At 65.5% G+C, this 56044-nt stretch carries 59 protein-coding genes (2 of these 59 running past the window's edge); 14 read left to right on the top strand and 45 right to left on the bottom strand.

Annotated elements, in window-relative coordinates:
- A protein-coding gene (locus T8S45_RS11610; RefSeq protein WP_188642883.1) for a bactofilin family protein crosses the window boundary here: on the bottom strand, window positions 1-95 show its 5' end (the start). Its footprint begins 313 nt before the window's first position; 95 of the gene's 408 nt are visible here — the first part of the coding sequence; the start codon lies at window positions 93-95; its stop codon lies off the left edge, out of view.
- A gap of 4 nt (window positions 96-99) precedes the next feature.
- Window positions 100-1248, bottom strand: a complete 1149-nt coding sequence (locus T8S45_RS11605) for a M23 family metallopeptidase (protein ID WP_322293850.1) — start codon at window positions 1246-1248, stop codon at window positions 100-102.
- Window positions 1249-1506: 258 nt separating this feature from the next.
- On the opposite strand from T8S45_RS11605, the gene T8S45_RS11600 reads away from it, so the two are divergent.
- From T8S45_RS11600 to T8S45_RS11550, 11 genes are all read left to right on the top strand, one after another.
- Window positions 1507-2169, top strand: a complete 663-nt coding sequence (locus tag T8S45_RS11600) for a nicotinate-nucleotide adenylyltransferase (protein ID WP_322293849.1) — start codon at window positions 1507-1509, stop codon at window positions 2167-2169.
- Between the two features lie 67 nt (window positions 2170-2236).
- Window positions 2237-2623, top strand: a complete 387-nt coding sequence (gene rsfS, locus T8S45_RS11595) for a ribosome silencing factor (protein ID WP_188642881.1) — start codon at window positions 2237-2239, stop codon at window positions 2621-2623.
- 12 nt (window positions 2624-2635) lie between these two features.
- On the top strand, window positions 2636-3055 hold the full coding sequence (locus tag T8S45_RS11590; RefSeq protein WP_188642880.1) for a 23S rRNA (pseudouridine(1915)-N(3))-methyltransferase RlmH: 420 nt from the start codon (window positions 2636-2638) through the stop codon (window positions 3053-3055).
- 9 nt (window positions 3056-3064) lie between these two features.
- On the top strand, window positions 3065-4258 hold the full coding sequence (locus T8S45_RS11585; protein WP_322293848.1) for a murein hydrolase activator EnvC family protein: 1194 nt from the start codon (window positions 3065-3067) through the stop codon (window positions 4256-4258).
- Window positions 4259-4342: 84 nt separating this feature from the next.
- The gene (locus tag T8S45_RS11580; protein ID WP_229658187.1) at window positions 4343-5695 is read left to right on the top strand and encodes a S41 family peptidase; all 1353 of its coding nucleotides are present in this window, start codon (window positions 4343-4345) and stop codon (window positions 5693-5695) included.
- Between the two features lie 4 nt (window positions 5696-5699).
- The gene (locus tag T8S45_RS11575; protein ID WP_322293847.1) at window positions 5700-6203 is read left to right on the top strand and encodes a disulfide bond formation protein B; all 504 of its coding nucleotides are present in this window, start codon (window positions 5700-5702) and stop codon (window positions 6201-6203) included.
- Window positions 6200-6727, top strand: a complete 528-nt coding sequence (locus T8S45_RS11570; RefSeq protein ID WP_188642876.1) for a demethoxyubiquinone hydroxylase family protein — start codon at window positions 6200-6202, stop codon at window positions 6725-6727. The genes T8S45_RS11575 and T8S45_RS11570 overlap by 4 nt, the downstream gene beginning before the upstream one ends.
- Window positions 6728-6786: 59 nt before the next feature.
- Window positions 6787-7392, top strand: coding sequence for a hypothetical protein (locus T8S45_RS11565; RefSeq protein WP_322293846.1), 606 nt, complete (start codon window positions 6787-6789; stop codon window positions 7390-7392).
- Window positions 7393-7445: 53 nt separating this feature from the next.
- Entirely contained in the window at window positions 7446-8567 is a 1122-nt protein-coding gene (gene wecB, locus T8S45_RS11560) for a non-hydrolyzing UDP-N-acetylglucosamine 2-epimerase (protein ID WP_322293845.1), read from the top strand.
- 77 nt (window positions 8568-8644) lie between these two features.
- The gene (wecC, locus tag T8S45_RS11555; RefSeq protein WP_188642873.1) at window positions 8645-9919 is read left to right on the top strand and encodes a UDP-N-acetyl-D-mannosamine dehydrogenase; all 1275 of its coding nucleotides are present in this window, start codon (window positions 8645-8647) and stop codon (window positions 9917-9919) included.
- A 63-nt stretch (window positions 9920-9982) separates the two neighbouring features.
- Window positions 9983-10417 (top strand): hypothetical protein, encoded by a 435-nt coding sequence (locus tag T8S45_RS11550; protein WP_322293844.1) that lies wholly within the window; start codon window positions 9983-9985, stop codon window positions 10415-10417.
- A 2-nt stretch (window positions 10418-10419) separates the two neighbouring features.
- On the opposite strand, the gene T8S45_RS11545 is transcribed toward T8S45_RS11550, so the two are convergent.
- The 36 genes from T8S45_RS11545 to pseB form a co-directional block, all read right to left on the bottom strand.
- Window positions 10420-11625 carry a hypothetical protein gene (locus T8S45_RS11545; RefSeq protein WP_322293843.1) on the bottom strand — a complete coding sequence of 402 codons (1206 nt, stop codon included), beginning with the start codon at window positions 11623-11625 and terminating at the stop codon, window positions 10420-10422.
- A 1-nt stretch (window position 11626) separates the two neighbouring features.
- The gene (locus T8S45_RS11540) at window positions 11627-13843 is read right to left on the bottom strand and encodes a GumC family protein (protein ID WP_188642870.1); all 2217 of its coding nucleotides are present in this window, start codon (window positions 13841-13843) and stop codon (window positions 11627-11629) included.
- A gap of 19 nt (window positions 13844-13862) precedes the next feature.
- Window positions 13863-14588 (bottom strand): polysaccharide biosynthesis/export family protein, encoded by a 726-nt coding sequence (locus tag T8S45_RS11535; protein ID WP_322293842.1) that lies wholly within the window; start codon window positions 14586-14588, stop codon window positions 13863-13865.
- A gap of 16 nt (window positions 14589-14604) precedes the next feature.
- Window positions 14605-15966 (bottom strand): O-antigen ligase family protein, encoded by a 1362-nt coding sequence (locus T8S45_RS11530; protein ID WP_322293841.1) that lies wholly within the window; start codon window positions 15964-15966, stop codon window positions 14605-14607.
- A 58-nt stretch (window positions 15967-16024) separates the two neighbouring features.
- On the bottom strand, window positions 16025-17155 hold the full coding sequence (locus tag T8S45_RS11525) for an NAD-dependent epimerase/dehydratase family protein (protein ID WP_322293840.1): 1131 nt from the start codon (window positions 17153-17155) through the stop codon (window positions 16025-16027).
- Window positions 17152-18033: a hypothetical protein gene (locus tag T8S45_RS11520; RefSeq protein WP_322293839.1), complete on the bottom strand. Its 882-nt coding sequence runs from the start codon at window positions 18031-18033 to the stop codon at window positions 17152-17154. The genes T8S45_RS11525 and T8S45_RS11520 overlap by 4 nt, the downstream gene beginning before the upstream one ends.
- Window positions 18030-19073, bottom strand: coding sequence for a Gfo/Idh/MocA family protein (locus tag T8S45_RS11515; protein ID WP_322293838.1), 1044 nt, complete (start codon window positions 19071-19073; stop codon window positions 18030-18032). Before T8S45_RS11515 ends, T8S45_RS11520 begins: the two co-directional genes overlap by 4 nt.
- Window positions 19074-19206: 133 nt before the next feature.
- The gene (locus T8S45_RS11510; protein ID WP_322293837.1) at window positions 19207-20178 is read right to left on the bottom strand and encodes a GDP-L-fucose synthase family protein; all 972 of its coding nucleotides are present in this window, start codon (window positions 20176-20178) and stop codon (window positions 19207-19209) included.
- A 7-nt stretch (window positions 20179-20185) separates the two neighbouring features.
- On the bottom strand, window positions 20186-20992 hold the full coding sequence (locus T8S45_RS11505) for a WecB/TagA/CpsF family glycosyltransferase (RefSeq protein WP_188642863.1): 807 nt from the start codon (window positions 20990-20992) through the stop codon (window positions 20186-20188).
- Entirely contained in the window at window positions 20985-21716 is a 732-nt protein-coding gene (locus T8S45_RS11500) for an FkbM family methyltransferase (RefSeq protein WP_188642862.1), read from the bottom strand. Before T8S45_RS11500 ends, T8S45_RS11505 begins: the two co-directional genes overlap by 8 nt.
- Window positions 21717-21754: 38 nt before the next feature.
- Window positions 21755-22732: an NAD-dependent epimerase/dehydratase family protein gene (locus T8S45_RS11495; protein ID WP_188642861.1), complete on the bottom strand. Its 978-nt coding sequence runs from the start codon at window positions 22730-22732 to the stop codon at window positions 21755-21757.
- Window positions 22733-22890: 158 nt separating this feature from the next.
- Entirely contained in the window at window positions 22891-23334 is a 444-nt protein-coding gene (locus T8S45_RS11490; RefSeq protein ID WP_188642860.1) for an acyltransferase, read from the bottom strand.
- A gap of 2 nt (window positions 23335-23336) precedes the next feature.
- Window positions 23337-24296, bottom strand: coding sequence for a WaaS/CpsH family glycosyltransferase (locus T8S45_RS11485; RefSeq protein ID WP_322293836.1), 960 nt, complete (start codon window positions 24294-24296; stop codon window positions 23337-23339).
- A gap of 7 nt (window positions 24297-24303) precedes the next feature.
- A complete protein-coding gene (locus T8S45_RS11480) occupies window positions 24304-25578 on the bottom strand; it encodes an O-antigen ligase family protein (RefSeq protein WP_188642858.1) in 1275 nt (424 codons plus the stop codon).
- A gap of 1 nt (window position 25579) precedes the next feature.
- Window positions 25580-26173: an acyltransferase gene (locus T8S45_RS11475; protein ID WP_322293835.1), complete on the bottom strand. Its 594-nt coding sequence runs from the start codon at window positions 26171-26173 to the stop codon at window positions 25580-25582.
- A 67-nt stretch (window positions 26174-26240) separates the two neighbouring features.
- The gene (locus T8S45_RS11470; protein ID WP_322293834.1) at window positions 26241-27482 is read right to left on the bottom strand and encodes a lipopolysaccharide biosynthesis protein; all 1242 of its coding nucleotides are present in this window, start codon (window positions 27480-27482) and stop codon (window positions 26241-26243) included.
- A gap of 31 nt (window positions 27483-27513) precedes the next feature.
- Window positions 27514-28380, bottom strand: coding sequence for a hypothetical protein (locus T8S45_RS11465; protein ID WP_322293833.1), 867 nt, complete (start codon window positions 28378-28380; stop codon window positions 27514-27516).
- Between the two features lie 43 nt (window positions 28381-28423).
- Window positions 28424-29545, bottom strand: coding sequence for a Pnap_2097 family protein (locus tag T8S45_RS11460; RefSeq protein ID WP_322293832.1), 1122 nt, complete (start codon window positions 29543-29545; stop codon window positions 28424-28426).
- Entirely contained in the window at window positions 29542-30111 is a 570-nt protein-coding gene (locus T8S45_RS11455) for an LbetaH domain-containing protein (protein ID WP_188642853.1), read from the bottom strand. Before T8S45_RS11455 ends, T8S45_RS11460 begins: the two co-directional genes overlap by 4 nt.
- Window positions 30108-31484, bottom strand: a complete 1377-nt coding sequence (locus T8S45_RS11450) for a capsular polysaccharide export protein, LipB/KpsS family (protein ID WP_322293831.1) — start codon at window positions 31482-31484, stop codon at window positions 30108-30110. The genes T8S45_RS11455 and T8S45_RS11450 overlap by 4 nt, the downstream gene beginning before the upstream one ends.
- Window positions 31477-32541 carry a Gfo/Idh/MocA family protein gene (locus tag T8S45_RS11445; RefSeq protein ID WP_322293830.1) on the bottom strand — a complete coding sequence of 355 codons (1065 nt, stop codon included), beginning with the start codon at window positions 32539-32541 and terminating at the stop codon, window positions 31477-31479. The genes T8S45_RS11450 and T8S45_RS11445 overlap by 8 nt, the downstream gene beginning before the upstream one ends.
- Before the next feature lie 3 nt (window positions 32542-32544).
- Window positions 32545-33537 carry a zinc-dependent alcohol dehydrogenase gene (locus T8S45_RS11440; RefSeq protein WP_322293829.1) on the bottom strand — a complete coding sequence of 331 codons (993 nt, stop codon included), beginning with the start codon at window positions 33535-33537 and terminating at the stop codon, window positions 32545-32547.
- Complete coding sequence (locus T8S45_RS11435) at window positions 33534-34805, bottom strand: N-acetyl sugar amidotransferase (RefSeq protein ID WP_322293828.1); 1272 nt, start codon at window positions 34803-34805, stop codon at window positions 33534-33536. Before T8S45_RS11435 ends, T8S45_RS11440 begins: the two co-directional genes overlap by 4 nt.
- On the bottom strand, window positions 34802-35584 hold the full coding sequence (locus T8S45_RS11430) for a HisA/HisF-related TIM barrel protein (RefSeq protein ID WP_322293827.1): 783 nt from the start codon (window positions 35582-35584) through the stop codon (window positions 34802-34804). Before T8S45_RS11430 ends, T8S45_RS11435 begins: the two co-directional genes overlap by 4 nt.
- Window positions 35581-36192, bottom strand: a complete 612-nt coding sequence (gene hisH / locus T8S45_RS11425; protein WP_188642847.1) for an imidazole glycerol phosphate synthase subunit HisH — start codon at window positions 36190-36192, stop codon at window positions 35581-35583. The genes T8S45_RS11430 and hisH overlap by 4 nt, the downstream gene beginning before the upstream one ends.
- The gene (locus tag T8S45_RS11420; RefSeq protein WP_322293826.1) at window positions 36189-36938 is read right to left on the bottom strand and encodes a GDSL-type esterase/lipase family protein; all 750 of its coding nucleotides are present in this window, start codon (window positions 36936-36938) and stop codon (window positions 36189-36191) included. Before T8S45_RS11420 ends, hisH begins: the two co-directional genes overlap by 4 nt.
- Window positions 36935-38065, bottom strand: a complete 1131-nt coding sequence (locus T8S45_RS11415; RefSeq protein ID WP_188642845.1) for an N-acetyl sugar amidotransferase — start codon at window positions 38063-38065, stop codon at window positions 36935-36937. The genes T8S45_RS11420 and T8S45_RS11415 overlap by 4 nt, the downstream gene beginning before the upstream one ends.
- Window positions 38066-38132: 67 nt before the next feature.
- Entirely contained in the window at window positions 38133-38990 is an 858-nt protein-coding gene (locus T8S45_RS11410; protein ID WP_322293825.1) for a hypothetical protein, read from the bottom strand.
- Window position 38991: 1 nt separating this feature from the next.
- Window positions 38992-39522 (bottom strand): GNAT family N-acetyltransferase, encoded by a 531-nt coding sequence (locus tag T8S45_RS11405; RefSeq protein ID WP_322293824.1) that lies wholly within the window; start codon window positions 39520-39522, stop codon window positions 38992-38994.
- Window positions 39519-40799, bottom strand: coding sequence for a DegT/DnrJ/EryC1/StrS family aminotransferase (locus T8S45_RS11400; protein WP_322293823.1), 1281 nt, complete (start codon window positions 40797-40799; stop codon window positions 39519-39521). The genes T8S45_RS11405 and T8S45_RS11400 overlap by 4 nt, the downstream gene beginning before the upstream one ends.
- Window positions 40800-40816: 17 nt before the next feature.
- On the bottom strand, window positions 40817-41794 hold the full coding sequence (locus T8S45_RS11395; protein ID WP_322293822.1) for a Gfo/Idh/MocA family protein: 978 nt from the start codon (window positions 41792-41794) through the stop codon (window positions 40817-40819).
- A 7-nt stretch (window positions 41795-41801) separates the two neighbouring features.
- Complete coding sequence (gene pseI / locus T8S45_RS11390) at window positions 41802-42845, bottom strand: pseudaminic acid synthase (protein ID WP_322293821.1); 1044 nt, start codon at window positions 42843-42845, stop codon at window positions 41802-41804.
- A gap of 62 nt (window positions 42846-42907) precedes the next feature.
- Window positions 42908-44404: a UDP-2,4-diacetamido-2,4,6-trideoxy-beta-L-altropyranose hydrolase gene (pseG, locus tag T8S45_RS11385; RefSeq protein ID WP_322293820.1), complete on the bottom strand. Its 1497-nt coding sequence runs from the start codon at window positions 44402-44404 to the stop codon at window positions 42908-42910.
- Between the two features lie 5 nt (window positions 44405-44409).
- On the bottom strand, window positions 44410-45102 hold the full coding sequence (gene pseF / locus T8S45_RS11380) for a pseudaminic acid cytidylyltransferase (RefSeq protein ID WP_322293819.1): 693 nt from the start codon (window positions 45100-45102) through the stop codon (window positions 44410-44412).
- Window positions 45099-46256: a UDP-4-amino-4,6-dideoxy-N-acetyl-beta-L-altrosamine transaminase gene (pseC, locus tag T8S45_RS11375; protein WP_322293818.1), complete on the bottom strand. Its 1158-nt coding sequence runs from the start codon at window positions 46254-46256 to the stop codon at window positions 45099-45101. Before pseC ends, pseF begins: the two co-directional genes overlap by 4 nt.
- Before the next feature lie 12 nt (window positions 46257-46268).
- The gene (gene pseB / locus T8S45_RS11370) at window positions 46269-47279 is read right to left on the bottom strand and encodes a UDP-N-acetylglucosamine 4,6-dehydratase (inverting) (RefSeq protein WP_188642836.1); all 1011 of its coding nucleotides are present in this window, start codon (window positions 47277-47279) and stop codon (window positions 46269-46271) included.
- A 265-nt stretch (window positions 47280-47544) separates the two neighbouring features.
- Here pseB and T8S45_RS11365 point away from each other — a divergent pair, with 265 nt between their 5' ends.
- Window positions 47545-48795 (top strand): sugar transferase, encoded by a 1251-nt coding sequence (locus tag T8S45_RS11365; RefSeq protein ID WP_322293817.1) that lies wholly within the window; start codon window positions 47545-47547, stop codon window positions 48793-48795.
- A gap of 4 nt (window positions 48796-48799) precedes the next feature.
- On the opposite strand, the gene rfbD is transcribed toward T8S45_RS11365, so the two are convergent.
- The 7 genes from rfbD to T8S45_RS11330 form a co-directional block, all read right to left on the bottom strand.
- Window positions 48800-49672 (bottom strand): dTDP-4-dehydrorhamnose reductase, encoded by an 873-nt coding sequence (rfbD, locus tag T8S45_RS11360; protein ID WP_322293816.1) that lies wholly within the window; start codon window positions 49670-49672, stop codon window positions 48800-48802.
- Entirely contained in the window at window positions 49669-50727 is a 1059-nt protein-coding gene (rfbB, locus tag T8S45_RS11355; protein ID WP_322293815.1) for a dTDP-glucose 4,6-dehydratase, read from the bottom strand. The genes rfbD and rfbB overlap by 4 nt, the downstream gene beginning before the upstream one ends.
- A gap of 5 nt (window positions 50728-50732) precedes the next feature.
- A complete protein-coding gene (gene rfbC, locus T8S45_RS11350) occupies window positions 50733-51299 on the bottom strand; it encodes a dTDP-4-dehydrorhamnose 3,5-epimerase (RefSeq protein ID WP_322293814.1) in 567 nt (188 codons plus the stop codon).
- On the bottom strand, window positions 51296-52177 hold the full coding sequence (gene rfbA / locus T8S45_RS11345) for a glucose-1-phosphate thymidylyltransferase RfbA (protein WP_322293813.1): 882 nt from the start codon (window positions 52175-52177) through the stop codon (window positions 51296-51298). The genes rfbC and rfbA overlap by 4 nt, the downstream gene beginning before the upstream one ends.
- Before the next feature lie 84 nt (window positions 52178-52261).
- Window positions 52262-53065 (bottom strand): enoyl-ACP reductase FabI, encoded by an 804-nt coding sequence (gene fabI, locus T8S45_RS11340; RefSeq protein WP_322293812.1) that lies wholly within the window; start codon window positions 53063-53065, stop codon window positions 52262-52264.
- The gene (locus T8S45_RS11335; protein WP_188642829.1) at window positions 53062-54120 is read right to left on the bottom strand and encodes a YihY/virulence factor BrkB family protein; all 1059 of its coding nucleotides are present in this window, start codon (window positions 54118-54120) and stop codon (window positions 53062-53064) included. The genes fabI and T8S45_RS11335 overlap by 4 nt, the downstream gene beginning before the upstream one ends.
- On the bottom strand, window positions 54120-55088 hold the full coding sequence (locus T8S45_RS11330) for a DnaJ C-terminal domain-containing protein (RefSeq protein ID WP_322293811.1): 969 nt from the start codon (window positions 55086-55088) through the stop codon (window positions 54120-54122). The genes T8S45_RS11335 and T8S45_RS11330 overlap by 1 nt, the downstream gene beginning before the upstream one ends.
- A gap of 176 nt (window positions 55089-55264) precedes the next feature.
- On the opposite strand from T8S45_RS11330, the gene pdxH reads away from it, so the two are divergent.
- Window positions 55265-55879 (top strand): pyridoxamine 5'-phosphate oxidase, encoded by a 615-nt coding sequence (gene pdxH, locus T8S45_RS11325; RefSeq protein ID WP_322293810.1) that lies wholly within the window; start codon window positions 55265-55267, stop codon window positions 55877-55879.
- 10 nt (window positions 55880-55889) lie between these two features.
- Window positions 55890-56044, top strand: the 5' portion of a protein-coding gene (locus T8S45_RS11320; protein WP_322293809.1) for a cation diffusion facilitator family transporter. Its footprint extends 838 nt past the window's final position; 155 of the gene's 993 nt are visible here — the first part of the coding sequence; it begins with the start codon at window positions 55890-55892; its stop codon lies beyond the right edge, outside the window.

Genomic DNA, 56044 nt, shown 5'->3' with positions numbered 1-56044 from the left:
TGGAGATCGGCGTCGGCCTTGATATCGCCCTTGATCGCGACGTCGCTGCCGAGGACCGAGAAGGTCGAACTGCCGTTACGGGAATTGCCGGCCATGGAATTAGCTGGCGAGGGCCGCGTCGCGGCCTCGGATTTCTTTGAGAACATTGGGTGCCTTTTCGAGGATGGCGCGGGGATTGAGCGGCTTGCCGCCCTGTCGCACTTCGAAGTGGAGGTGCGGGCCCGTCGATCGTCCGGTGCTGCCCATCGCGCCGATATGCTGGCCGGCCACGACCTTCTGGCCGACCTTGACCTTGAAGCCCGAAAGGTGGGCGTAGCGGGTGGTGAGGCCGTTGTCGTGGCGCACTTCGATGAGGTTGCCGTAGCCGCCCTTGCGACCAACGAAGACCACGGTGCCGGCGGCGGCGGCACGGATCGCTGCGCCGGTATGGCCCTTGTAGTCGAGACCGGAATGGAACGCCGCGCGGCGGGTGAACGGATCGCGGCGATAGCCGTAGCTCGAGGACACCATGCCCGCGGCAGCCGGCTGGTATTGCGGCACGCCGGCCAGTCCGCGCTCGAGCGCGTCCATCCTGGCGAGGCTCAGGCCGAGACGGACGAAGCGCGGATCGATCTCGCCGTCGCTGTCGACCGGACCACCCATCGCCGAGTGATCGTTGACCGAGGCGAGCAGGTTCTTCGGGTTGAGCCCGAGCTGCTTGAGCGCGGCGCTGGCGCGCTGCGACCGCTGGTCGGCATAGCGGGTCAGGCGTTCGACATAAGCGAGCTGACGGGCTTCGAGCTCGGCGAGGCCGCGCGCTTCGGGAATCGAGAGGCCGATCTTTTCGACCGCCTTCTGGGTTTCCTCGCTGCTGTCGGTGACCGTGTCTTCGGAAGCTTCATCGGGCAGGATGCCGAGATGGGCTTCGGTCATGCGCTCGATGAATTCCTGCCGGGAGCCGAGATCGTCGGCCACCGCGTCGAGATCATCGCGATAGGCGGTGACGCGGCTTTCCGCGCTGGCGACCTTGGCTTCGCGGTCGAGCAATTCGGTGCGTTCGGATTGCGCCAGGTACTGCGTGACGCCCATCGCGCCGAGGCTGACCACCCAGAACGACGTCGCGCCCACGGCGATGGCCGCGAACGCGATCTGAACCCGCGAACTGATCTTGATGAAGCGCACCTGGCCTTGCGAGCGCATGAAGAATTCACGCTCCGGAAACCAGGAGCGCAGGCGAGCAAACAGCCCGCCGCTGTTGTTATCTGTCAAAACGAAACCCCGTACCCGTCCGTAATGTGTGGGGCACCCTATCGCGACAAATGATAAGGTCACCCGTGAATCCGGGATGGCAGGGGCGAGCCGTGGGTACGATACGATGAATCGTTCCATCGCTCGATAAATCGTGGGGAATCGCGGGAACATTCCCCGCCGGAGTGCATTTCAGGCGGTTTCGGCGAATCGTTCGGAGGCCTTCCCGGGCGATTCGCCCGCCGCGAAGCGCTTGCCAACGGGGCTCGGCCTGCGCCATTGACCCGTTCGATGACCGATACGGCCCTCCTCGGCGGGAGTTTCAATCCCGCGCATGGCGGACACCGCCGGATCACGCTGTTCGCACTCGAAGCGCTGGGGCTGGACGAGGCGTGGTGGCTGGTGTCTCCCGGCAACCCCTTGAAACCCAAGGACGGAATGGCGCCACTCGCCGCAAGGCTCGCCTCGGCCAGGATGCAGGCCCGCCGCGCGCCGATCGTGCCGACCGCGATCGAGCGCGAGCTCGGCACGCGCTACACGATCGACACGCTGCGCGCGCTGGTGCGGCGCTATCCCAAACGGCGGTTCGTGTGGTTGATGGGGAGCGACAACCTCGCCCAATTCCACCGCTGGCGCGACTGGCGGGGGATCGCGCGGACGATGCCGATTGCGGTGATCGCGCGTCCGGGGTACGATGACCGGGCAATGGCGAGCCCCGCCATGGCCTGGTTGCGGCGATACCGTGTCTCCGCAGCCGGATTTCGCAAACGGGCCGTGTGGAGTGCGCCCACCCTGGTGATGCTGCGTTTCGATCCCGATCCGCGATCCGCGACCGCGATCCGCCGCCAGTCGCCCGATTGGGCCGCGCGCCATGCCGACCTCCCCGTTCGCGACCCCCTGACGCACCGCTTGATCCCGCCAGAACGGGAACCGGGACGCTGAAGCGCGCCGGCCCCCCCTTGGCGCGGCGGGCGGCACACCCTAAATTGCAGGAGCTATGATCTCACCGATGAATACGGCCCAATCCGCGCGCGACAATGCCGCGTCCCCGCATACCTTGCCCGAGGCCGAAGAGGGATCGCTGCACGAACTCGTGCTGCAATCGCTCGACGACGACCAGGCGCAAGACATCGTCTCGATCGATCTCGAGGGAAAAAGCGGGATCGCCGATTTCATGGTCATCGCCTCGGGGCGATCGACGCGGCAGGTCGCGGCAATCGCGATGAAACTGGGCGAGCGGATCAAGCAGGGCGGCTACCCCGCGCCCAAGATGGAAGGCTTGTCGCAGGGCGACTGGGTGCTCATCGATGCGGGCGACGTGGTCGTCCACATCTTCCGCCCCGAAGTGCGGAGCTTCTACAATCTCGAACGCATGTGGACGCTCGGCGAGGCCTGAGCGGACCGGACCGTGCTCCTTCACATCGTCGCGCGCGGCAAGATCGGCCGCAGCCCCGAGGCCGAGCTGGTCGAGCGCTATCTCAAGCGCATCCGCTGGGATACGAAGGTGACCGAACTGCCCGACACCGGTGGAACCATCCCACCGGCGCAGGCTCCCTCGCGAACCGTCGCGCTCGACGAGCGGGGGAAGGATCTCCCGTCGGAGAAATTCGCCGCCACCCTCGAACGCTGGCGCGATAACGGAGTGCGCGAAGTGCAGTTCCTGATCGGCGCCGCCGACGGGCATGACGGCGCCGTGCGCACGGAAGCCGACCTCCTGCTCGCTTATGGTTCGGCGACCTGGCCGCACATGATCGCCCGCGCGATGCTGGCCGAACAATTGTACCGTGCGACGGCGATCCTTGCCGGGCATCCCTATCATCGCGCATAGGTACGCCCCATGCGTGTCGCGCTGCCCCTGATCGTCCTTGTCGCGCTCGGCGCCGCGGCAATAGCGTCGGTGCCAAATCCCGCCTTCGTGCAGGAAGCCGACGGCACCGCCACGCAGCAAGCGGTCGAGCGGGCGCGCGAGCAGGCGCGCGAGGCCAAGGCGCGTGGCGACCGGCTCGAACGCGAGGCCGAGAAGACCGGAGACGAAGCCGAAAAAAATGCCCGCGAGGCTGCCGCGCTCGCTGCCCGCGTGCAGCAGGCCGAGGCCGAGCGCGTGCTGGCCGAGGCGCAACTGCGCGCCGTCGGCCGCGAACGCAGTCGGCTCGAGGCCGATCTGGCCGCGCGCCAACGCCCGCTTATGGGACTCACCGCGACCTTGCAGCGACTGTCGCGCAACCCTCCGGCCTTCACGCTGTTGCGACCGGGTACGGTCGACGAAACGCTGCGGGCACGGGCGCTGATGTCCTCTATGCTGCCGGTGATCGAGCGGCGCACGGCCGTGCTGCGTGAAGAGGTTTCGGCGATCCGCCAGGTCGAGCGGAGCGAAGCCGCGGCGATCGAACGCCTGCGCACGACCGAAACCCGCCTTGCCGAGCGGCGCAACGCCCTGCTCGAGACCGAAACCCGGCAGCGCCTCGCCTCGCGTCGTCTCGGGAGCGAGGCCGCGCGCGAAGAGGAGCGGGCGCTGGCGCTCGCCGAGCGCGCCCGCGACCTGACCGGGTTGCTCGACGAGATCGACGAGGCCGCCTCGCTGCGCGCGCGCCTCGCCGCCTTGCCGGGCCCGAAGATGCGTCCTGCTCGACCGGGCGAGGCGAGGGTCGAGGATCCGACCGTCACCGCGTTGCAGACCTCGGCCTCGCCCGATCCCTATATCCTGCCCGCGAACGGTCGCCTTGCCGAAGGATTCGGCGGTTCGTCGCGCGGCTTGACGCTCGCGGTCGAAAGCGGGGCGCTGGTCGCCGCACCCGGCGCGGGCCGGGTCGCCTTCGCCGGGCCCTATTCGGGCTATGGCAGGATCGTGATCGTCGAACACGCCAATGGCTGGACCTCGCTGGTCACCGGGATCGGCCGGCTCGACGTGCGGGTGGGCGAGGAACTCGTCGCCGGCAGTCCGCTCGGGGTCGCCGATCCGCGCCTGGGGCGGGTGATCCTCGAACTGCGCCGTCGCGGTGAGCCGGTCAACCCGCTCCCGCTGTTGCGCTAGACGGAGTGGATCGCACGTTTGCAGCGCGCAAGCTGGCGTTAAGGCCGGGTCTGCGATAAATCCGCGCGTATGAGGAGTTTTCGGTTGAAGAAAAAATTCGCTTCGCTCGCCCGTGCCAGCGCCCTCGTCGGTGCCGTGGCGCTGCTTCCCGCGACCACGGCCGGCCTCGCGCAGGTCGATGCGCGGACCTCGTCGGACTTCGCCCGCCTGTTCGAAATCTACGAGATGGTGAAATCGAACTATGTCGAGGGCGTCGATGACGAGCAGCTGATCCGCGGCGCGATCGACGGAATGCTCGCCAGCCTCGACCCGCATTCGGGCTATCTCGACGGGACCGCCATCGAACGGCTCAACACATTGGTCGACGGCGAATACCAGGGCCTCGGCCTCTCGGTCGTGTCAGAGGACGGCGCGGTCAAGGTGATCTCCCCGTTCAAGGGCAGTCCGGCGGACGAGATGGGCATCAAGGCCGGCGACTACATCACCCACCTCGACGGCAAGTCGATCATCGGCTGGGAGCTCGACGAGGCGGTCGCGAAGATGCGCGGGCCCGAGGGCACCGATATCCAGCTCACCATCTTCCGCGCCGGGCGCGAGGACACGTTCGACGTGACCGTCACCCGCGGGCGCATCCAGCTCGAACCGGTGACCTACGAGATCGAGGGCACGGTCGGGGTGATCTCGATCAACGAATTCTCGCGCGATGTCGGGATCGATGTCGCCGAGGCGATCGATTCGATGCGGCGCGACGTGCCGGGCGGCAAGCTGACCGGCCTGGTGCTGGACATGCGCAACAATCCGGGCGGGTCGCTGCGCGAAGCGGTGATCCTGTCCGACCTGTTCCTGACCGAGGGCACGATCGTGTCGCAGAAGGGGCGGCGCGAGGAGGACAACCGGACCTTCCCCGCCGAACTCGTCTTCCGTGGCGAGATCACGCCCGGCCTGCCGATGATCGTGCTGATCAACGCCGGTTCGGCTTCGGCGAGCGAGATCGTCGCGGGCGCGCTGCAGGACCAGCGCCGCGCGCTGGTGATGGGCGAACGCAGCTTCGGCAAGGGCAGCGTCCAGTCGCTGTTCTATCTCGACGACGATCGCACGCGCGGCCTCAAGCTGACGACCGCGCGCTACTACACCCCGGCGGGCAAGTCGGTGCAGGAAGGCGGGATCAATCCCGACATCCGCGTGCCGCAGCTGTCCGATCCCGATGCCGCCCGCCGCGCGCGCCTCGCCTTCCGCGAAAGCGACTTGCGTGGGCACCTGATCAACGAAATCGATCTCGACGAACGCGAGCTCGAGAACGACCGCAAGGCCGATCCGCGTTTCGAGGTCACGGCGGAAGAGCTCGAGGCGCAGGGAATCGAGGACTTCCAGCTCGACTACGCGATCAAGACGCTCAATCGCACGTCGAACCCCGTCGGCCTCGCGCGGCGCAAGTAAGGCGATGCGCGGACGCAAGACCATCGGCGACACCACCGGCACCGCGCGGCGGACCGCGCGCTGGATTGCGCTCGGCGTGCCGTCCTTCCTGCTCGGTGGGGCATTGATTTCGCAATATGTGTTCGGGCTCTTCCCGTGCGAGATGTGCTGGTGGCAGCGCTATCCGCACATCGCGGCGATCGCGATCTCGTTCTTCGGCTTCGCGCTCCGGCCGGCGCGTTGGCCGGTTGCGCTCGCCGCCTTCGCGGTGCTCGTTTCCGGGCTGATCGGCGGCTTCCATGCCGGGGTCGAATATGGCTGGTGGGACGGCATCACTGGTTGCTCGTCGGCGGTCGACCTGTCGGGTGGCGATCCCCTCGCGGCGATCATGAATGCCGATCTCGTGCGCTGCGACGTGGCACCATGGTCGCTGTTCGGGATTTCGCTGGCGGGCTGGAATTTCCTTTTTTCGAGCGCGGGTGCGCTGATCGTATTCGCATTGCTCGCCAAGTCCCGGAGGCCGCGATGACGACCCAGACCGCACCAAGCCGCCTCGCCGAGATGATCCGGGTCGACCAGGCCGGTGAGTTCGGCGCGACCCGGATCTATCGCGGCCAGCTGGCGGTGATGGGCAATCGCTCGCACCTCTCGACCGAGATCGAGGGGATGGCGCGGCAGGAAGAGGGGCATCGCGCCCGCTTCGACGCGCTGATGGCCGAACGCGGCGTGCGCCCTACCGCGCTGCAGCCCTTCTGGTCGGTCGCCGGCTATGCGCTCGGCGCGGGCACGGCGCTGCTGGGCCCCGAGGCGGCGATGGCCTGCACCGCCGCGATCGAGACCGAGATCGACAAGCATTATTCCGACCAGCTCGACGAGCTGGGCGACAGCGACCCCGAACTTTCGGCGATGGTCGAGGAATTCCGCGAGGACGAACGCGAGCATCGCGACGCCGCGCTCGAAGCGGGGGCGGAACAGGCCCCGGCCTATGCACTGCTGTCGGGTGCGATCCGGCTCGGCTGCCGCCTCGCCATCCGTATTTCGGAGAAAATCTGATTGTGCCGGAACCGCGTGGGCCGCTCCCGCGCTGTTTCGATGAGGACAAGGAAAAGCCCATGAACAAGCTCGCTCTGACCCTGATCGCCCCCGGCATCTTCGCTGCCACCGCCTTCGCGACGCCAGCCATGGCGCAGGATGCGGACACCAAGATCAACCAGGTCTTCATCACCGAGGACGAGGAATGCCCGGCCTCGACCGAGACCACGATCACCGTCTGCGGACGGCTCGAGGACCCCTATCGCATCCCCAAGGAATTGCGGCAGAGCGGCAGCCGCGACGCCGAGCCGTTCGAGGATCGCGTGCGGACGTACGAAATGATGACCGATAGCGGCATCCAGAGCTGCTCGCCGACCGGGGCGGGTGGCTTCACCGGCTGCACGCAGGAGATGATCCGCAAGGCCTATGGCGAGAAAGCGATGGCCGATTCGGTCCGCTTCGCCCAGCTGATCGAGGAAGCGCGGCAAGAACGCCTCGCGGAAATCGACGAGGACGCGGCCGAGACGCAGGCCCGCGTCGAGGAGCTCGAAGCGGCCTATATGCGCAAGCTCGAAGCCGAGCGTGCGGCCGAAGATCCTGACTCCGCGCCGCTGCCGGCTCCGCCCGCGACGACGCAGCCGGACGAGAATGCGGACGAAGACACTGCCGACGAACCGCAGGGTTAATGACAGTTTAGGCTTCGGCGGCTAGAGCGTCTCCCGCAAGGCAAGGGGGGCGCATGGCCAAGAAGATTCTCGTCGTGTTCGGGACCCGTCCCGAGGCGATAAAGCTGTTTCCCGTCATCCGAGCTTTGCACGAAACCGACGGGGTCGAACCCGTCGTCTGCGTTTCGGCCCAGCATCGCGGCCTGCTCGACCAGGTGCTCGATATCGCGGGCATCGTGCCCGACCACGATCTCGACCTCATGACCCCCGGGCAGTCGCTCGACGCGCTGACCGCTTCGCTACTGGTCGAACTCGGCAAGGTGATGGACATCGAGCGGCCCGACCGGGTTATGGTGCAGGGGGATACGGCCACCGTCATGTGCGCTGCGCTGGCGGCCTATTACCGCAGGATCCCTGTCGATCACGTCGAGGCGGGACTGCGCAGCGGCGACATCTACCAGCCGTGGCCCGAAGAGGTGAACCGCAAGGTGGTAGGCAGTTTCGCCGCGCTGCATTTTGCCCCCACCGAAACGGCCGCGAGCGCGCTCAAGGCCGAGAATGTCGACCCGGCGACGATCCACGTAACCGGCAACACCGTGATCGACGCGCTGCACTGGGTCACCGAGCGGATCGCGCGCGAGCCCGAACTGGCCGCGGGCCTGGCCGACTTTGAGGAGCGCTTCGCCGACAAGCGCATCATCGGGGTGACCAGCCACCGGCGCGAGAATTTCGGCGGCGGGCTCGAGGCGATCGCCGAGGCGATCCGCCGGATCGCCGCGCGTGATGACGTGGCGCTGATCTTCCCGGTCCATCCCAACCCGAACGTGCGCGCGGTGATGGACGAGGCGCTCGGCGGGCTCGACAACGTCGCAATGATCGAGCCGCTCGACTACCCGCATTTCGCCCACCTGCTGTCGCTCGCCGACATCATGCTCACCGATAGCGGCGGGGTGCAGGAAGAGGCGCCCGCGCTCGGCAAGCCGGTGCTGGTGATGCGCGAGACCACCGAGCGGCCCGAAGGCGTCGCGGCCGGCACCGCCAGGCTCGTCGGCACCGATGCAGACCGGATCGTGGCCGAGGTCGAACGCCTGCTCGACGATCCATCCGCCTACGAAGCGATGGCGCGCGCGCACAATCCCTTCGGCGACGGCAAGTCGGCCGAACGGATCGCGCGGCTGGTCGCCGACGCCGGTTGACCCGTTATTCCGTTACGCATGAATTAACCGTATCGTGCTAGGGGCGGTGCGAGATTTGCGAGGGGCCGAACAGCGACATGAACAGCGGACGCGACCACACGGCATGCGTGATCGGCCTCGGCTATATTGGGCTGCCGACCGCCGCGATCATCGCGCGCGCGGGCATCCCGACCTATGGCGTGGATGTCAGTGAGCAGGTCGTCGAAACGATCAATCGCGGTGAAATCCATATCGAGGAGGTCGATCTCGACGGGCTGGTGCGCGGGGTCGTCCAGCGCGGGTTGCTGACCGCCGGAACCGAGATCAGGCCCGCCGATACCTTCGTGCTCGCAGTGCCGACGCCGTTCGAGAAGGACGGCAACCACACCCCCGACCTGACCTTCGTGATGGACGCCGCCGCGCGGCTCGCCCCGGTGCTCGAACCCGGCAACACGGTGATCCTCGAATCGACCTCGCCGGTCGGCACGACCGAGGCGATGCGCGACCGGATCGCCGAATTGCGTCCCGACCTCAAGCTGCCGGGGCTGGGCACCAATGGAAGAGAAGGGGGCACGCCCGATATCGCGATCGCCTATTGCCCCGAGCGCGTGCTGCCCGGCCGGATCCTGGTCGAGCTGATCGACAACGATCGCTCGATCGGCGGGATCACCCCGCGTTGCGCGCGCAAGGCCCTGGCCTTCTACAAGAGCTTCGTGCGCGGCGAATGCGTGGTCACCGATGCGCGCTCGGCCGAGATGACCAAGCTGGTCGAAAACGCCTTTCGCGACGTCAACATCGCCTTCGCCAACGAGCTGTCGATGATCGCCGATACGATGGATCTCGACGTGTGGGAGGTGATCCGCCTCGCCAACCGCCATCCGCGGGTCAACATCCTCCAGCCCGGTCCGGGCGTCGGCGGACACTGCATTGCGGTCGACCCCTGGTTCATCGTCCACGGCGCACCCGAGCAAAGCGACCTGATCCGTACCGCGCGCGAACGCAACGATGCCAAGATGCACCACGTGCTCGACCGCGCGACTGCGCTGTGCGCCGACCACCCTAACACCCCGGTCGCCGTCTACGGTCTCGCCTTCAAGGCCAATATCGACGATTTCCGCGAGAGCCCGGCCCGCTTCATCGCCGCCAGGCTCGCGCGGCGTTTCGGCAACCGCATCTCGATCGTCGAACCGCACGCGACCGAGCTGCCGCGCGAGTTCGACGGGACAGGCGCGCGGCTCGCCGATATCGACCATGCGATCGAAAGCGCGGGAATTCATATCGTGCTGGTAGATCACGACGTTTTCCGGGCGATCCCCGCCGCAGAGCGCGGCGATGCACTGGTCTACGATACGCGCGGAATCTGGCGCGACTGAGCGTTCGCCGATGGACCCGCGGAGGCTGGCGGGTTAAGGCCGCCGCGGTCGCACGAGGATCCCATGATGTATCGAAACCTTCTCCCGTTCACGCTCGCCGCAGTCATGTCGCTGGCCGGTTGCTCGGCCGAAAGCGAGGCCGATTCGACCCGGGACAAGGACGGGAAGATCGTACCCGAAGAGACGGCGCGGCTGCTGTCACTGGGCGGACATCTGATCGGCGATGAGGCAACCGCCTTCGAGCTGGCGCAGGGCTGCGCAACCTCGCTCAGGGTCACTGCGGGCGCGATGCAGGCGCTTGCCGGACAGGCCGGATCGTCGGAAATGGCGATGATCGACCGCGCCGCCGAAATTTACGAGAACCGGGCCATCGCCAGTTCGGAAGGCCCGTCGGAGCGCGAAATCCGTGCCACGATCGCGCGCGATGCAGAGCGGCTCAAGGACGAGCGGAGCGAGCAGGCGCAGCTGGCGATCGTCTGCCTGCGCTCGCTGGGTTAGCCTCAGCGGCGCGAGAGCGTCGGCGACCCGATCGTCAGGACCGGCTTGCGCGGTTCGAATCCGATCCCGGCCGAAATCGTCAGCAATTGCGTCGTACATCCGGCGGGGATGGTGAAATCGGCGGTAAAGGGTATCCCGTCGCGGATCTCGATCGATTTATCGAGCACGACATCGCTCGCACAACGCAGCTGGAATGTCACCGTCGCCCCCGGCGCCATGTCGGTTGCCCGGATCGGCGCAGAGATACGGTATTCGCCGGCCGGCAGTGCGGCGAGACGGCGCGCGATCGATCCGGAAAAGCCGGGCTCGACCTCGCTGGTCAGTTCGAACCCGCCATCGGGGGCGGCGAGGAACATCGATTCGATCGAGGCGATCGTGAACACCTGCCATGTCGCCGGCGTATATTTCGCGTCGGTCGAGTCGGCCGTCATGGCGATCGATCCGAGTATTTCGCGCGCTTCGGGGCGGATCGAGCGGAAATAATCCGCCGCAGTCGCGAATTCGCCTTCGTTGACGAGCCGGCTCAGCAATTGCGCATGGAGCGTGTCGAGGAACTTGCCCTCGGGGATGCCGCCGGCCTCGTCGAGCAGGCGCACGACGTTGCGCGGTTCGGGACTATTGTTGATCGAGTGGCGGATGAATTCGCCGAGCCAGGGTGCGCGATCGCGGAAATAGGGGACGAGCTCGGTCCGGATCTCCGGCGACTTGATAGCCGAGGAAAGCACCGGCAGCAGCAATCCGCGACTCGATTCCCTGATCCGCATTGCGGTGTCGTAATGGCGCAGCGCCGCGCGGATATCGCGCCGTTCCACCGCGGCTTCGATCAGGAAGAGCTGGGTGGCAAGATCGCGCCGCGATAGCCGGTCGGACATCGCGACCTGCGATTCGAACCGCTCGATCCCCTCGCTCGTCGCGGCCGAGCTGGCGAACAGCCGGAAAGCGGCGGCGTTGAGCGGGAGCACGGCGATCGAGGCGCGCGCGGCTTCGAGCATGTCGTCGTTGTCGAGCGATGATCCCGGATTGGCCAGCGCGGCTTCGGCCCGCCCGATCAGCGCCTCGGGATTGGTGCCGTCGAGCTTGAGCGCGAGCGCGGGATCGCGCGATTCGAGCGCGAACGAGGCCGAGAAACTGGCGGCGGCGCCCGCCGCGACGAGCGTGACGAGCCCACCCAGCATGCGCCGGGCCATGCGACCGACCGGACGGGCCATGTCAGGCCGCTTCGTCTTCGGTACGACCGTATTTGAGACCGTAGCCGTAACCGTAACCGTAACCGTAACCGGCCGCCGCTTCGTCGTCGAACTTGGTCAGCACGCCGCCAAGCAGGGTGGCGCGGCTGTCGCGCAGGCGATCGAGCGACATATTCACTCCGCGCACCGGCACGCCGCGCGATTCGATCACGTAGACGACCCCGCCAACAGATTTCGACAGCAGCGGCGCGTCGGCGATGCCGAGCAGCGGCGGGGCATCGACCACGACGTGGTCGTATTGCGCGAGCAGGGTTTCGATCAGCGTCGTCGTGCGATCGCCGCTGAGCAATTCGGCCGCACTCGGCGGGGTCGGACCGGCCGTCATCACCGAGAGGTTCGGCGTCCCGGTGGTGTGGACCAGACCTTCCAGCGCGCCCTCTCCGGCGAGGAAATTCGAGAAGCCCTTGGCGTTCTCGCGACCGAGGATCTGGTGCACCGACGGCGAGCGCATGTCGGCATCGACGAGCACGACGCTCTTGCCGGTCCGCGCGAGGATCGTGGCGAGGGCATAGGAGGTCGAGCTCTTGCCCTCGGCCGCGCGGCTCGAGGTGACGAGCAGCGAGCGCGGCACGCCGTGACTCGATGACAGGGCAAGGTTCGAACGGACCGTGAGATAGGCTTCGGACACTTCGGATTTCGGATCGTTGATGAGATCGACGATCTCCTCGTCGTCGTCGGCGATCGGGATGGCCCCGAGCAGCGGAAGCCCGGTCGATGCGGTGACGTCGTCGGGATTGCGGATCCCGTCGTCGAACTGTTCGATCAGGAAGACGATGATGCCGGCTGCCGCGATCCCGCCGAACAGCGCGACGAGCAGGTTGAGAAGCAGGTTCGGCGAGGAGGGTCCGACCGGGACCTGCGCGAGGTCGACGATCGAGATGTTGCTCGCACCGACCGAAGCGACGCCGATCTCGCGATAGCGCTGCAGCGTTCCTTCGTAGAGCTCGCGGTTGGTGTCGACCTCGTTCTGGTAGATATTGTACTGGATCCGAGCGCGTTCCTGGTTGCGCAGCTGGTCGGTGAGGTTGTCGACCCGGGCCTGAAGCGCCTGTTCACGGCGCAGCGCGGCCTGGAAATCGCCTTGCGAGCCTCCGCGCAGGCGGGCTTCCTCGCGCGCGATCGAATTGTCGAGCGCCTCGATCTGTTCGGCCAGCGCGCGCGCCGCCGGATAACCCGGTTCGAACCGGACCATCAGCTCGGCATATTGCGCCTGCAGTTCGGAACGGCGGTTCCGCAGGTTGCCGACGGCGGGGTTGGCCGCCACGTCGGAGCCGTTGGGCGAGCTGGCCCGGGCCTCGAGCGCGACGCGCTGGGCGGTGGCTTCGACCAGCGCGGAATTGAGCTGTTCGAGCGTCGCGGCGGTCAGCGTCGGGGTCGAAACCGTGCGGCCGTCCTCTTCCTGGCGGTTGAGGATGACGATGTCGTTCTGGTTGGCGTAGGTGACGAGCTTGCGCTCGGAGTCCTGCACGTCCTCGCGCAGCTCGCCGAGCCGGCGCTCGAGATATTCCTGCGCATCGCTGGTCATCGAAAAGCGGCGGTCGATGCTCTCGGCGATGAACTGTTCGGCCCAGGCGTTGGCGACCTCGGCCGACAGCGTCGGATTGGCGCTGGTGTAGACGATGTCGACCAGCGAGGAACGCGCGATCGGGGAGATCTGGACGTGGTCGAGCAGGAGGTCGACCGCCGCCTCGCGCAATTCGCCCAGCTGTTCGCGCGACGGTGCCTGACCGTTCGTCTCGCGCAGCGGCAGTTCGCTCAGATCGACGCCGTGCGCTTCGAAGAATTCGGGCCGGGTGGCGAGGCGCAATTCGCGTTCGACCCGCTCGGCGACCGCGCGTGCGCGCAGCAATTCGTATTGCGTCTCGTAGAATTCCTGGTCGAAGGTCCGATCGCTGTCGGCCACGCTTTCGACATCGGTGATGCGCTGGTCCTGGCGGGAAATCTCGATTCGCGAGGAGGCGGTGTATTGCGGCGTCGCGAGCAGCGTTGCCGCGACGCCCGCGAGCAGCGCCGCCACCAGCACCGCGAGGATGACCCATTTGCGGCGCAGGACGATGGCGACATAGTCGCGGATCAGCGACCCGTCGCGATCGTGCTTGCGCACGACGGCTTCGTCATAGGCGCGATCGTCGTCGAAGATCGAACCGGTTTCAGCGGGGGGCGTGGCGACGCTCGACATTGGTTTCCGATACCCTCGCTTACAACGTATTCTGCAACAGGATGGTCAATGGCGTGACGACGAGGGTCGCCGCGCCGACGATATCGTCGAACAGGCGCCGCGACGGGCTGTCGCCGACCACGACGATGTCGTTCGGATAGATCGCCGGGTCGTCATACGCACCGCGGCTGATCGCTTCGAGATTGTAGAGCGTCGCCATGCGCTGGCCGTCGACGGTGCGGAACACCACCACGTCGCGCGAATTGGCGTATTCGCTCAGCCCGCGAGCCTTGGCGACGGTGGTGAGCAGCGAAGTCTTGCCGAGGACCGGATAGACGCCGGGGGCCGTGACCGCACCGTAGACGGTGACTTCGCGCTCGGTCGTCTGGGTGACCAGCGTCGTGACCTGCGGGTCCCTGACGAATTGTCCGCGCAGGCGCTGGGCGATGCGGGCGGAAACTTCTGCAGGCTGGAGGCCGGCGACTTCGACCGTACCGATGAGCGGGAAACTGATCTGACCGTTGGAATCGACCGTGACTTCGCGCCCACTCAGCTCGGGGACGCCGAACACGTCGACCTTGAGGCGATCGTTGATCCGGATCGGGCCGACTTCGGGAACGCGGTTGAGGTCCGACGCCGATGGGGCAGGCAGATCGCCCTCTACCACGGCGATATTTGGCGCGCCACCGACCGGGCCGGGCGCATTGCTGCACGCGGCGAGCAGCGAGGCTCCCATCGCGATGGCCAAGGCAACGTTGAATTTCATTTCGACCCCGATCGTCTCACATTCCCGAAACCTTGCGGCGGCTTTCTGCCGGCATGTCCGCAGCGGCCGAACCGGGCGCTCCCATCCAAACAGCCCCGAGCGCGGCCAGGGCGGCCAGCGAGGGGACGCGGAGTGGGTAATCGACCACGCTCCAAAGGCCAAGGATAAAAAGCACCGCAACCCCGGTCCAGGCGAGCTGGTGCGCCCCGCGTTTCAGGGGCAGGCGGACCCAGATTGCGCGCGTGCGCCGGACCAGCACGAAGATCGACAGCCCGAGCAGGACAACCGCGACGAATCCGAATTCGAGGACCCATTCGAGCCAGTCGTTATGGACGTGATTCCAGTAGGCGAAGCCGAGCATTTCGCGCGGCTCGTGCACCTGGAAGACCTCGACGAACGAGCCGACGCCCGATCCGAATGGCAGGTACTGGCCGAGGAAACCCGCGACCGATTGCCACACCACCAGGCGATATTCTTCGGCCACGTCCCCCGTCGCGACGCGATCCACCGCCTCGGCCTGCGAAAAGGCGATGGCGAGAAACCCGGCAAGCGCGACAATGCCGATCGCGCCGGCGACATAGACCGGCTTGAGCGAGCGGGCGCCGCGCCGGGCGGGCGGCTTTTCGTGCGCCCGGATGAAACCGGCGCTCGCCAGCGCCGCGACCACGAGGAAGACGAGGCCGCCGCGCGAACCGGTCGCCAGCGTCAGGAGGACGAACGCCACCGCCGTCGCCCCCGCCACCGAGTGGACGAGCGCTCGCGAGGGACCCTTGGCGCGTAACGCCAGCAGCGCCAGCGGCGGGATTGCCGCACACAGCAGCGCAGCCTGGTGGTTGCGGTTGGCGAACAGTCCGACCGGGTAACCTTCATTGGTGATGCGGTAGGGGTACAGCGCCTCGTTGCCGCCGCTGGCCGCCTGCGCCACGGCCAGCATCGCGCTGAGACAGGCCAGCCCGATCACGAGATAGAGGATTCGCAGGTGCTGCTCCTTGTCGAGCTGGATCGCGAGCAGCACCACCGCGGCAGGGACGGACATCGCGTAGAACGCGTTCCAGCCGCGGTGGGGCGACAGGGTCAGCGGTCGCCACGCATCGTCGAGCCCGACCAGCGCCCCCGCCTCGACCGCAAGTTCGCGGCCCGGCAGGGCGGACCAGATGGCGTGGGGCAGCGGAACGAGGTGGAGCCCGATCACCGCCACGATCGCGGCCATCATCAGGACGACGAAACGGTGTTCGGCGATCTGCTCGCGGGTGACGGAGGCAATCCCCACCGCGAGGCACACGATCGCCACCGGACGCAGTACGACCAACGACAGGATGTCGCCGCGCGATCCGCCGCCGAGCAGGAAGGCGCAAACCAGCAGGACGCATAGCGCCACGAACGGAAGGCTGAGGGCGTACCGCGCGGGGCGCGATTTTCTAGAAGATCGCATCGCCTTACTTCATCAGGCCCTTGCGGCGCATTTCCGCAAGGCTTTCCTCGTAGGAGCTCGCTTGCGGTCCCGAAGCCTTGGCCCAGGCCGCGAGGCGCGCGATCCCGCGTTCGAAATCGTAGGCCGGGGTGAAACCGAGCAGACGCTCGATCTTCGCCATGTCGGCATAATTGTGGCGAATGTCGCCGAGGCGGAAATTGCCGCTCACCTCGATCGGGACATCGGCCTCGAGCAGGCGCGACAGCGTCTGCGCCACCGTCATCACGGTAACCGGATCGCCGGTGCCGACATTGAACACTTCGTTCGCGGCGGCGGGATGCTCGATTCCGAGCACGGTCGCCTCGACGACGTCGTCGACGAACACGAAGTCTCGGCTTTCCTCGCCGTCCTCGAAGATGTTGATCGGCTTGCCCTGCATCATCAGGTTCGAGAAGATCGACAGGATGCCGGTATAGGGGTTGGACAGCGACTGCCCGGGACCGAACACGTTCTGGTAGCGGAAGGCGACGCCTTCGACCCCGATCGAGGGGCACACGGTCATCACCAGCTGTTCCTGCACCTGCTTGGTGATGCCGTAGACCGAGCTTGGGTGGATCTTGGATTCCTCGTCGGTCGAGACCAGCTCGAGCGGGCCGTCGATTCCCGGATGCTTCACCTCGAAATCGCCCGCCTTCATGTCGGCTTCGGCGCGGTGTTCGGGATAGACAAAGGTGCCGTCGGACGCGCGGTAGCGGCCTTCGCCGTAGATCGAACGCGAGGAGGCGACGACCACGCGCTTCACCGCATGCTCATCATTGGCGAGGATATCGAGCAGCAGCGCGGTGCCGCCGATATTGACCGCATTGTAGCGCTCGATCTCGTACATCGACTGGCCGGTGCCGGTCTCGGCGGCGAGGTGGACGACCGCGTCCTGTCCGGTCAGCGCGCGTTGCAGCAAGTCGCGGTCGGTTACCGAGCCGCGAACGAAATTGGTCTTGGCCGCGACAGCGCGGTAGCCTTCGGATTCTTCGGGGCGGTCGCCGTGGACCTGCGGCAGCAGGTTGTCGAGCACGGTGACTTCGTGTCCGCACTCGACCAATCGAAGCGCGAGCCGCGAGCCGATGAAGCCCGCCCCGCCGGTGATCAGCACCTTCATGCGGGCGCCCCTTCGATCAGCGAGACGCTCTGCTTGATGTTGCCGGGCGAGGACGCGCCGAACACCACCGACTGGACGTTCAGCCGGTTGATGTACTCATAGGCTTCCGGTGCCGGCACCGCGCCCGAGGCTAGCGTCGACATCGCCATGATCGGATATTTCTCGCCGTCGTTCTCGGCCAGCACCGCCTCGTATTCCTCGACGCCGGGCGACTGGAGGTAACCGATCTTGTTGATCGAGGCGCAGATCACGACGTCCTCGATCCCCCATTCGATCAGCTTCCGGCGCAAGAAAGGCAGGTTCTGTGTGATCAGGCCCGGATAGGCGCCGTATTTCTTCCGGATGTGCTCGCAATAGGCGACGAACGGCTCGGCTACGTCGTAGCCCAGCATCAGGTCGACGATGATGTTCTGCAGGAAGACCACGCGGACGTCGAGATCGTGGTAGATCTCCATCTCCTGGTCGACGAGCATCTTCATCAGCTTGACCGCGTCGAGCGTGGCGACCGCCATGCCGCCCTTGAGCATCTTGCCGAACGCCGACTTGGCCCCTTGCGCGAAGAGAATTTCCTGCACCGCGCCGACCATGCCCTTGTCGTTGACCATGCTGGCATATTTATGGGGGTAGGGGATCGACGGGTACCAGCGCAGGTGACCGTATTTCCCGGGCTCGGCGCGGAACCGGTCGCAGATGCCCTTCGCGCGGTCGTTGCTGTTGAGCATGATGCCCTCGATCCCGGCCTCGATCGCGTGGTCGTAGACCGCCATCACGTTGTCGAGTTTGGCGAAGCGCTCGGCGCGTTCCTGCGCCTTGTCCTGGCTCATGTGGTTTATGCCGAAGAACTGGTTGTCGCCGAAGACGATCCGGTCGATGGTCATGCCGCGTCTCCCGCTGCGCGCGCCGCATCGTCGGCGAACAATTGCTCCATCACACGCAGATCGGCGGTCGCATCGGCGAAGGTGCAGCGCACGGGCTTGCCCTCCCTGATCGAGGCGACGAAATCGAACAGCTGCGCGGTGTATTCGATCCCGCGGACGTAGAACGGCACGCTCGAGAACACGTCGGTGATGTAGAGCTGGTTCCAGCCCTGCTTGAAGCCGTGCGCTTCGTTCGCTTCGGCGAGGAAGATCTTCATCCCGTGCTGGTCGACCTGGATCTTGCCCTTCTTGCCGAAGACCTCGAACTTGTTGGTCGGCTTGCGGAAGCTGGCGTCGGACCAGTTGACGAAGATCGAGCCGGTCAGCCCGTGGTCGTAGAACAGGTTCGAGGCGACGATATCCTCGACCTGCTTCGAATAGACTTTCGACAGCGTGGTGCCGCCGACGCTGTCCGGCGCGCCGAAGAAATAGGCGATCAGGTCGATCGCGTGGCTCGCCATCTCGTAGACCGCGCCGCCGCCATTGGCATGCGTCGCGCGCCAGCCGGCCTCGCCCACGTCGCGCACGATCGTGCCGCTGAACATCTCGCTGCGGAAGCGCAGCGGTTCGCCGATCAGGCCCTCGTCGACGAACGCCCTCGCCTTGGTGAACATGTCGTTCCAGCGATTGACGTAACCGACCTGGTTGACGAGGCCCGCCGCGTCGAACCCGGCGGCGAAACGTTCGCCGTCGGCGGATTTGAGCATGAACGGCTTCTCGACGAAGGCATGCAGCCGCCGTTCGAGCACCGCGTCGAGGATCTCGGGGTTGTGGGCGGGCGGGGTGCAGACGAGCACCGCATCGAGCTCCTCACCCTTCAGCAGGCCCTTGTAATCCTTGTAGGTGCCGACGCCGGTATACTTGCCCATCATGGTGGTGACGAGTTTCGACGGATCGGCGACGCCGGTCACCTCGGCGTGGTCGTGCGCATTGGCGATCGAGAAATGGGTGATCCCCATGCGCCCGGCACCGATAATGCCGAGCTTCAGATCAGTGGTCATGAAACGTTTCCGGTCGTCTGTTCGAGCGCCGGTCAGCCCCGGCGGGGAATGGCGCGCCTTCTAGTCGCTCGAATGGTCAAGTCAAACCGTTGAAGGGCAAGTCGCCCGCGGTTCGTTGCACCTCGCCGCAGGCTCATTCGAGCGCGCGAATATCGCCCGCCCCGATCGCCTCTTCCAGCCAGGCATAGGTCTGCGCGATACCTTCGCGCAGCCCGTATGACGGTCGCCAGCCAAGGGCGTGCAGGCGGCTGCTGTCCATCAGCTTCTTCGGCGTGCCGTCGGGCTTCGAGCGGTCGTGGACGATTGCGCCCTCGAAGCCGACCACCTCGTTCACAAGCTTCACCAGCTCAAGGATCGAGATGTCTTCACCGAAGCCGACATTGATGTGACCATCGTCCGAGTAGTCGCGCATCAGGAACACGCAGGCGTCGGCGAGGTCGTCGACATGGAGGAATTCGCGCAGCGCCGAGCCGGTGCCCCAGATTTCCATCGTCTCGTCCCCGGCCAGCTTTGCCTCGTGCGCCTTGCGGATCAGCGCGGGCAGGACGTGGCTCGATTGCAGCGAGAAATTGTCGCCCGGGCCGTAGAGATTGGTCGGCATGGCGGAGATGAAATCGCGCCCGTGCTGCGCGCGATAGGCCTGCGCCAGCTTGAGCCCCGCGATCTTGGCGATGGCATAGCCTTCGTGGATCGGGTCGAGCGGGGCGGTCAGCAGCGCGTCTTCGGAGATCGGCTGGTCGGCATGCTTGGGGTAGATGCAGGACGAGCCGAGGAAGAGCAGCTTTTCCACGTCAGCGCGGTGCGCCGCCTCCATCACGTTGGCCTCGATCAGGAGGTTGTCGTGGAGGAAATCGACCGGGGCCTGTCCATGCGCGCCGATGCCGCCGACCTTTGCCGCCGCGAGGAACACCGCATCGGGTCGCTCGGCGGCGAACCAGTCGCGCACCGCAGCCTGGTCGGTCAGGTCGAGCGTTTCGCGACCGGCGGTCAGGATTACGCAGTCTTCGCGCGCGAGTCGCCGAACGATGGCCGATCCGACGAGCCCGCGATGCCCGGCGACGAAAATTCGCTTGCCGGTCAGGTCGTAAGGCTCACCCAGCGCCATGCGCGGCTCAGCCCCGATTGGGGTTCGGGTCCGGGTGTTTTTTGATCCCGACCCGTGCCAGCATCAGGTGCCAGAAGAACTTGGCGATCTGCGGATAGCGCTTGAGCAGCTCGGGCCGGTCGATCGTGCGGATCAGCCAGGCCATGTAGATCTTCCACCAGAACCAGTGGATCTCCTTGCGGTTGCCCGCATACCAGTCGAACACCCCGCCGACTGCGGCGACGATGCTCGCATCGAGCCGGTCGCGGTGGAGATAGCCCCATTTTTCCTGCTTGGGCGCGGTCATGCCGAGGAACACGACGTCGGGCTTGAACGCGTTGACCGCCGCGATCATCGCGTCGTTGTCTTCGTCGGTGAATTCGGGCTTGAAGGGCGGCGAATAACTGCCGACTTCGATATCGGGATAGTCACGGTGGGTGCGTTCTTCCATCTTCTTCAGCGTCGCGGGCGAAGCGCCGAGGAAGAACACGCGGCCCTTCTTCGCCTGCAGCCGCTCCATGAAGTGATAGAAGATGTCCGGCCCCTGATTGGGCTTCATCGTCTTGCCGTCGAGCACCACGCTGGCGAGGCCGAAATAGACCCCGTCGAGGCATAGGTAATCGGCCTGCTGCATCGCGTCGCGATAGGTCTCGTCGCGGGTGGCGTTGCCGTAGCTGATCGGGCTGATCGTCTGGATCGTCGAGCACGGGCGGCGCAGCGGGATCAGCGCCAGGTCTTCGTTGTAGACCGCATAGCCCATCGCCTCGACGCACTGGTCGGGGCTCGCGCGGTCGGGTTTCGCGCCCGATGTGGTCGCGGGCTCGACATCAGCCATGGCGATAGGAATCGCTGTTGAAGATCGGATCGTCGTGGCGCGCAAAGAACAGGTCGATCTGCCACAGCGCCCCGTCGGTCGGACGGTTGAGGATGTCGACCAGGTGGCTGACGCGGAACCCGCGCTCTTCCATGAAGGCGATCATCTCGTGGAACAGCAGCGTGTCGGGCGAGTGGCGGAAATTGTAGGCTTCCATCACGATGTACTTGGTCTGCGCGAGCGTCTTTTCCGCGCTTTCGAGGATCGGTTTCTCGAAACCGTGCGTGTCGAACTTCATGAAGAACGGGCCCTCGAGCCCTTTCATTTCCACCACGGCATCGACCGAATGCACCGGCACGGTACGCATTTCGCCTTCGCTGCCGTGGATCGTGCTGCCGTCGAGATCGGGGGTGACCGCCAGCTCGACCGTGCCGCCATCGTCCTTGCCGGCGACCGCCTGGACGTAATCGAAGCGCGGGTTCGAGGCCTTGAGCCGATCGAGATAGGGCCGCCGCTCGTCGAGCGGGTCGACGCCGACGATCCGCGCGTTCGGGAAGAGCTTCAGCGCCATCCGGCTCCAGTCGCCTTTCGCCGCGCCGAGGTCGATCACCGAATTGATGCCGTGGTCCCAGCCCGCGACCTGCCGCAGCACCGACTCCATGTCGACGCCCTTGCGATACAATTGCACACCGGTCGGCGCGATCAGGCTGTTGGCCAGCCCGAGCAGTTTCTTCTTCGCACTCATCGCTCGATCCTAGCCCAGCCTTCTCGAGAATTGCGGGATTATTTCTGGTTGTCGCGCTTCTTCGCTTCGGTCGCGATCCAGGCATAGGTCTTTTCCATGCCCTCGCGCAGGGTCTGAGACGGCGCCCAGCCGAGCTTTTCCTTGATCAGGTTGTTGTCCGAATTGCGTCCGCGCACGCCGAGCGGACCCGGGATATTGTGCACCGAGACGTCCTTGTCGGCGATGTCGATCACCATTTCGGCGAGGCCGTTGATCGTGATCATCTCGTCCGAGCCGATATTGACCGGACCCGCGAAATCGGAGCGCAGGAGCTTGGTCGTGCCCTCGATGCATTCGTCGATATAGAGGAAGGAACGGGTCTGCTTGCCGTCGCCCCAGACCTCGATCGAGCCGCCGTCGTGCGCTTCGGCGACCTTGCGGCACATCGCGGCCGGGGCCTTTTCCTTGCCGCCCTGCCAGGTGCCGAGCGGGCCGAAGATGTTGTGATAGCGCGCGACCCGGCATTCCATCCCGTAATTGCGGTTGTAGGCGAGGTAGAGTCGTTCGGAGAACAGCTTTTCCCAGCCGTATTCGCTGTCGGGATTGGCGGGATAGGCCGAATCCTCGACGCAGTTCGGATTGTCGGGATCGAGCTGGTTGTGTTCGGGGTACATGCAGGCCGACGAGGAATAGAACACCCGCTTGATGTTCCGCTTGTGGCAGGCGTCGAGCACGTTGAGGTTGATCGTCGCCGAATTGTGCATGATGTCGGCGTCGTTTTCGCCGGTGAAGATGTAGCCGGCACCGCCCATGTCGGCGGCGAGCTGGTAGACCTCGTCGAAACGTTGGTCGACCACCTCGCGCACGAAGCGCTGGTCGCGCAGGTCGCCGATGGCGAAATCGTCGGCCTCGGTTTCGGCGTGTTCGTGGAACTTGAGGTCGACCCCGCGCACCCAGAAGCCTTCGCTCTTCAGGCGCTTGACGAGATGGCCGCCGATGAATCCCCCGGCACCGCAAACAAGGGCGGTCTTCTGCATGGCTAATGTCCTCATTCTCTTGCTCGCATAGACCCCACGCGACGGCGTCATCCAATCGCTCGTGAAGTTCAGGGCCTTGCGGGAAATACGGTTAAAAAAACTCTCGCAAGCCGCTTAGCAATGTCGATCCGATAATCAACCTGCGAGGCGGTATCGGGCTAAAGCTTCAGGTCTTCCATTTCGATCCCCTCGCGCACGACCCGCGCGGGATTGCCGGCCATGATCGTGTTCGATGGAACGTCCTTCGTGATCACCGCGCCCGAACCGATCACGCACTGGTCGCCGATCCGCACCCCCCCCATGATCACCGCGCCGATCCCGATCACGCACCATTCGCCGATATGGGTGTGCACCTTCTCGCCGTCGTAGCGGCCTAGGCTCTTCTTGGGGACCAGCTTGTGGCTGAGGATAGTCACGCGCGAGGTCAGGATGGTGTGCGCGCCGACATGGATGCCCTGCGGGAAATAGCGATCGAGATTGAGCCCGCGTTCGATTTCGCAGGTCGGGTGGATGTCGTATCCGGCGAGCTTGTAGCGGTACCAGCGCAGTCGCTGGACCGCCTTGGCGATGCTCTGCCGCAGGCCTTTGGTTTCTTCGCTCACGCTCACGCTCCCTGCGGTTCGACCAGTTGGCGCAACCAGTTGTCGATCGAGAACTGGCTGGTGTCGAGGATCGATTCGATCGGCCGCGCGAGGAATTCCGGGACACCCGAGAAATCGTGCCCGTCGACCACGTGGAACCGGTCCTCGCGGTAGAAGGGTTCGTCGAGGATCCGGCGGTTCTCGGTCACGATCTTGCGTTCGGCGCACATGTTTTCGATCACCCGCATCGTATAGCCCGACTGCCGGTGATTGGCGAAATCGAAGGTCCCGCGCGAACGCTCGAGCAGGTCGATGACACTGTCGAATCCGATCCCCTTGCCCGTCAGCCCCGGAATCGGCTTGCGCTTGCGCAGCAAGGTCGCGCGCATCACCGGGCTGCAGACCAGGTGGAAATGGGTGGCGAGACCGTGCTGTTCGGCGAAGGCGTGGAGCCGCGCGAGCGCGTCGAAGCGATGCAGCGTACCGATCGCCCCGACGAAATAGAGATCGAAATCCTTCGGCCGATCGCGGTCGATCTCGAAGAAGGTCGGGATCGCGAACAGCGGCAGGTAGGCGATCCCCAGCGCCTCGGCGTCTTCCGGGTCGAAGGTCGCGGCGTGATCGAAGAAAGGGAGCCACGGGGTGAAATCGTGGGTGGTCAGCGAATCCCAATTGTAGAGCACGAAGCGCGCGGAGGGGTGCAGTTCGCGCAGGCGCTGGACGGTTTCGGGCGCCATCTGGTGGACCTGGATGAACAGGACGACGTCGTAATCCTTGCCCGCGCTCTGCTCGACGATGCGGCGGTGATAGGCGTCGAGCTGCTTGCGATAGATCCCGCCGGCGAGTTTCTTCGCCGTCTTGGCGGCGAAGCTGCGATCCTCGAGCGGGTGGAAATCCACCGTATGGCCCAGTCGCTCGCCCGCCGCACGGATCTCGCGCGGATAGGAATGGAAATCGATGCCGATGAACAGGATGCGAGCCATGCGGGGATCAGGCGGCCTGCATCTTGCGCGAACGCGGTGCGTCACGCCGTTCGCCGAAGGAGGCGCTCCGCCTTGGGTTGAGCAGCAGCCCGCTGAAGACCAGCATGAGGAAGAAAGGTGAGAGAAACAGTGCCTCGGCCGAGAGCGACAGGAAGATCAGCGCGGCGAACAGCCATCGAGGTCGGAACAGCCTTTGCCTGTAGGCGCCCCAGAAGAAGATCAGACTGATCGGGATGCCGACGCTGTACAGCAGGGTGACGATGCCGTTCGAATTGGCGCGATCGGTAATGTTGTCGACCGAAAGCTCGGCTTCGCGATACCCGACCCGATTGGCGACGTCGAAATACCTATCGTAATCGAACCCGATCCCGGTCAGCGGTTTTTCCATCACCACGCTCAAGCCGGTCCGCAGGTCGAATTCGCGTGCCTCGGCCGAGCCGCTGAACTCGCCGTAGAACTTTTCCCCGACATTGTAGGTCGTGTAGGCGGCCAGCGGCAGCAGCAGGACCGGGCCGATCAGGAACAGGCCGAACTGCTGGGCACCGCGGCTTTCCTTCAGCCAGCGCAGATAGACCACCCCATACTGGAGGATCAGGATCACCGCGCCGGTGGTCGACTGGGTCGCGATGACGGCCAGCGTTGCGAGCCCGATATCGAAGGCCGAGAAACGCCGCAGGAACAGGCAGATGAACAGGAAGATATTGAGGTAGATCTGGAACACGCCGGGCTCGAAGAAGAAGCCGTCGGGTCGTTTGAAGAAGGTCGCATTGGCGACGAATTCATGGAAGGTGAAGACGTAAAGAAAGGTCTCGTAAATCGCGTCCTGGACCCGGAACGAGACGAAGAACTGCGGGATGGCGAGGTAGACGATCGGGGTCAGGACGGCCTGGTAGGCCATCAGCTTGAGCAGCGGATAAAGGTCCGCCGAGAGGGTGCCGGGCTTGCGATCGACATAAAGCAGGAGCAGCGCCGCGCCGGCGAGGAAGTTCGCCAGTCGCGTCGCGAGAGCGACCAGCTGGAAGGATTCGCCGCCGATCAGCGCGACCGCCACGGTCGCGGCGAGAAGCATCCAGATGCCGACCCATTCGACCTTGAGGATCTGCAACGGGTTGCGCAGCGCGAAACAGATAAGCACCACGATGGCGAGCAGCGGCAGCCGCGGGATCGAAAGGAGCCCGCCGGAGATGAGAATCCCGGCGAACAGCGCGATCTGACGCAGCCGCTGGCGCACCAGCGCATTGCGCAGCAGGCCCCTTCTTGCCGTGTCGATCCTCGTGTCCATTTCAGGCAAACTCCCCGTCCGGACCGGTGCGATACCAGCCCTCGCGGCGCTCGCAATAGCGTTTGACGATCCGCGCCGGCGCGCCGGCCGCAATGCAGCGGTCGGGAATGTCGCTGGTGACGACGCTGTTGGCCGCGATTACGCAATGACTTCCGATCGAGGCCCCCGAAATGCAGACATTCTCGCCGATCCAGGTTCCGTCGCCGATCCGGACTTCGGCCAGTTGGGTCAGGCCTTGGTCGCGGATCGGGATCGAGGGATCTTCGAATGTGTGGCGATTGTCGGACACGAACAGGCGGTCGGCGGTCAGCACGCCAGCCCCGAATTCGACCCGCCTGGTGACCACGATATGCGCATGGTTGCCGATCATCGTCCGCGCCCCGACCTTGAGCAGCGGGGCGTGGTCGAACTCTTTCAGCACGGCGAGATAGGCACCGTACTGGAGCACCGAATCGTCGGCGAATTCGCAATAACGCGCGCCGTAGATCCGTAGCGGCCGCACGATCCGCACGCGCTTGCCCATCTGCCCGAAGAACGGCGCGAGCAGGCGATAGAACAGGATCGAAAGGTAATCGCGAATGCGGAAGTGGAGCATGGCCGGCCCGTGTCTGGATGCGCACCGCGCCTACACCGTGGCCGCGAGGGCGGCAAGGAGCCTGCGCCTAACTCCTTACCAGCGGGCGGAATTCGCGATGCCGCGCCGACAGATTCCACCACCCGTAACCGATCACCAGCGCCATCAGGAGGTAGACCCCGTCGCGCAGCAGGATGACATGGTCGAGCCCCAGCGTGTAACCGGTTGCGAGCGCGATCCCGAAGCCGAGCGCCGTGGCGAGTGTCCCGAGGCCATAGGCCACGACGTACCAAGTGTAGTCGATCACCACGTTGAACACGATCGCGAACGGCCCTGAAAGCGCGAACACGATCAACCCCGGGGCCAACAAGTAGACCCAGCGCAGGTCGGGGATGTAGCTGGGCAGGAACCACGCGAGGATCGGCTCGGCCAGCAGCGCGAGGCCGATGATAGTGGCGAACCCGTAGCCGAGATTGAACAGCAGCAGATTGCGCATCTCGCGGCGGACTTCGGGGATGTTTCCGGCCTTGCGGGCGCGCACTATCCCCGGGAGGAAGACCTGCTCGAGCAGGTTGGGGGTCATCTGGAACAGGGTCAGGAACAGGAAGGCGAGATAGAGCCGGCCAAGCTGCTCGAGGCCGAGCTCGCCGCCGACATACCAGCGCTCCATCTGGTTGATCAGTTGTACCGATAGCCCGGTCAGGAAAAGGATGAAGCCGGCCCGGAAGACGAGGCGGGCCAGCCGTCGGTTGTATTTGAGCTTGGTCGGCCACAGCACCGCGCGCGCCGCCAGCGCGGCGCCGACGAAGAGGACCGGCTGGATCACAATCGAGATGATCGCCATCAGCGGCGGATCGATGCCGAGGAATGGCAGCACGGATAGCGAAGCGGCGATCGAAATCGCGTTGACGATGTTGATCGCCTTGAGCCGGCCCGCGGCCACCATCTCGTTGATCATCCACGCGCGCAGCAGCGTGCAGATGCCGCCGATTGCCGTCAGCAGCGCGGCGGCGCGGAACAGCGCCGTATCGACCTGCGTGAGCGCGACCAGAGCGGCCAGCGCGATGGCCAGCGCGATCGCCGCGAACAGCGCCCAAGCGAGATTGACGATCCGCTGGCGATAGGCGGGGCCGGCATGGCACAACAGGCGATAGCCGCCATTGAGCAGGCCGAAATGGAGCATGCCGGTGAACAGGATCACCGATTGCACCAGCGCGATCAGGCCGAGCGCCTCGTAGTCGAGCGCGGTCATGAACACCACGCCGCGCAGCAGCACGAACAGGTTCACCGCCAGACCGATGGCTACGAAGGCGGTGCGGGTGTTCATCATGTCCGGGTAGGGCGGTCGACCGGCGGTGCCGTTAGGCTTCGAGGATTGCGTCGATATATTCGCAGGGGAGGTCGGGCCGGACCTTGCGAGCCTCTTCCGCCGCCTGCCGTCGCGCCGATTTGAGCGGTTCCTGCATCGGTTCGTAGGGCGTCGCGGTGTTGAATGTCACGAACACCGCGGTGCGCCCGTTCCTGCAGCGACTGCCGTAATGGTAGCAGGCCGAAGGATCGACCAAGACGCCTTCGCCGGCCTTGCCGAAGAAGCGCTGGAAGTCGCTGCCACCGATCTCGCCGGCAATGTCGTCGTCCGACAACCGGCGGATGATCGGGCGCCTGGCCACGGACTTGCTGCGCTGGCGATCGATATATACGAAGGGCCCGTCCGCGTCGTCCTCCACGTCGTTGACGTACATCACGAGGTGGAGCGACTTGTTGTCGCCGTAATCCTTGTGCCACATCTGGCTCGCGCGCAACTTGCCCTCGGTGGGGAAGGAATGCAGCACCTGGATGCTGTCGAACAGGAAGTGCCCGTCGAAATAGGCGTCGGCTGCCCCAAGGACCTCCTCGGAGAAGGCCAGGCGGAAAACAGGATCGTCGGCGGTAAAATCTTCAGCGCGCATGACGTTTTCGAACGGGTGGCCTGCGGTGCGCGGCACGACCTGTGCGGCGCGGGGCATATATTTCTCGCGTATTTCGTCCAGCAGGGGCGGCGCGATCGGCGTCGCGGGCGCGATCCCATCGTTCTCGATCCGCGCGAGCTTATCTCGATCGAAGCGAGTCTCGGCCCGCGGCGGCCTGGCGGGGCGCGCAAGGGTCTTCTTCAACTTGCCGAGCATGCGCACAGGCACCAGCCGCCAACGCAGGAAACCGTAGGTATCTTTCAGGATCGCGGTCGCCATAATCCACTCTTTCCGTGGCCCGATATCGGGTCCGCGTGAGCGCTTACAACCTTTCGGCCTTGACGACAAAGACCTTCGCCATCAGCGCTCCGTCGGATTTGCGCGAGAGCGAGGCCGTGGTCGCCAGCCTGCCGCCCTCGATCCGATGCGAATGGAGCCGGTAGACGATCGTGTCGGTGATGTCGCAATTGGCGTAGTACATGATGTCGCGCGCCAGTGTGCTCCAGCGCAGCTCCCAGCGGGTGTCGCCGCTGGCGGCGTGGGCATTGAAATGCTGTGCTTCGCAAGTATCGGCGATGATCGGATAGGCCGCGAAATAGAGCAGGCCGACGCCGTTGAGGTCGTGATAAGGGTTGAGCTCGTATTCGAACTCGGTCTCGATCGCATCGGTCAGCTGGAGCGTCATGCCCCCCAATCCGAGCGTATCCTGCGTGCCTTTCTTGATCCGGCGATATTCCTCGACGAACTGGGGCGGTTGGGCGAGATCGGTGATCGAATTCTCGGCGACCTGCGGCTGGCTCTTGACGAGGTTGGTGTTCCCTTCGCCGCCGCGACGCGAGAAGCTGGTGATCATCTGCGAGACGATGCGCTTGTTCTGCGCGGCGAGCGATTCGAGTTCGAAACGGCTGATATACATCCCACCGCCAAACCGGGAGATTTCGCCCGACAGGCGGACATCCTCGGCTTCCTCGAAGCTCGATAGCGGCTGCGTGGCGTCATGGCGCACCCGGGCGAAGGTCGCGTAGAGGCGATTGCCCATCTCGTCGGCCAGCGCCGCGGATCGCTGGCCGAGGCCGGCGCACAGCAGTTCCCAGTGCGATGCCCCGATTTCCTTGAACAGCCAGCTTTCCGACAGGCTTTCGATCGCCATTTGCGGCATGTTCAACTCGAACCGACGGACATAGCCGTCTTCGGTGTCCTGGTTGATGCCGTCTAGGGTGGGGCCGCCTCCATCGCGGCTTTCGCAATAGGAAACGATCTGCGCGAGCGACCTGAATTCAGTCCATTGCGTATCCGAGATCTCTTCGCCGAGTTCCCGTTCGAGCCCGACGCGCAGGTTCATCAGGTCGAAGCTGTCGACACCCAGTTCCTCGAACGGGCGTGACAGGTCCTGGCCGACGAGATCCGGCTGGGCCTGCTCGATCAATTTGCGAAAACGGCTCAAGAATGGCCTCCCTTTTTCGGTGGGGCAGGCAGGTGCGCCACCCAGTCCTCGGACACGTCATTCGAGACCCGTCGCGCCGGATTGCCGAGGTAGACGCCCGGTTCGGTGATCGACTTGTTGACCAGCGAATCCGGCCCGACCACCACGTTGTCGCAGATCGTCAGGGGGCCGATCAATGTTGCGCCGGAAGACAGCACGACATTGTCACCGAATTCAAACACTCTGCGTTCGGCATGCTTGCGCAGATATTCGGGATCGCCAGGGCGGCCAGTCACCAGCTTGACCCCGGCCATGATGACCACGCGGCCTGGCGAATACACCCCGTTGCCGCCGATCAGCACGCCCGTGGGGTGCGCGATCGAGAGCGCGAACACGTCTACGGAGCTCGAATCCACGTCGATCGCATAGGACGAGTAGAGCGATCGATCGATCAGCGCCGATACGCCCCAGCCGACCAGCGGCACGCGATAGGCGAAGAAGCGAGACAAATTGATCCGGAACCGGACGTTGCGCTCGATATACCAGAGATCCCCGAGGAGGGTGCGCAGGCGACGGAACATGCTCATGTGCTCGGTCCTTTCGCTAGTCCCGCCCCGTCCATGATGGCATGCTTCACCCGGGCGATGTTCCGCTCCGAGTAGAGCTCGGGATAGGGGAACGGGTTGCCGCGGTAGGAGGCTTCGGTCATCGCCGCGACGAAATGCTCGGCGGTGGCCGGATCGACGCGCGGCAGTTTGGCCACCGGCGTGCGCATCGCCTCGCGCAGTTCCTTCCAGCTCGCCACGCGCTTGATGCCAGGCAGGTCGTCGTAGAAGATCTCGCCCATCACGCACACGCTCTTGCCGAGGTTCGCGGCCTCCCATCCGACCGTGCTGGTCATCGTGACGACGCGTTCGCAGCGCTTGAGCACGGCGCGCCCCGGCACTTCGGCGGGCAGATAGCGCAGAGCCGAATAATTGTCGCGCAGGGTGCGGAACTTGGGCCGCAGCAGCGCGCCCTTGTCGACCGGGTGTTCCTTCACCACCAGCACCTGGTGCGGGCCGAGGCACTTGAGTATGTTCTCGATCGAGGCCGCCTGGTTGGCCATGAATTCGCTCATGTAATTGAGCGTTGCCTCGGGCTCCTGGTGGAGCGGGTAGAAGACGATTTCCTTGTCCTCACCGATTTCCTCGAGCCGGTCGTAGGGTCGCATGAAGCTCGCGAAGAAGGTCTGGATCCGCTTCGAATATTCCTCGAGGTAGGATTCGTAGCGGAACGCGCCCGTGCGGCTGCGGCGGTCGCGCCACCACCACTGGATGGTCTTGAGGACGCCCGCCGCGAGCGGCCGGAGATCGCGCCGCCCGGCGAGGTTCTTGACGTAGAACGGCTTGTAGTCCTGCTGCCGCAATTCCTCGAAATAGGCGGCTGCTTCTGCCTTCGCCTCGGCACCGGGTTCGGGCAGGTCGAAGGTGCGGCCCGAGATCGTCATCGGGTCGGGCAGCCAGTAGAAGAAATCCTCGACCACGCAGTTCATGCCCGCGAGATAGGGGATGTCCCGCGCACGGCTTTCGATCAGCAGGACCTCGGAAATCTCGATCGCGACGAGCTCGTTGAGCACCGCGACGGGCTCGAAGCGGTCGAGCAGGCCGCGCCAGAAGGCGATCTCCTTGCCGAGGATCTCGATCCGCTTGTCGTGGTCGTAACGCCCGAGAAAGCGCTCGGCCATGAAGGAGGTGTAGAGATAGTGCTCGGGCACCTCGGCAGGCGTGATGGCATCGAAATCGGCTTCGAAACAGGCTGCCACCTCGGCCCCCTTCGCGCGCACCTGCGCTGCTTCCTCGCGCGTCAGCGTCACGTAGACAGCCTCGTAGGCGTCGTCACGCAGCTCGGGGAAGAAATCGGCCTGGTAGCCGCGCGCGAACATCAGGATGCGCGGTTTGGTCGATGCTGCGTCAGGCATAGAACTGTCCGGTCCGGCCGAGAATGGTCATGGCGGGGTCGATATCGGCGAGCGCCACGGGCGCGCCACCATCGAGGTGCGACTGGACGAAGGCGAAGAGCACTTCCTGCCCGCGGACTATGTCGCGCTTGAGCGCGGTATTGGCGGCGCGTGCCGCCGCGTCACCCTCGAGACAGGCCGTGAGCTGGAGCATCGGCGCGAGCGCACCCTGTGCAGCGTTTCCGGCGTCGAACTCGACCTGCTGGGTTGCGGGATAGGGGTTGGCGTCGTCGGCGGCGGCGAAGGCCAGCGAATGCCCGTCATTCATCACCGCAAAGCGCGCTCGCTCGCAGGACAGGTGGAAATCGATCCCGTGCGCGCGGCTGATATGGCCGGCGAAACCGTCCTCGAACCACACGCTGGCAGCAAGGATGGCGGGATCGTTGACGATGGTGTCGCCGTCGCGCTCGACCTCGCCCAAGCGGGCCTGCACCGACTGCACTTTGCGACCGGCGGCGGCGAGCAGGATCAGGTCCACCGAGTGCGGATGGGTCCAGAAGAGCGCCCCCGGACCCATGTCGACCCGCGCCTCCAGCAATTGGCCGTAATCGCCCGAGGACGCCCGCGTGACCGCCTCGTGATAGATCGCGAAATGCCGCCGCACCGCGCCCAGCGTCACGAACACGTCGTCGCGGGCGAAAATCTCTTCGAGCCGACGCAGTTCGGCCACCGAGTTGCAGATCGGCTTTTCGATATGGAAGGCGCGCACGCCTGCCTCGAAGCAATCGGAGATGATGTCCGCGCGCCCGGTGGTGCGGGTGGCGATGCCGACGAGCGCCGGGGCGCCGTCGGCCAGCATCGCCTCGTGATCGGTATAGGTTCGCGCGACGCCATAACGTTCCGCCGCGCGGGCGAGGCCTTCCTCGCTGGGATCGCACAAAGCGACGAGGTCGAGCCCGTCGGCGGCCTCGATCGCCTCGGCATGGGCGAGCGGGAACCAGCATTCGGGTGCGAATTTCCGCACGCCTTCACTGGTGAAGGCGCCCATGCGCCCGCATCCGATCACCGCCGCGTCCATCGCTCAGTTCCAGTCCAGCAGGTAGGTGACGGCGTCGTCCTTGCGCGCGTCGAGATCGGCATAGGCCAGCGCGATGTCCTCGCCGCGATAGCGACCCGACAGGATCGGCGCCGGGTCGAGCCGCCGGTCCTCGATCAGGCGCGCGAGAAAGGCGATGTTGGCGCGCTCGTTGAAGCGGTTGAAGCCGCGGCTGTCGTCATGCTCGGGCGACCAGCCGACCGCTTCGATGCGCAGTTGCTTCATGTAGAAATACTGGCTGTCGAACGGATTGTTCTCGGGCGCCGGTTCGCCGCGGCCGGGAAAGCCGAGGCAGGCCACGGTGCCGTTCTGCCCCGCCGCGCGCAGCGCGATCTCCATGTCGCCCCAGCCATTGGTGGTGGTGATCACGGCATCGGCGGCGAGCGTGTCGAGCGCTGCATCGTCGCGCGCGAAAACCTGTTTCGCACCATATCCGCGCGCGAGCTTGGCCGGGGCGGCCTGTCCCGACAATGCGTAGACCTCGGCCCCTGCGAGTTGCGCCATCGCCACCGAGGCGAGGCCGAGCGCGCCGAGACCGATGACGAACACCTTCGAGCCCGCGCGCACATCGCTGCGCAGCACCGCGTTGTACCCGAGATGGAAGAGGTAGGCCGCGACCACCCGGTCCGCATCGGCGCTTTCGGGCAGGCGGTAGAGGATGTCGGCCTCGGCCAGCAGGTGGTGGCTGCGATGCGAGGCGAAGCTCAGCACCCGGTCGCCTTCGACCACGCTTTCGACGCCTTTGCCGCAAGCGGTCACGCGCGCGACATTGCAGTAGCCCTGCAGCCGCGGATAGACGACGCCCGGACGCAGCGGCGGCAGACCGCGCCATGCGGCCAGCTCGGTGCCCGGCGAGATCGCGCTGACCACCGTTTCGCACAGCACTTCGCCTGGGCCTGGCGCGGCGAGCCTCTCCTCGCGCAGCGCGAGCTCGCCCGGTCCGTCGAGCCAGACGACCTTGGCGTTCGCCCCGCTCACAGCGGGAAGCCCTTGCCGACGGTGATGTAGCCGTGCCCCTCGTCGCGATCGAGCGGCGCATGCGAGCGGAAGCCGAGTTGCTCCTCGATCGTTTCGATATCGCCTTCCGCTTCGGCCGGCGGGTCGCGGCGCACGAAGCGGTTGGGCTTGGTCTCTTGCCAGATTGCCGGATTGCGATGCTGGTCGAGGATAAAGCGCAGCCCGTTCGGCTCGACCCCGAGCCATTCCTCGAACATCGCGTCGAAGCGGACCGGCTGGTCCTCGTAATGCCGCACCAGCGCCAGCGCGTCATCGCGGGTCAGGCGCCCGTGGCGGATCTCGCGGCAGGCGTGGTCGGTGACCTTCGAATAACCGTGCTTCACCATCTTCAGGTGGTCGTGCAGGTCCATGTAATTGTAGCAGTCGACATGGTCGTAGGTGTCGAAGGTACGCGCGAAATCGGCGCCCTGATAGCCGTAGGTCTCGACCATCTGCTCGTGCTGCGCCTTGGGGTCCCAGCGCACGTAGTTGCCGAGATAGATTCCGCGCACGCCGACCGCATCGAGATCGGCATCGTCGGGATAGCGATACTGCCAGACGTCCTCTTCGCGCAGAGTGTCGAAGATCGAGAGGATATCGTCCGCCTCGTGCCCCATCAGGTCGTGGTCGCGGCGGTAGCGGCGGGTCATCTCGACCTCGTGCTCGTGGCTGAACATGCCGACCTGTTCGAGCCCCTGGTGCGCGCCCCAGATGATCAGCGGGACCTGGTATCGCACCGCGGTCTGCACCGGGAACACGGTTTGTCCGGCGAGGCACGGCCAGTACATCGAGCCGAACATCCTGAGCGTAGTGCGGGTTATGTTCTTGACCGAGACCGGGTTCACGTTCTGGACCAGGATGTCGCAATCGAGCTTGATCCGCAGATTGGCGAGGTTGCGGATGCCCAGCGGGGTGTTGAAATACTTGTTGTAGGTGACCAGCAGCGGGTTGAGCCCCAATCGCTCCTTCACCGTGTGGACGATGAAGTGGCTGTCGCCCGCGCCGCTGACAGGCACGATGCAATCGTAATTCGTGCCCGTCTTGCTGCGATAGGGGGCGACGATCTCTTTCAGCTGCTCGAACCGCGCATCGAAATCGAGCCGGTCCTTTTCCTCGTGGATCCGGCAGCCCGAGCAGATGCCCTCATTGTCGATGACGAGGCCGAGCGCGTGGCTGGTGGTGTAGAGGCAGCGCTTGCACGCGCGATGCTCGCGGTGCGGGCCGTGATTGGTGGAGGGCGGCGCGGTCATGCGTAGATCGTCCGGTGATAGGTGGCGGGGCGCACCGGCACGCCGACCAGCGCTTCCTTGTAGGCCTGCACAGCGTGTTCGCGATAGGACAGGAAATTGCCGATCGCGACCGCGTCGACCTGTTCGCGCTTGAGCAGGTCGGTCACGCAAGCGGCTTCGGAAATGCCGCCGAACGCAATCAGCGGGACATGGTCGGCGAGCCCGGCATCGAGCACGCGCGGATCGAAGGCGCCCGGATTACCCTCGTTGGCATGGTCGATGATCAGCGCTTCGGACACGACGCCGTCGTCGAGCATCGAACGCACCGCGTCCGACAGGGGCTCGTCCTTGCCGGTGCGATAATCGCGCCACTTCGCGCCGTCATCGGTGGCGGTCATCGGCAGTGCGGCGATCACCGCCTGCGCGCCGAGCTGGTAGCCGACCTTGGCGACCTCTTGCTCGTCGTCGCGCAGCATCGCGTCCAATGCGATCCGGTCGGCGCCCATGTTCACCGCGACCCGCGCATCGTCGGCGGTGCGCACGCCGCCGGCGTAGATCAGCGGGGTGGCGATCCCGAGCTTGGCGACGCGGTCGAGCAGCGCGAAATCGGGACCGACGTCGCCCCGGTCCGGACGCGAGCGATCGATGCATTGCAGCATGATCTCGTCGGCGCCCCAACGGTCGAGGTTCTGGACCAGCACTTCGGGGCGGCCCAAGGGAAGGTAGCGCCTATAGCCGAACGACTGGACGGCCCAGCCATCCTTCACCGTCACCACGCCGATCAGACGTTTCTTGATCATTTGCAGAGCCCCTCGACCAAGGCACTCAGCAGCGCGCGACCGGCCGCCTGGCTCTTTTCCGGGTGGAACTGCATGCCGACGAGGTTGCCGCGCCGCACACCGACCGGGAAGCTGCCCTCGGTCCGCGCTGCATAGACGCGGTATTCGTCCGGCGCGTCGAAGATGAAGCTGTGGTTGAAATACATCGCCATCCCGTCGCATTCGGCGAACAGCGGGTCGTCGCCGAGCTGCTCGATCGCGTTCCAGCCGATATGCCAGCCGCCGCCCGGGAACGGCACGACCTCGCCCGGGATCAGCCCGAGCCCTGCTGTCAGCCCGTGTTCGTGCGATTGCTCCGCGAGCAGCTGCATGCCGAGGCACAGGCCGACGAATGGCTTGCCCTTGTGCGCCTCACCCTGGAGGTATTCGACCAGGTCGTGCTCGTGCAGCTTTTCCATCGCGGTCGGGAAGGCGCCGACGCCGGGCAGGAACAGGATATCTGTCTCGTCGAGCTTCTTGGGATCGTCCGATACGCGGCAGCGATAGTCGAGCTTGTGCAGCGCGCGCCACACGCTCGCCTGGTTGCCCACGCCGTAATCGACGATGCCCACGGTCTTGCGACGGCTCATGCTGCGATGCCTCCGGCGCCCTTTGTGGCGCTTTCGATATAAGGGCGCAGGATGTCTCGCCACACTTTCAGGCCTTCGCCGTTCGGGTGGATCCCGTCCCAGCTCAGCGTCTCGCGCAAGCCGTCCGGGCCGGCCATGCGGGCGTTCAGATCGATATAGGTCGCTTCGTGTGCCCGCGCGATCCGTTCGAATTCGGGCAGCCAGCCGCGCATCCGGGCGCGCCGTTCGGGGGTGCAGACCTCGCCCTTGCCGCAGACCAGCGGCGACTGGAGGTAAAGCGTCGCACCGTCGCGGCCGAGGATTTCGAGCGCCCGATCGAGATCGCGGTAGATCTCTTCGTCGGTGGCGTCGGCAAACAGGTCGTTCACGCCGACCATCAGGAAAATGGACTTGGCCTTGGTTTCGAGCACGATCGGAGCGCGCGCGGCGATATCCGCCACCGTATCGCCACCCAGTCCGCGATTGAGGATGTCGGCCGCGGGAAACATCTCCGACCACTGGCCCATCGCCGTGATCGAATCTCCCAGCATCACGATGTCCCCGGTGGCACCCCATTGTTGCTGCACGCGCGCGAGCTCGAGCATGTCCGCATCGGCGAATTCCGCATTGGGACGCGCTTCGGGGGCGTCCGCGCTGCGCAGTCCATACCAGGCCGATGCGATCGCTGGGCGCGCCAGCACCCCGACGGCGAACGCCGCGAACAGCGCCACGAAAACGAGCGGCGAGGCGCGAAAGGTGCGGCTCACAGCCCCACCCCGACTTCGAACTTGCGGGTGATGCGCCCGTCGTCGTGGATCGTGAACAGGTCCCGGTTCACGCTCGCATGGACCTGGTCCCAGAACTGGTCCTTGCCGATCCCGATATAGTCGCAGAAGCTGGAAATATACTCGTCCGACCCGGCATCGTCGTATTTCTCGACCAGTTCGATCCCGCGTTCGCGGGTCATGTTGCCGTGGCGGATTTCCTCGTTGCAGTAATCGGTCACCCGCCCGAAGCCGAACTTGTAGTACTTGATCATCTGGTTGAACGTCACCCAGTCTTCGTCGAGCGAGGTGACGCCGCGCAAATCGCCGGTGTTTTCGACCGGATCGGTCCGGATCTCGAGCCCGTTTGCGGTCGAATACATGCCGTTGTTGGTCAGCGACCAATCGCCCAGGAACCAGCCGAGATAGACGACCTGCAGCGCGTGCTCGTCGAATTCCTCGGGAGTCGGATACTGGTAGGGAATCAGCTGCTTGAGATCGATTCCGGTCTCCAGCATCCAGTCCATAGCCGCGCCCGACAGCGTGTTCATGTAGCGCAGATTGTTGCCGTCGTAGCCGGTCTTGCCGAGCGTCTTGAGGTCGCCCAGCTGGAGACCCGGGTTCTCGCCCCATAGGATCAGCGGGATGTTGTAGCGGATGGCAAGCTGCGGGACCGAGCTGAACAGCGCGAGCTCGGTTGCGCGCGCCCAGTTGGTGAACTTGTCGAACGCGGCGCGCATCAGCTTCTGCCACACACCCGGCGCGGGCGAAGACAGCACGAGGTCGAAGCCCAGCTCGATCAGCGCGGAGACATTGCGCGTGCCGCGCTCGGTCACTTGTTCGGGCGGATAGGACAGGCAGACCAGCAACGGATTGAGACCCAGCTTGTCGCGCACCCACAGTGCCTGGCGGGTCGAATCCTTGCCCCCGGACACGCCGATGATGCAGTCCCAGTGCTGGCCCGGGCGGCGTGGATATTGCGCCAACAGGTCCTTCAGGATTTCGTACCGTTCCTGCCAGTCGACATTCGCCAGCCGCGCCCAGTAATCGCAGGCAGGGCAGATCCCCTCCGGCGTGAACACGGTGTTGGGCCGCGTATCGGGTTGCAGGCAGTTCGGGCAGTACTTCATGGGGTCTGCCCTTTGGCGAAAGCAGGGTCAAAATTCTAGGGTAAAGGCGATTTATTGTTCGCTTCGGTCAGAGCCTGCGAATGCCTTCGTGCGGAAGGACGCAGGGTGGGGCCCAAGGCGGCAGGCTGGAGATCGCGTCTCGTCCGGCCTCGAGCGCGATGACGAGCGCGACCGAATGGAGCCCGGCGACCCAGCGCGCGCCCGCCAGCGCGGCGGCCATGTCGGACGATCGATCGAGTGTGGCATTCGCGTGTTGCGCCAGCCAATCGTCGTACTTGCCCGCCGGATCGGAAGGGTGCGGGCGCAGGCGCAGCGGCACATGTTCGCCGATCCCGGCGGCGGCGCGATTGGCCATGAAATGGTCGAGGGCCTGGAATTCGCCCGGACGGTCGCGAACCCAGTCGCTGCGTGCGGGCTCGGCGACGAACAGCACGTCGCCATCGTCGGGCACCGGCCCGGCCGCAGCTGCTTGCTGCGCGAGGTAGAGATTGTCGTGCTGCGTGACCGGGATGTCGGAGAAGACCTCCTCGGCGATCGCGCGGGCATAGGCGTCGCCGACCCAGATCTGGTCGGGCAGCCGCGTTGCCCCACCCCGTTCGAAGCGGGGGCGATAATTCACCCAGTGATCGATCACCGCGACCGACCGGATCCCTCGCTCGGCCGCGTTCCGCCGCGCCTCATGCTCGATGTCGCTGGCCCAGCCGGTGCCCGAGAGCAGCGTGGCAGCGCCATCGAGCAGCGCGTCTCCCTGGACAAATGCTTCGGTGCCGAAGCGCTCGCTCCAGATCGCCCGGGCCGGCCCTTCGGCGTGCACGCGTTCCGGGGGGCTCGCCGCGGCTTCGGCCCACGCCGCGATCATATTCGCCGCGCCGGCATCGTGGATCGCCACAGCGAGCGGTCGGGGCAGGGCGTCGATCGGGCCCATATCAGTCGGCGAAGCGGGCGTAGAGCACGATGTCCTCCGGCGCGCCGTTGACGATCTCATGGCGTTTGCGGTTGGCTTCGAGGTGCATGCCCGAGCGCTCCATCAGCCGCACCATGCCCTTATTGGGGGCGAGGCAGCCTGCGGTAAGCTTGCGCACGCCACCTTCGCTCAACAGCCAGCCGGTCAGCAGGTCCCAGGCTTCCTGTCCGTAGCCGCCGCCCCAATAGTCGCGTTGTCCGATCATGATGCCGACGTCGCAGGTGCCGTGATGCGCATTGCGATAGGCGGTCATTGTTCCAACCGCGGCACCGTCCGCCGCGTCGCGCACGCTGACGAACAGATTGTCCGAACCCGCGAAACTCGCGAGATAGGCCTCGCAGCTCGCGCGGTCGTGCGTGCGGAAGCGCTGGTTGGAAAAGCGCGTCACTTCGGGGTCGTTGAGCCAGCCGATATAGGCCTCGCTGACGTCGTCGGCCCCGAAGGGACGGAGGACCACCTTTTGCCCGCGCAATTCCCGGAAGCGCGCGGTCATTTCAGCGCGTCGAGATTGTCCCACACCTTGCGGAACGCGCCAACGACGGCGGCAACATCCTCGCTCGGGAACTGGAACATGCACAGATTGATGCCGAGGAAGCTCGCATCGTGCAGCTCTTCGGCGACCGGGCAGGTGCCGGTGCCATAGGCGAAGTTACGCCCCTCGTCCTCGCGCAGGCTCCAGGGGAAGCTGCCTGTGCCGTAGGCGCATTGCTCGGTGAAAATCGGGAGCCGGTGGATCGTCTGGTAGCCGGGCATGAGGCCGGGCACGCCCTCGGCCTTGAGCGCATCGAAGATCGCCTTGCGCTGAACCCCCAGCGCCTCGGTGTCGAGCACCATGCCGTAAACGTAGTAGACGTGCGTCGCGCCATCCTTGACCTTCGGAGTCGATAGCCCCTTCAGGTCGCCAAGCCCCGCATTCAGCTCGTCGGCCACCCGCTGTCGGTCGGCGACGCGTTCCTCCAGCTTGTCGAGCTGGACCGAAGCGATCGCGGCCTCGATCTCACCCATGCGGAAATTGTAACCGATCATGTTGGCGAGCTGGTCGCGGTTTTCGGGTTTGATCACGCTCTCGGCATGGTTGCGAATCAGCGCCAGCCTCTCGGCCATTTCATCGTCGTCGGTCACGAGGATGCCGCCTTCGCCGCAATGGATGTGCTTGTGATAGTTGAGGCTGAAGCCGCCGATATCGTAGCCGGTGCCGGTGAAATCGCCTTCACGCTTTGCACCGGGCGCCTGCGCGGTATCGCCGAGCAGTTTCAGCCCGTGCTCGTCGGCGATCTTGCGCAGTTCGGCGACGTCGGCGGTCATGCCGAAGATGTCGACCGCAATGATTGCCTTGGTCCGCGGCGTGATCAGCGACCGGACGCTTTCGGGATCGATGTTGAAGGTCTCGCGATCGATATCGGCGAAGACGGGGATCGCGTTCCAGTGCAGGATCGCCATCGCGGTGGCCGACATCGTCCACGGCGTGGTGATGATCTCGTCGCCCGGCTCGACCCCGATCGCGCCCACTTCGGCGATCAGCCCGCTGGTCCAGCTGTTGACCCCGAGCGCGTGCTTGACCCCGAAATATTCTGCGGCCTTCTTCTCGAAGGCCTTCACGTTCTCACCGCCCATGAAGCCCGGCCCCGGCGCACCGATATAGGCCGAGAGCACGCCCGACCGCACGACGCTCACGGCGGCCTCTTCCTCGTCCCTGCCCATCGACTTGAACGCATCGAGCTCGCGGTCGATCGCGGGGCTGCCGCCGTTGATGGCGAGGGTATCGGTCATGGGTCGATGCGGTCCTTCTATGGGTGACTGGCGCTCTGTCGAATTGCTTCGCACAGCGCCTGCGCCGCTAGCGCATTGTGCCCCGTGCTGGCCAGCGGCTTTGCATGGTCGAGATGGTCGGCGATATTCGCGACGGCGAGCGCCATCGCCTCTTCGTAGCGCCCCGGCAAGCTCTCGCGCTCGCCCAGCGTGCGGTATCCGGCGAAGGTATCGTTGTCCTCGACGCGGCGGGTCTCGGTCCGGAAGCCGCCATCGCGCATCGCGATCTCGCCCTGCTCGCAGGTCAGCACGAGCTCGAACTGGGTGAACGCGCGCGCGTTGCCGGCGACGAGGTGGATGCCGATGCCATCGCCCGCGTCCAGCAGCGCCCCGACGGTGGGATCGGCATCCCAATGATCGAACACCGGCTGCCCCACCGAAATCAGCTTCATTTCGCCTACGAACATGCCGAGCAGGTCGACCATATGGCCGCCATTGTGCACCACGCCCTTGGTGTACCAGCCGGTCGCCGACAGCACGCGGCCCCATTGTCCGGCGCGCACCTCTTCGGCGAGCGCGACCAGATCGGGCGCCCAGCGGCGCGTGTAATTCACCGCCAGCGCTACGCCTGCCTGATCGCACCGCTCGACCAGCTTGCGCGCGGTCTCGAACTCGTCAGCGATGGGCTTCTCGCAGAAGATCAGCTTCGGTCGCAGCGCGAGCGCAGCCTCGAGATGCTTCGCATGGAACGCGGTCGGCGAGCAGATCGAGATGACGTCGAAAGCTCCCGCCTGCGCATCGATCCCCTCGATCGTCGGGGCACCCTGCGGCACGTTCCACCGCTCCGCGAATGCCTCGCGTGCGGCCTCTTCCGGATCGACGCAGGCGGCAAGTTCGAAGCGATCGTCCCGTGTGATCGCGCCGGCATGGCTCAGCGGCCAGTCGTCGGGCGAACGATCCTTGTCGTAGCCCCCGGCGATGGCTCCGCAGCCGATGATGAGGACGCGATACGCCATCGCACGATCAGGCGATCAGGTCCCAGCTCACCGGCGTGCCCTTTGTGAGCGCGCGGTTGACCCGCTTGCCCAGCAGCACGTCGTAATGCTTGGGCGCGAGGCCGTAGCCGGGGCGGACCGAGCGCAGGTTCGTCTCGGTGAATTGCTCACCCTCAACCATGTCCTCGGCGACGTAGAGCGAGCGGCGGAACTGGCGCGATCCGCTTTCGGCCTTGGTCCCGCCATAGGTGACCTGCCCCAGCGACTGCCATGCGCGCTCGGTCTCGTCGCGCAATTGCTGCAGTTCGTGCGGTTCGAGGCTGAAGGCGCTGTCGACCCCGCCATCGGCGCGCGCCAGCGTGAAGTGCTTCTCGATCAGCACCGCGCCCAACGCGGTCGCCGCAACCGAGACGCCGGTGCCCATCGTGTGGTCCGACAGGCCGACCTCGCAGCCGAAGGTGTCGCGCATGTTGGGGATCGTGCGAATGTTCGTGTTCTCGGGCGTCGCCGGATAGGTGCTGGTGCATTTGAGGATGCAGACCTGTTCGTTCCCCGCCTCGTGCGCCGCGCGCAGCGCTTCGCCGATTTCCACCACGCTCGCCATCCCGGTCGAGATGATCATCGGCTTGCCCGTTTCGGCGACCTTGCGGATCAGCGGCAGATCGATCGATTCGAAGCTGGCGATCTTGTAGGCCGGGACGTCGAGCTCCTCGAGAAAATCGACCGCACTCGCGTCGAAGGGCGAGGAAAAGCAGTCGATGCCGAGGCTCTTCGCGTGATCCATGATCGGCTTGTGCCAATCCCACGGCGTATGCGCCTCGTCGTAGAGTTCGTGCAGCCGCCGCCCGTTCCAGAGCGAGTTCTCGTCCTCGATCGTGAAGCCCGGGCCGTCGACATCGAGTGTGATCGTGTCGGCGGTGTAGGTCTGCAGCTTGATCGCATCGGCGCCGTGTTCGGCGGCCGAGGTCACGATCTCCAGCGCGCGGTCGAGCGAGTGGTTATGGTTCCCGCTCATCTCCGCGATCAGGTAGGGGCGCTCGGACAGGCCAATGGTGCGGCCGTTAATCTGCATTATGCTCAAACCTTTCGTTTCGCCCGTCCTTTAGCGAGCGCAATGGCCAAGGTGCAAGGCGACTAGCTCCGGCGCTTGACCCAGCGATCGGGCGCGACCTGTTCGTAACCACAGCGCGCGAACAAGGCCTGCGAAGGACGATTGCTCTCGAGCACGGTCGCATCGACGATCGCCGGATCGGCAGCGGCTTCGCCCGCCAGCAGCAGCGCCGGACCGAGCCCGACCCCGTGCAGCGCCGGATCGAGATAGAGTGAGACCTCGGCGCGGGTCTCGCTCGAAAAATCGAACCGGATCACGCCGACCGGGCGCCCGCCGATCTCGCCCACGAACAGCTTGCGCGCCGGATCGGCCAGCACGCGATCGAGCCAGTCGACATGACCGCGCCATTCGAGCGCGCCGCTTTCGAGCGACACTGCGCGGGTCGCCGGATCGTCGCGCCAGTCGAACGTCATCCGCGCATCGTCGGCAGTGGCCGGGCGCACAGACAGCGAGCCCGCGAGCATGGCGAGCGCCACCCGCGTCGCGCCGAGCCCGTCGACCAGCTTGCGCGACGTTTCGGCCAGCGCGCGGCGCCGCGCACTGTCGGGCAGTAGCGCGGCGAGCTCGGCGGTGATGCAGGCGCGCGTCGGCTCGGAGGCGAAAGCCACCGCGCCCTTTTCTGCCAGCGCCGGCGCGACGGTGTTCTGGTTGGGCGCGACCACCACCAGCAGCGTGGGCACGCCGATGCAGCAGCGCTCCCATGTCGCCCCGCCACCTGCGCCCACCTGCAAGTCGTGCCGCGCGAAGAAAGCGGCGAGGTCGGGCAGGTCGAGCGACAGCGTGGTGCCGGGTCGCGCGGCGATGCGTTCGCGCAAGGCCGCGAGGTTGGGGTTGGCGGAGGTCGCGACCACTTCGACCGGGCCGTCGAAACCGGCCTCGTCGAGGGCGTCGAGCACCACTGCCGCATGATGGCCCGCATCGATCCCGCCCATGAATATGCCGACGCTGCGGACGGTTTCGTTGAAGTCGTACCGCTCGGCCTCGGCGAAGGCTGGGCCCAGCAGGCCGAAGCGCGGACCGCCGAGGATCCTGGTGCGACCGACCAGCCAGTCTGCATATTTGGTGCGGTGATCGGGCGCGTAGGTGTGATCGATCAACAGGTCCGGCGCGGTCTTGCGGTCGGGCACGTCGTCGATCTGCGCGATCTTGCAGCCGAGGGCTTCGGCGACGCCCTCGTGCCAGCGCGCGTCGAAGGCGTAGGAATCGAGCACGACCCAGTCGGGCGCGTAATCGTGCAGGGCGTCGACGGTCTCGCCGACCTCCTGCTCGAGCGGGACTTCGGCCCAGGCGCTGTGCGGGATCGCAGGGTCGGGCTCGAACGGCGCGTTGGGAAAGGGCAGCTGGGCGGTATCGGCGAAGCCTTGCCCGGCGATCAGCGCGGCGCTGCCCACGCCGAGGTCGCGGGTGACGAAGCGGATCTCCGCGCCCAGATCCCGCAGTGCCTGTGCCAGCGATAGGCTGCGGCGGACATGGCCGGTGCCGATCTTCGCCGACGCGTCGACGCGGATGGCGATCTTCACCGCGCTCACTCCGCGCCCGAGAGCGCCCGGTAGAGCATCTCCGCGCGGCCCCAGTCGTCGGGCGTGTCGATATCGACCACGCGCCATTCGGGCAGCACGATCGCGCGGCCATGCGCGTGGATGTTGAGCCCCGCGAGCCACGCTTCGACGCCGCCCCAGTAGAACTGGCCGGCATCGAAATAGCCGGGCTCCAGATCCTGCGTGCGGGTGCCGACATGTTCGGGATTGAACGGCGCGACCGATCCGTCCTCGTTGCGCTTGAGCGCGCGCTGGATCGGCGAGGGGAAGCCAGTGACGGGGAAGGTGTATCCCTCGCCACCATGCTGTTCGAGCAGGTCGAGCGCTGCCGCGAGATCCTCGGTGCGGATGAAGGGCACGCCGGGATAGATGCAGCAGCAATGCGTCACGTCCCAGCCCTGTTCGCGGCAGGCCTCGATAGCGTGCGCGATGACCGGCACGGTCGGGGTGATGTCGTCGGCCAGCTCGGCGGGGCGGCGGAACGGGAGTTCGGCCCCGAATTCCTGCGCGATTTGCGAAATTTCCTCGTCGTCGGTCGAGACGACCACCCGGTCGATCGCCTCGCAGGCGAGCGCCGCCTCGATCGCGTAGCCGATCATCGGCTTGCCCGCGAAAGGCTTGATGTTCTTGCGCGGGATCCGCTTCGAACCACCGCGCGCGGGGATCACCGCGATCTTCATGCCACGTGCTCGCGGATCACCTGCGCCACGCGATCCTGCTCTTCATCGGTCATCGCCGGGAAGAGCGGGATCGTGATCGCGCGGTCGTAATAGGCTTCGGCAGCGGGAAAATCGCCGCGCGCGAAGCCCAGGCGCTCGTAATGCGGTTGGGTGTGGATCGGGATGTAATGGACGTTCACGCCGATCCCCGCCTCGCGCATCGTGGCGAACAGCGCCGCGCGGTCGCATTTCGCGTCGTCGGTCAATTCGACGACGTAGAGGTGCCAGGCGGAGCTGCGGTCGTTGAAACGCTTGGGCAGTTTGAGCGGCAGGTCGGCGAGGATCTCGTCGTAGCGATCGGCGCGCCCGGCGCGTTCGGCCTGCATCGTGTCGATCCGCTCGAGCTGCGAGGCGCCCAGCGCGGCCTGCACATCGGTGATGCGGTAATTGTAGCCGAGGTCGACCTGCTCGTAATACCAGCCGCCCTCCGGCGCGTGCTCGAGCAGGTCGGCATCGCGCGTCACGCCGTGCGAACGCAGCAGCGCGATCTTCTTGGCAAGTTCGGCATCCTGCGTGGTGACCATGCCGCCCTCGGCCGAGGTCACGATCTTGACCGCGTGGAAGCTGAACACGCTGGCATCGGCATATTGCCCGCCGACCGGCTTGCCCTGGTATTCGGCGCCGGTCGCGTGGCTCGCATCCTGCAGGATACGGAAGCCGTATTCGTCCGCCAGCGCGCGGATATCCTCGAGGTCGCAGGGCATGCCCGAGAAATCGACCGGGATCACGACATCGGGTAGCGTGCCTTCGGCCTTCGCCCCTTCCAGCTTCTCCCGCAGCCGCTCGACCGACATGTTGCGGCTGTCCGGATCGATATCGACGAAATCGATCGTTGCCCCGCAATAGAGCGCGCAATTGGCGCTGGCGACGAAGCTGTTGGGGCTGGTCCAGACCCGGCTGCCCGGGCCGACCCCCAGCGCCATGCAGGCCACGTGCAGCGCGGCGGTGGCATTCGACAGCGCCACCGCATGCGCGACCTGGTGGCGCTCGGCAAAGGCCTTCTCGAACCGCTCGATCGCGGGTCCCTGCGTCAGGTAATCGGATTTGAGGACCTCGACGACGGCGTCGATATCGGCCTGCTCGATCTGCTGGCGGCTATAGGGAATGAAGGCCATCGAACGCGCCCGTCAGTCGACCGTCTGGCCGATCACGTGCTTGTCGATGAGCTCGCGGATTTCCTCGACGGTGAGGAAATCGGGATTGCTGCCGCTATTGTAGGCGAAGCCCGGTTCGACCGGCTTGCCCCCGTTGTCCTTGCAGTAATCCTCGATCGAAAACTCGCCCGCGACCGGCAGGATCGCGTAGTAATCGCCCATGTCGACGGTGTTGAAGCTGTCCGAGGCGGTGATCATTTCCTCGTGGATCTTTTCGCCCGGGCGGATGCCGATGACCTTCTGCTCGGCCTCGGGCGCGACCGCGGTGGCGACGTCGCCGATGCGGTAGGACGGGATCTTGGGCACCAGCACCTCACCGCCGCGCGCGTTCTCGATCGACCACAGCACCATTTCGACGCCGTCCTGGAGCGAGATGTTGAAGCGCGTCATCCGCGGATCGGTGATCGGCAGCACGCCTTCGTCCTTCTTCGCCATGAAGAAGGGAATGACCGAACCGCGCGAGCCCATCACGTTGCCGTATCGGACCACCGAGAAACGCAGGTCGCGATTGCCGGTGATGTTGTTGGCCGCGACGAACAGCTTGTCGCTGCACAGCTTGGTCGCGCCGTAGAGGTTGATCGGGGCGGCGGCCTTGTCGGTCGAAAGCGCAACCACGCGCTCGACCTTGTTGTCGAGGCAGGCTTCGATCAGGTTCTGCGCGCCGAGCACGTTGGTCTTGATGCATTCGAACGGGTTGTATTCGGCCGCCGGCACCTGCTTGAGCGCGGCGGCGTGAATGACGACGTCGATCCCTTCGAGCGCGCGCCGCAACCGGTCCTCGTCGCGCACGTCGCCGATGAAATAGCGCAGCGCAGGGTATTGCGAGCGCGGGAACATCTGCTGCATCTCGAACTGCTTCAGTTCGTCGCGCGAATAGATCACCAGCCGCTTCACGTCGGGATAGCGTTCGAGCACGGTGCGCACGAACGCCTTGCCGAACGAGCCGGTGCCACCGGTCACGAGCACGGATTTGTTGTTGAGCATGATAGAGAAAGAACCGCCTGTCGCTGTGCGTAGGAGAGGGCTCCGCACCGCTTGAACGCGCGAGCCCCCCGGGAAAAACGCGCGGTCCTTACAACCCGGCAGTGCTCCGTGGCAACGGTCTTGTTCGGCAATCAAAAAGGGCCCGTCCCTCCCTTGCCGATTCGCCGAAGTCTGCGCTATTGGGCGGGCGTCATCCGCGACAACTTCGGAAAAGTCTTTGAATGTAGTGGAGAATAGTGCGCAGGCGATCCAGATGGGTCGGCCGATGCATCCGTTTCGGGCGCTGATCCGCTACAGCGTCGCGTGGCTGCTGGTGGTGTTCGTGCCGCTGGTGGCGCTCGACCAGATGCCGGCGGTCGACGCGTTCACCGATCCGCTCCTGCTCAACACCGGCGCCGCCGCGACCGCGGCACTCCTGCTCGGCCTATTCCTGGTGGGGCGGGTGCTCAACCTGCCGGGCACGCGCGGTGCGGTTCACGGCGTGCCGATCATGCTGATTTCATTCGGCATCGCCGCGCTGGTCCTGTTTTCCTTCCGGATCGAGTACAGCCGCGCGCTGCTGGCCTATTCGACCGTGGTCGGCACGGTCTTCGCCATGCGGCTACGCTGGTTCGAACCGTCGCTGGTCCAGCAGACCTTCTACCTCGTCCCCTTCGGCAAGGCGACGCGGATGGAGAAGATCGGCAATTTCCCGGTCGAGCGAATGGAACTGCCGCGCATTCCCGACACCACGCGGTCGAGCATCGTGGCCGATTTTCGCGCCGACCTGCCCGACGAGTGGGAGCGCCTGCTGGCGCAGGCTTCGCTCGCGGGGGTGCCGGTCTACCACTACAAGCAGCTGACCGAGTCGCTCACCGGGCAGGTCAAGATCGAGCACCTGTCGGAGAACTCCTTCGGCTCGCTCGTCCCCAACCAGTCCTACACCCCGATCAAGCGTTTGATCGATATCGTCGGCAGCGTGATCGCGATCGCGATCGCACTGCCCGTGATGGTGGTGCTCGCGCTCCTGATCTGGCTCGAGGACCGGCAGTCGCCCTTCTACGTGCAGAAACGCGCGGGCCATGGCGGCCGGCCGTTCCGGATGTACAAGTTCCGCTCGATGACCAATCGCCCGCCCGCCGATGGCGAACGGGCGCGCGAGGAGGCTATCACGCAGGACGGCGACAAGCGCGTGACGAAGATCGGCCGCGTGATCCGCAAGTTCCGGCTCGACGAGCTGCCGCAGCTGTTCAACGTGCTGAAGGGCGAGATGAGCCTGATCGGTCCGCGCCCCGAGGCGAACGAACTGGCCGAATGGTACGAGGACAACCTCGCCTTCTATTCGTACCGCAATATCGTGAAACCGGGCCTGACCGGCTGGGCCCAGGTCAACCAGGGCCACGTCGCGACGCTGGAAGACATCGACGTCAAGCTCCAGTACGATTTCTACTACATCAAGTATTTCTCGTTCTGGCTCGACGTGTTGATCGTGATGCGCACGATCCACACCATCGCCACCGGCTTCGGTTCGAAATAGCGCTCTAGTCGAGCAGGCGGACGACGGTTTCGCTCAGCGAATCCTGCCAGCGCGGCGCGGAATGCCCAAAGGTTTCGGCGAATTTCGCACTGTCGAGGCGCGAATTGGCCGGGCGCGCCGCCTTGGTCGGATATTCGCTCGCGGGAATGCCCGTCACCGCGCAACTCGGCCCGCCGTGTTGCGCGCTCTCGGCGAAGATCGCGCGCGCGAAATCGGCCCAGCTGGTCGAGCCCGTGCCGGCGAAGTGATAGGTCTCGTTCGCGCCGCGATCGGGGTCTTTGCTCCAGCAACCGGCCACCGCGAGCAGGGCGTCGGCGATGTCGAGTGCGCTGGTCGGATTGCCGAACTGGTCGTGCACGACATTGAGCGCATCGCGGCTTCCTGCGAGGCGCAGCATGGTCTTCACGAAATTGTTGCCGAACGGGCTGTAGACCCAGGCTGTGCGCAGGATGGCGTAGGTCGCGCCCGACATGGCGAGCGCTTCCTCGCCCGCCAGCTTGGTTGCGCCGTAGACGCCGATCGGGCCGGTCGGGTCATCCTCGCGCCAAGCCTGCTCGCCGCTGCCGTCGAACACGTAGTCGGTCGACAGGTGCAACACCGCCGCGCCGATATCTGCGGCAGCGCGGCCTATATGGCCTGGTGCGGTTCCATTGATCAGTCGGGCCAGTTCCGGCTCGTCCTCCGCCTGGTCGACCGCGGTGTAAGCGGCGGCAGAGACAATCAGGTCCGGCTTCGTGTCCATGATCGTGCGGGCGATCCCGACAGGGTCGGCGAGGTCGAAATCGGGCCGGGCGGCGAAGACGAGTTCATGCGCGCTATTGCGCTCGGCGAGCGAACGGGCGACCTGCCCCTCGCGACCGGTCACCAGAATTTTCATTTGCGTCCGCCCAGCCGCTCGCCGCCATATTTGCCCGAGCGGATCGGGCCCCACCACCACTCGTTGTCGAGATACCAGTCGATGGTCTTGGCGAGGCCGGTCTCGAAGGTCTCCTGCGGCGTCCAGCCAAGCTCGCGCGCGATCTTGCTCGCGTCGATTGCATAGCGGCGGTCGTGGCCGGGGCGGTCGGTGACGAAGGTGATGAGGTCGCGGCGGGACTTGCCGTCTTCGAGCGGGCGGCGCTGGTCGAGCGCGTCGCAGATCGCCTCGACCACCTGCAGGTTCGTGCGCTCCTGGTTGCCGCCGATATTGTAGCTTTCGCCCACTGCGCCCTTGGTCAGCACGGTGATCAGCGCACTCGCGTGGTCGTCGACATAGAGCCAGTCGCGCACGTTCTCGCCGGTGCCGTAGACGGGCAGCTGCTTGCCCTCGAGCGCGTTGAGGATCACCAGCGGGATCAGCTTCTCGGGGAAGTGGTACGGCCCGTAATTGTTCGAGCAGTTCGAGAGCACCACCGGGAGGCCGTAGGTCTCGTGCCAGGCGCGCACGAAATGGTCGCTCGCGGCCTTCGAGGCCGAATAGGGGGAGGAGGGCGCGTAGGGCGTTTCCTCGGAAAACAGGCTGTCGTCGAAGTCGAGATCGCCGAACACCTCGTCGGTCGAGATGTGGTGGAAGCGGAAACCCTCCTTCTTCGCGCCGTCGAGCCCGCGCCAGTATTCGAGCGCGGCGTCGAGCAGGCGGAAGGTGCCGACGACATTGGTCTCGACGAAGGCGCCGGGACCGTCGATCGAGCGGTCGACATGGCTTTCGGCGGCGAGATGCATGATCCCGTCGACCCGCTCCTCGCGCAGCAGCGAAAGCACCAGCTCGCCATCGAGGATATCGCCCTCGACCAGCCGGTGGTTAGTGGCGTTCTCTATCGTCTTGAGGCTTTCCGGATTGCCGGCATAGGTCAGCTTGTCGAGATTGATCACGCGCTTGCCGTCGCGCACCAGCCGGCGCACCACCGCCGAGCCGATGAAGCCCGCGCCGCCGGTGACGAGGATCGTGTCCATGTGGATCAGCCTTCCCAGGTGAACGGAGAGTCGAAATCGGCGAACAGCGGCGCGTCCACGTCCTTAGCCGACAGGGTCGGTTCGCCGTCGATCGCGGGCCAGTCGATGCCGAGCGCGGGGTCGTTCCAGCGGATCGCGCCCTCGTGTTCGGGCGAATAGCTGTCCGAAACCTTGTAGAGCACCTCGGTATCGGGCTCGAGCGTCATGAAGCAGTGCGCGAAGCCGATCGGCACGAGCAGCTGGTTCCAGCGCTCGGCCGACAGCGTCACGCCGACATGCTTGCCGTAGGTGGACGAACCCTTGCGGATATCGAGGGCGACATCGTAGACCGCGCCGCGCAGCACGCGCACCAGCTTGGCCTGCGCCACCGGCGGCGCCTGGAAGTGCAGCCCGCGCACCGTTCCGACGGGGGCGGAGAGCGACTGGTTGTCTTGCACCCAGTCGATCTTGATGCCTTCCTCCGCAAATGCGGATTGCTTGAAGACTTCCGAAAAGAAGCCGCGATTGTCACCGAATTTGGGCGGGATCACCTCGACCACGTCGGGGATCGCATGGCGGATGAATTCAGTCACGCTCGGCGCTCCACCAGCCTTTTCAGGTACTGGCCGTAACCTGTCTTGCCCATCGCTGCCGCACGCTCGAGCAGCGCCTCGTCGCCGAGCCAGTCCTGGCGCCAGGCGATCTCCTCGGGGCAGGCGATCTTGATGCCGGTGCGATGCTCGATCGTGCGCACGAAGCTCGACGCTTCGTGGAGGCTCTCATGCGTGCCGGTGTCGAGCCAGGCATAGCCGCGGCCCAATTGCGTGATGTGGAGGTCGCCGCGCTCGAGATAGGCGCGGTTGACGTCGGTGATCTCGAGTTCGCCGCGATCGCTCGGCTTCACCTCGCGCGCGATGTCGACTACGTCCTTGTCGTAGAAATAGAGCCCCGTGACCGCCCAGTTGGATTTCGGATTGGCGGGCTTTTCCTCGATACTGGTCGCCTTGCCCGTCTGCGGGTCGAAATCGGCCACGCCGTAGCGCTCGGGATCGTCGACGTGGTAGGCGAAGACGTTTGCGCCCCCGGCGGCTGCTTCGGCGGCGGCGGTGCGGCATTTCTCGCCCATCTTTTCGCCGTGATAGATGTTGTCGCCGAGGATCAGCGCGCTCGGCTGCCCACCGACGAAATCGGCGCCGATGATGAAGGCCTCGGCGAGGCCATTGGGCTCGGGCTGGACGGCGTAGGAGAAATCGACCCCAAAGGCGGAGCCGTCGCCCAAGAGCGCTTCGAACATCGGCAGGTCGCGCGGGGTCGAGATGACCAGGATCTCGCGGATTCCGGCCAGCATCAGCACCGACAGCGGGTAATAGATCATCGGCTTGTCGAAGACCGGCAGGAGCTGTTTCGACAGCGACATGGTCGCCGGATAGAGCCGCGTGCCGCTACCGCCGGCGAGAATGATGCCTTTCACGAAAACTCCTCCGTCGAGCGGGTGCCCCGAGCCGCGCCCCTACCGTGGGGGGATGGGCGTGTCACCCCTCAGGCCGAAGGCGCGTCAATCGAGCGCAATATCAGGGGCGTCGGCCTGTTTCATGCCGACCGTGTGATAACCCGCGTCGACATGGTGGACCTCGCCGGTCACGCCCGAGGACAGGTCGGAGAGGAAATAGAGCCCCGCGCCACCGACATCCTCGATCGTGACGTTGCGCCGCAGCGGCGAATTGTACTCGTTCCATTTGAGGATGTAGCGGAAGTCTCCGATCCCGCTCGCCGCGAGCGTCTTGATCGGCCCGGCGCTGATCGCGTTGACGCGGATGCCGTCGGGACCGAGGTCGTTGGCGAGGTATTGGACGCTGGTTTCGAGCGCGGCCTTGGCGACCCCCATCACGTTGTAGTGCGGGACGACCTTTTCGGCGCCATAGTAGGACAGCGTCAGGATAGATCCGCCGTCCTTCATCAGCGGGTAGGCGCGCTTGGCCGCCGCGACGAGGCTGTAGGCCGAGATGTTCATCGTCCTGAGGAAATTGTCGAGGCTGGTGTCGACGTATTTCCCGCGCAACTCGGTCTTGTCCGAAAAGCCGATCGCGTGGACCAGGAAATCGAGCTTGCGCCAGCGCGCTTCGATCTCGGCGAAGGTCGCGTCGAGCGCATCCATGTCCGAAACGTCGCATTCGACCAGGAAATCGCTGCCGAGCTGGTCGGCGAGCGGGCCGACGCGCTTCTTCAGCGCCTCGCCCTGATAGGAGAATGCCAAATCAGCGCCGTGCTCGGCGAGCTGCTTGGCAATGCCCCAGGCCAGCGACTTGTCGTTGGCGAGCCCCATGATCAGGCCCTTCTTGCCCTTCATCAATCCGCTCATGTCCGATCCCCTTCTTCGCTCTTGTCTTGTTCGCTCTCGCGCTCTTCACCGGCGCGTTCGCCGTCCTCGTCCATGCCGGGCTCCCCGCCTTTTTCCTCGGGGGTTTCGGCCAGTGCCGCGTTCAGTTCGGCACCGATGACGACCCCTAATCCTACCAGCCAGAAAAAGAAAAGCACGATCATGACCCCGGCGAGGCTGCCATAGGTGAGATCGTAGCTGAAGAACTGGCGGATTACCGCGGGCAGCGCGAAGGTGACGAGCATCCACCAGAGGGTCACGAACAACGCGCCGGGCCACTTGGGATATTCCCGCGAGCGGTAGGCGCTCGGCGTCAGCGCATAGAACAGCATGTAGAGCGCGCCGAACAGTACGAAGGCCGGGACGAAGCGCGACCAGGCGAGGTTGGCGAGCAGGTCCTCCAGCCCGGGCAGGTAGGCGCCGATGAATTGCTGCAGCGCCCCGATCATCACCTGGACGAACAGCGACAGCAGGATCAACAGCACCGCCGCGACGATGATCCCGGTGGTGAACAGTCGATAGCGCCAGAAGGCGACAGTGGGCTCGGTGCCGTAGGCCCGGCGCAGGATGTCGCGGATCGTCTCGATCAGGCTGCCGACCGTCCACAGGCCGACCAGGGCTCCGGCCCAGAGCAACCAGCCGCTGCGTGCGTCGATCACGTCGAGCGCGACCGGGCCGACCGCATTGGCCGCTTGCGGCGGCAGGGTGACGAGGATGGTGGCGACGGCCGCCGCGCGATCCTCGACTTCCCCGAACGCGTTGAAGATCGCGGTCGCGGTAACGAAGAACGGAAAAATCGCGATGAGCGAGAGGTAGGCGAGGTTCCCGGCGTGTATCAGCCCATCATTATAGGCGCCCGCGAGCACCCGCTTGACGACCTGGAAGAACCGCGTGCCGGGGCCGATCCGGCGCCGCACGCGCGTGTGCAGGGCCTCGCGGCGCCGCGCTTCGGGGGAGAGGTCGCGCGGGTGACGCTGTTCGGGCGGCGGGATATGCTCCGCCTCGTCCTCGACGATCCCGTGACGCGCCTGCGACATCACCCGGTGAGGTCGGCGCGGTGATCGGTGGGGTCGGTCCAGCCTTCGAGCTTCTCGGCGAGCGGTCCGACATCGTCGGGCAACTGGATCTTAAGCGTGACCAGCTGGTCGCCGCGCCCGCCGGACTTCTTCGGCCAGCCCCGGCCTTTCAGCCGCATCGTCGTGCCGCCCGACATGCCGGGCTTGATCGTCAGCATCACCGCGCCGTCGACGGTCGGGACCTTCACCTTGCCGCCGCGCACCGCCTCGTCGACGCCGATCGGGACGTCGAGCCGGATATTGTCGCCGTCGCGGCGGTAATTGGCATGGTTCTCGACTGAAATCTCGACGATTCCATCGCCCGTGCCGCCCGGACCCTGTTCGCCCTTGCCTTTCAACCGCATGGTGGTGCCGGTCTCGACCCCGGCGGGAAGCTTGAGGTCGATCGTCTTGCCGTCGGCCAGGGTGATGCGCTGCGGCGCGAGGGTCGCGGCGTCGATGAAGGGAACCTTGAGGCGATAGCGGATGTCGGCGCCCTTGCGCTTGGGCGGAGGCGGACGCCGCCCGCCGCCGAAGCCGCCGCTGGCGCGGGGATCGGGGCCGCCGCGCCGCCCGAACAGCCCTTCGAACAGGTCGCTCAAATCGACATCGTCACCGCCGCCCATTCCGCCGAAATCCTCGGGCCGGAAACCGCCCTGTCCACCCGGGCCGCGGGCGCCTCCGCGAAACCCGCCGCCGCCGAATCCTCCGCCGAAGGGCGATTTGGGATTGCCCTCGAGATCGATTTCGCCGCGATCGAACTGCCCGCGCTTGTCCTTGTCGGACAGCAGGTCGTATGCCTTGGTCGCCTCGGAGAACTTCTCCGCCGCGGAAGGATTGTCCTTGTTGCGATCGGGATGCAGCTCCTTCGCCAGCTTGCGATAGGCGCTCTTGATCGCTTTCTCGTCCGCCGTGCGCGGCACGCCAAGGATTGCATAGGGATCTGCCATAAGCGGCTTAGCTAGGTGACACACTTGGTGTCTGCAAGCTTTCCTACCGGCTGCAAGGGGTTTAGACGGTCGCGCATGTCCAGTCGAAACGCTTCCGATGCCGCATCGCTCCCGAGGCCGGAGAGGCGCGGCGCGCTTTCCGCCTTGGACAGTGTAACACCCGGTCCATGTCTCCGATGAACGATCGCGCCAGCTCGATCCCGGCCGACGATCCTATCGCGCTGTTCGGCGACTGGTTCGCCGAGGCCGAGGCCGGCGAACCCGACAATCCCAATGCGATGGCGCTCGCCACCGCCACCCCGGGCGGCGCGCCGTCCGTGCGCACGGTGCTGCTCAAGGACTGGGGGGCCGAGGGTTTCACCTTCTATACCAATGCGCTGAGCCGGAAGGGCATGGAGATCGGGCAGAATCCGCAGGCTGCGCTGCTGTTCTACTGGAAATCGCTGCGCCGCCAGGTCCGGATTGAGGGCGTGCTGGCGCAGGTGAGCGATGCCGAGGCCGACGCCTATTTCGCCTCGCGCCCGCGCGATTCGCAATTGGGCGCGCATGCCTCGCAGCAATCCGCCCCGCTCGATGCGCGCGCGACCTTCCTCGACCGCTTCGCCGAGGTGGAAGCGCGCTTCCAGGGATCGGAGGTCCCGCGCCCGGCACACTGGACCGGGTTTCGCCTGAGGCCTGACTTCATCGAGTTCTGGTCGGACCGGCCCAACCGGCTGCATGATCGCCGCTTGTTCAGCCGCCGGCCCGACCGGACTGGCGACGGCTGGACCTCGACTTTGCTCTATCCGTAAGGGACCGGGGATGGCTGAAACGCAAGGACACGATCAGGAACAGCGCGCCGACAGTGCGGCGCAGCGCGCGAGGCTGACCCGCGGCGCGGCCTTCGCCTCGATCGCGACCGCGCTGTTCCTGATCGGGCTCAAGGTCTGGGCGGCGTGGCGGACCGACAGTTCGGC

Origin of the sequence: Pseudoblastomonas marina (assembly GCF_034374265.1) — a bacterium.
Lineage (GTDB): Bacteria > Pseudomonadota > Alphaproteobacteria > Sphingomonadales > Sphingomonadaceae > Alteriqipengyuania_A > Alteriqipengyuania_A marina.
The sequence above is the reverse complement of the archived record's forward strand: the minus strand, read 5'-3'. Positions and strand labels throughout refer to the sequence as shown.

Bases quoted from the DNA above. Each gene is read 5' to 3' on its own strand.
- rsfS (WP_188642881.1), top strand. From the start codon at position 2,237: ATGAATACGGCCCAATCCGCGCGCGACAATGCCGCGTCCCCGCATACC.
- T8S45_RS11585 (WP_322293848.1), top strand. From the start codon at position 3,065: ATGCGTGTCGCGCTGCCCCTGATCGTCCTTGTCGCGCTCGGCGCCGCG.
- T8S45_RS11575 (WP_322293847.1), top strand. From the start codon at position 5,700: ATGCGCGGACGCAAGACCATCGGCGACACCACCGGCACCGCGCGGCGG.
- T8S45_RS11570 (WP_188642876.1), top strand. From the start codon at position 6,200: ATGACGACCCAGACCGCACCAAGCCGCCTCGCCGAGATGATCCGGGTC.
- T8S45_RS11565 (WP_322293846.1), top strand. From the start codon at position 6,787: ATGAACAAGCTCGCTCTGACCCTGATCGCCCCCGGCATCTTCGCTGCC.
- wecB (WP_322293845.1), top strand. From the start codon at position 7,446: ATGGCCAAGAAGATTCTCGTCGTGTTCGGGACCCGTCCCGAGGCGATA.
- wecC (WP_188642873.1), top strand. From the start codon at position 8,645: ATGAACAGCGGACGCGACCACACGGCATGCGTGATCGGCCTCGGCTAT.
- T8S45_RS11550 (WP_322293844.1), top strand. From the start codon at position 9,983: ATGATGTATCGAAACCTTCTCCCGTTCACGCTCGCCGCAGTCATGTCG.
- T8S45_RS11545 (WP_322293843.1), bottom strand. From the start codon at position 11,625: ATGGCCCGTCCGGTCGGTCGCATGGCCCGGCGCATGCTGGGTGGGCTC.
- T8S45_RS11540 (WP_188642870.1), bottom strand. From the start codon at position 13,843: ATGTCGAGCGTCGCCACGCCCCCCGCTGAAACCGGTTCGATCTTCGAC.
- T8S45_RS11535 (WP_322293842.1), bottom strand. From the start codon at position 14,588: ATGAAATTCAACGTTGCCTTGGCCATCGCGATGGGAGCCTCGCTGCTC.
- T8S45_RS11525 (WP_322293840.1), bottom strand. From the start codon at position 17,155: ATGAAGGTGCTGATCACCGGCGGGGCGGGCTTCATCGGCTCGCGGCTC.
- T8S45_RS11520 (WP_322293839.1), bottom strand. From the start codon at position 18,033: ATGACCATCGACCGGATCGTCTTCGGCGACAACCAGTTCTTCGGCATA.
- T8S45_RS11515 (WP_322293838.1), bottom strand. From the start codon at position 19,073: ATGACCACTGATCTGAAGCTCGGCATTATCGGTGCCGGGCGCATGGGG.
- T8S45_RS11510 (WP_322293837.1), bottom strand. From the start codon at position 20,178: ATGGCGCTGGGTGAGCCTTACGACCTGACCGGCAAGCGAATTTTCGTC.
- T8S45_RS11505 (WP_188642863.1), bottom strand. From the start codon at position 20,992: ATGGCTGATGTCGAGCCCGCGACCACATCGGGCGCGAAACCCGACCGC.
- T8S45_RS11500 (WP_188642862.1), bottom strand. From the start codon at position 21,716: ATGAGTGCGAAGAAGAAACTGCTCGGGCTGGCCAACAGCCTGATCGCG.
- T8S45_RS11495 (WP_188642861.1), bottom strand. From the start codon at position 22,732: ATGCAGAAGACCGCCCTTGTTTGCGGTGCCGGGGGATTCATCGGCGGC.
- T8S45_RS11485 (WP_322293836.1), bottom strand. From the start codon at position 24,296: ATGGCTCGCATCCTGTTCATCGGCATCGATTTCCATTCCTATCCGCGC.
- T8S45_RS11480 (WP_188642858.1), bottom strand. From the start codon at position 25,578: ATGGACACGAGGATCGACACGGCAAGAAGGGGCCTGCTGCGCAATGCG.
- T8S45_RS11475 (WP_322293835.1), bottom strand. From the start codon at position 26,173: ATGCTCCACTTCCGCATTCGCGATTACCTTTCGATCCTGTTCTATCGC.
- T8S45_RS11470 (WP_322293834.1), bottom strand. From the start codon at position 27,482: ATGATGAACACCCGCACCGCCTTCGTAGCCATCGGTCTGGCGGTGAAC.
- T8S45_RS11465 (WP_322293833.1), bottom strand. From the start codon at position 28,380: ATGGCGACCGCGATCCTGAAAGATACCTACGGTTTCCTGCGTTGGCGG.
- T8S45_RS11455 (WP_188642853.1), bottom strand. From the start codon at position 30,111: ATGAGCATGTTCCGTCGCCTGCGCACCCTCCTCGGGGATCTCTGGTAT.
- T8S45_RS11450 (WP_322293831.1), bottom strand. From the start codon at position 31,484: ATGCCTGACGCAGCATCGACCAAACCGCGCATCCTGATGTTCGCGCGC.
- T8S45_RS11445 (WP_322293830.1), bottom strand. From the start codon at position 32,541: ATGGACGCGGCGGTGATCGGATGCGGGCGCATGGGCGCCTTCACCAGT.
- T8S45_RS11435 (WP_322293828.1), bottom strand. From the start codon at position 34,805: ATGACCGCGCCGCCCTCCACCAATCACGGCCCGCACCGCGAGCATCGC.
- T8S45_RS11430 (WP_322293827.1), bottom strand. From the start codon at position 35,584: ATGATCAAGAAACGTCTGATCGGCGTGGTGACGGTGAAGGATGGCTGG.
- hisH (WP_188642847.1), bottom strand. From the start codon at position 36,192: ATGAGCCGTCGCAAGACCGTGGGCATCGTCGATTACGGCGTGGGCAAC.
- T8S45_RS11415 (WP_188642845.1), bottom strand. From the start codon at position 38,065: ATGAAGTACTGCCCGAACTGCCTGCAACCCGATACGCGGCCCAACACC.
- T8S45_RS11410 (WP_322293825.1), bottom strand. From the start codon at position 38,990: ATGGGCCCGATCGACGCCCTGCCCCGACCGCTCGCTGTGGCGATCCAC.
- T8S45_RS11405 (WP_322293824.1), bottom strand. From the start codon at position 39,522: ATGACCGCGCGCTTCCGGGAATTGCGCGGGCAAAAGGTGGTCCTCCGT.
- T8S45_RS11400 (WP_322293823.1), bottom strand. From the start codon at position 40,799: ATGACCGATACCCTCGCCATCAACGGCGGCAGCCCCGCGATCGACCGC.
- T8S45_RS11395 (WP_322293822.1), bottom strand. From the start codon at position 41,794: ATGGCGTATCGCGTCCTCATCATCGGCTGCGGAGCCATCGCCGGGGGC.
- pseI (WP_322293821.1), bottom strand. From the start codon at position 42,845: ATGCAGATTAACGGCCGCACCATTGGCCTGTCCGAGCGCCCCTACCTG.
- pseF (WP_322293819.1), bottom strand. From the start codon at position 45,102: ATGAAGATCGCGGTGATCCCCGCGCGCGGTGGTTCGAAGCGGATCCCG.
- pseC (WP_322293818.1), bottom strand. From the start codon at position 46,256: ATGGCCTTCATTCCCTATAGCCGCCAGCAGATCGAGCAGGCCGATATC.
- pseB (WP_188642836.1), bottom strand. From the start codon at position 47,279: ATGCTCAACAACAAATCCGTGCTCGTGACCGGTGGCACCGGCTCGTTC.
- T8S45_RS11365 (WP_322293817.1), top strand. From the start codon at position 47,545: ATGCATCCGTTTCGGGCGCTGATCCGCTACAGCGTCGCGTGGCTGCTG.
- rfbD (WP_322293816.1), bottom strand. From the start codon at position 49,672: ATGAAAATTCTGGTGACCGGTCGCGAGGGGCAGGTCGCCCGTTCGCTC.
- rfbB (WP_322293815.1), bottom strand. From the start codon at position 50,727: ATGGACACGATCCTCGTCACCGGCGGCGCGGGCTTCATCGGCTCGGCG.
- fabI (WP_322293812.1), bottom strand. From the start codon at position 53,065: ATGAGCGGATTGATGAAGGGCAAGAAGGGCCTGATCATGGGGCTCGCC.
- T8S45_RS11335 (WP_188642829.1), bottom strand. From the start codon at position 54,120: ATGTCGCAGGCGCGTCACGGGATCGTCGAGGACGAGGCGGAGCATATC.
- T8S45_RS11330 (WP_322293811.1), bottom strand. From the start codon at position 55,088: ATGGCAGATCCCTATGCAATCCTTGGCGTGCCGCGCACGGCGGACGAG.
- pdxH (WP_322293810.1), top strand. From the start codon at position 55,265: ATGAACGATCGCGCCAGCTCGATCCCGGCCGACGATCCTATCGCGCTG.